The following is a 56,014-nucleotide window of genomic DNA, read 5'->3' on the forward strand; positions in this document are numbered from 1 at the left end:
AAATGGAGACTACGCAGCGCCGGGCCTGCTCAGCATCAAGGGGGTCAATATTGGGCGCCGATAGGGGGTCAGGTTTGAATGCCGATTGACATCTTGCAGCGTGAGATCGCCGACACGACGGTCTTCGTCGACTTTTGCAGACACCACGGTGGGAAGGCCTGCTATAGCGTCGACAAATTCTCTGAGATGGGCACGGGTCAGTTCCGTCAAAGCGACTTCACCGTGAAGCTCCGTAAATCTTCTGACATAGTAAGCGACCGCGTCAGCAGTCTGTTGATCTACCGACGGGGACCATTCCTCCCAAACGTCCCTGAGACTGAAAACATCCTCAATCAGTTGTACGTCCTGCCCTAGCTTCCTCAGGACCCGGCCTCGGGCATTCGCCTGCGCTCGCACCGCATCTGTCGCCGCTGCATGAGACGCCCGCTCAATTGCAATTTCTTCCTCATCGACATCACTGGGACCCAAGTAGACCTTTTGAGGTGCCCCGTTTGGGCCTTCTTCCCAGTCAAACTCCGGCATCACTTCAACACCACTGCCATGCATGAACGCCAGACGCACTTTGCCAGCGTCAAACTGTTTGGTCAGCCCCTGTAAGCCGCCAGCCCGATCCAGCAGCGCCCGTTGATCGGCAGGGAGGTTTCGTGCCAGTGCCTTTACGCCCTGATCAGCTTTTGACGCCTCAACCTGAGCATCCATGATCGCTTTGAGCGCCCTGATGTCTTTTTCGGCGGTCTTCTGGTCAGAGGTTTTCAGGCTCTTCCGGTAAAACTCGTCGCCGTCGTACAGGTCCTTGATTGCAGCGGGTACTCTGATGTTCGCGTGATATCGACCATTTCGCTGAATCGTCCCCTCAACCTTCGGCAGTTTTGTCGTCATGCCAAACTTCTCAAATCCCAAAACGTCACACAGCCTTGTGTGACGTTTTGTGTGACGTTTTTGAACCCCGAGGGGCCAAAAAGTGTTATTTTTATGGGATTCAAGGAGTTAGATATGGTGCGGTCGAGAAGCACCTAGAACAATCGAACTAGCGCTCATGACCCCTTATTTATATGGGCGAAACGCCCTAGGGCAGCCTTCAGGTTTCCCCAAATGTGTGCTGTCCTAGGTGGTATTGTGTGTTGTCGGCAGTTGTCAACCCGCCCCCACATTGGTTTCACTATCACTGAATCGATGCTCAGCCTAAATCTCTAGATCGGACAAAGCTCTTCTTGTGGTTGGCGAAGATATTTGCATTTGGATGTTACTTTGGAGTTCCACCGACCTAACGTGCAACCTCCGCCATTGTCTCAAGACTATGCTTCTGCAATCAATTGAAGAGCGCGAGGTCGGAACTAAGCATATTCGAAATCTCTGAAAGCGAATTGAACACTATGAAAACAAAATTGTATTGTGCGCTAACAACGATAGCGACCATCATCTGTAGTCCAGCGGTCTCAAAGCCAGTAGACCTCACAGGCTTGTCTTGTGTTCGCATGACCAATTTCGGTCCTAATACATGGGAGTTTTACGGCGACATCGCCGTACGGATGTATGCCGATGGTCAAGGACGCCCTCAGCGTTTCGTCCGCGTTGGTGAAGGAGCCTACGAGCGATACAGCAGACTTGATGGAGAATGGGATGCTGTCTTCTATTTTTTTGACGTAGGCAACGGGGTCCAAATGCGTATTTTTTCGCGACCGGGCCTTGCTGTAAGAGAGGAAAACCCAAGGGCTTCTTGGGATGACGGTACGTTTCCTTTTAACGCTGAATGCGTAAATCTGTGGGAACTAAGTGGACCCTGATTTTCAGAAATGGCAGAGATGACTTAGGGCGACGCGCCCTCTTGTGTCACCTGATGAGTTGGTGACGATTTGGACGTGCGTCTCGTTACTAGCCTTCAAACTGAGGAACACCTGCCTTCAACAGGACAAGGTAAGAACGGTTTAGCTCATCGCGAGCTGCAGCCTTAACGCGCTCGGCAACGTCGAAGTTGGCTTTAGTCTCGACGTACTCCAGAGCCGCCAATTTGGCGTCGGTCTCGGAACCGTCGAACTCAGCCATGCGGTGTGCTACAGCTTCAAGCGCAGCGCGGGCATTGGACGCCCTCACGTCAGCCTCTCGGAGTTCTTTATGGGCTGCGCCCAAGGCGGTAACTATGTAAGTGTATTTCATTGGATTTCTCATTGTTGCCACCTGAAATGCAAAGGCCCCAAACAACCACCACGGGATAAACCGCAGTAGCTGCTCAGGGCCACATCAGGGGCGTGTTAGGGGTCAGTTGATGGTTGTCGGATGGGGAGCGCTGTCCTCATCTTCAGGGAACTCAGGCATGCCTTCGAGTGCTTCTTGTAGGGCGCTACTACGGCGCACTTTCTCTTTGGCTTCGGCCTCTTCTGTGTCACGTTTCTTGTCCTCTGAGTTGAGGAACCTGTGGGCTTCTGCTAGCCAGCTTGCCTTAGGCTCGGAACGCGAGACAACCTCACCAGAGGCAGGGTCAATCTCAGGGACACCGTTCGTCAGGCCGTCGAGGAACTTCTCTCTCAACAAAACCCTGATTTGTTCGATGCCTCCATAGTGGTCTTCACGTTCGCTCATTTGGAACCATACGCTTTCCGCTTGGACTTAGCCGTCAGGGATGCAACCTTCGCCTCAAGCTCTGCAATCCGTTCCGCGTCAGTTTTTGGGAGGACCGCACTTTGCGTTGTGTCCACTGCTTGGGTCGCCAGTTGACGTGCCATCTCGGCACGGCATTCATTCCACTCGCGGTCTTTAGCGTCCTTGGCTGCCTTGATGGCCTCAGCCACAGGGTCGGCTGGGGGTTCAACCTCGGCGTATGTGGAACCGTAGGAAGGGCTATTCTCACGTCCGGCAGGAATGGGACCAGACATGCGCAGGACCACGTTGCCGTGTCGGACAAAGTGAAACTTAATTTTGTCGGGTTCCTGCACCACGTACACAGCCTTGCGGGCTGCCTCTTCGTCTTCTTTAGCGCGTTGGTTCAAGAGCTCCTTATAGGCGTCAATAACTACGGCCTCAGTGCCGCCCGCACGCAGGCGCTCTTGTTTCAGCCGCTCAGCCGTGGCTCCGGCTTCCTTGGCGATCTGTTCAGAGAGTTCTTTAGCGGCAATCTCACTTTCAGCGCGTCGGGCTTCTGCCTTGAGGTCATACGAGCGGATACCTTGGGGCAGGAATTGGTCTTGTTCGTTCATGGGTAGTAAATCCTTTTGGGGGGTTGGGTTATGCGTAGACCTTGTCGAGAACAGCTTTGATGCCAGTCATCGACCCATCGGTCAGGAAGTCGGCAAAGGCAGCTTTGCCTTCAGCCAAAAGTTCGGGGTCATTTGCGATGATATGAGCCACCATCTCGGGGTCCATACCAGCGGCAGCCACTTGCTCGTTCAGGTAGTCGAGACCATCCTCAAGCACATCGGCTATGTCGTTGACGGCGTCTTCAACTTCCTCTTCAGTGGCACCTTCGCCTAGCGCCTCTCGGACTGCGTCAACGTCAATCTTGTTGTCGTTATCAATAGTCTGTCCAAGGATGTCGCCTGTCGCCTCTTCACCCATGCTGTCGACCAGCGAGTTCACAATATCTGTGTTCTCTTCACCAAGCAGTTCGGTCAGGTCTTGAGGACCCAGCGCTTCATCAACGGTGTCGTTATCTTCGGACCCTTCGGGCTTGCCTTCAGGTGCTTCCTGAGGGGTTGCCTTAAGCTGTTCTTTGGTGATCAGACCAGCGGCCAGAGCGGCGTCAATTGAGGTGCGGCTGGCGGAGTTGCCGGGTTCAATCTCAACTGTCTGCACGCCGCCATCATTACGGATGGTCTCTGCGACGCTGTTGGTCGCTGCCTGACCAGCGATAAAATCACCATCAGCAGTGAGGCCGCTTTCCATAAGGACGCCATTGGTGACACCTTGGTCATCCATGGCGGCGGCGGCTTGTTTTAGGCTCATGCCTTCATAGGGGTTCATACTCATTCAATCCTTTTCGAGTGTGGGGTTATGCGTGTGCTTGTTCTCGGGCGATGCGGCGGAAGTTCCGGCGTTTGCGTTTGTCGACTTCCTGCTTGATCTGCTCGACTTGTTCAGAAGTGATCTTGCCAGCCACCAGTTCAGCGTTCAGGCGTTCCTCTAAGGTTGGCCCAGAGTTTGCTGCTTTCATGTTTCTGAAGTGACCCTTGGCGTTGCCGTAGATCGTCCGCAGCAGAGCGTTGCTAATGTCTACGCGCAGGTCCACTTGCTCTGCCTCAACACCAGCCTGAGCGGCGAAGTGGACGCGGACACGGTTGTAGAGAGTGATCGGGTCAACGTGACTTACAATCACCTTCCAAGGCGCTTGCTTGTGGTCGCGCCATTCAAAGGAAAACAGGTCCGCATCCTGTGCTTTGGTGATTTTCCAGAAGTCGTCACCGCTATACTCGTTGGATGACGGCTGATTGCGGCGGGGACGGTTCGCCACAACGATACGCTTGGTGTTCATGGTCTTATCCTTTTGTCGGGAGTGTGTCGCTGAATACGTCGTCTTCAGAGGCGGCGATGGCCTCCAAACCCTTCGCCAAGAGACCAGCGACAATCTCTTGGTTTCCAAGTTCAAACGGAATTTCTGGGTGTGCTTCGGCAAAGCGTTCGCGGACGATGTCGAGCAAGACATACGTGGTCGGCTTCAACCTCACGGGCACGTTCACGGGCAGCTTGTGGCCCTCGTAACCAAGGGCCGAGCGGCGATCTCTCATCTTGTCCAGCATGCGGCCCACTTCAACGTCACCGAACATGTCCCTCAGGACGTTCTCTAAGCGGGTCGTTTGCATGCGCCTTATAGGGTGGCTGGCAGACCTCAGAGACTTGCGTTCGGCTTCAGCCTTCTGCTTCGGCGTCATGTACCGCTCGCGGGCGAACTCGGTTCTTGCCTTGCGGCCTTTGACTTTGCCGGGGATTAGCACGCGCTTCTTTGGTCCCGTCCTAGGGGGCACCATAGGTTTCGGCATGGGGGGTAACCTTTCGAAAAAGAAAAAGCCCCACCTTCGGTCAGGAAGGCAGGGCCAGGAATTTAGGTGTGATGGTGAACTTGGCGGGTTCTGCTTAAGCAGCCATCGGCAGTCGTTTAGGTTGGGCCGAGTTGAGCCAATCAGTCAGGATGCGTCTCATTCGGTCAGACGGGACATAGACGGTGACCGGTTCCCCAATGCGAACACCGGAACGGTAGAGCCACTGAACCATCTCTGTCAGAGCATACTGTTCACCCCACTTGTCCGCGTCCTTCTTTAGATAGCTGCACAGAACTGGATTGGGGTGCTGATCGTACAGGTAGAAGGCATGCGAACAGTTGATGTAGTCGTTGATGCCTCTGGTCTGGTTGGCAACCCATTGCAAGCCGCCCTTCACCTTCCACTGGCCGTCAGTCTCAGACCAGCGACCATATAACCCGGTGCATTTCATCATCGCACTCGCCTTCCTGCGTTTGTCGGCACCACCATCGAAGTAGAGGTTGGCCGCGCAGGTGATCATGATGTTTTCCTTCGGGGTATCCCTGAGGGGGCCGTCAAAGTACATCTTGCGGAGTTTGCTACCCAGTGTCTTGGCGACAGCGGGGGGGAGCCGATTGGTCTGACCGCTGTGTGTCAGCTTCATGGGCTTCCCTTTAACGACGGGTAAGTCCATCGCCTCAACGGTGATCAGGTCGCGCTGGGCACGTAACCAGTCAGCTTCACCTTCATACTTCTTGACCTCATACGGCTCACCTATCCGGTCGAGATAGGCGGCGATCATGCTGCCCTCTGTGAGATACGTGAGGATTGTCAGGCTTGAGGGTGCCGTAAGCAAAGCTGTGGGGATTGCCAGAACAATGGGTCGACCATCCTCAGCGACGAAGAGACGGCCCCTTAAGGCTTCATCCAGTAATCGCCCTAAGGTCCCCGTAAGGCCCGTGTTGGTCATGTGCTGAAGCCACAGCGGGTTCGGAGTGACCTTTCGGGTGAACTGGTCCACGCTAGCAAAGCCTGTATCCAGCACCTGTTCCTGAAAGTTACGCTTGCTGATGGCGGGGCCAACCTCAAGAGGCGTAGGGCATTCGTCGATCACCAGACGGTAGCTGTCGAGAAGGCCATCCAGCGCGAGGCGCTCAAGGCGGATGTAAAGGGCATGCGTGCAAACGATGTTTAGGCCAGCTTTTAGCAGTCCTTCAATGTCTATCGTTTTGTTGTTGCCTTCTGGGACCGTGATCATGGCCACAGGGGCACCTGATACTATCCTTTGGACCTCCGACAATCTCGGGGTTACCACCAGCACAGGTCTATGCGTGTCTGGGTTCCACTGTTTTAGTTCGTCGATGAGTTCGGTGGTCTTTCCTGTTCCGCAAGGACGGTCAATGAAAGTGATCTTGGTCATGTCTACCTTCCTTATGGTGACAGGGATGGGGATTGATTTGGGGAAAGGCGGCAGGCGTCCCGAAGCACACATCTAGGACGCCCGCCAAGGTCCCCTCACGGCCAAAGGATAAGAAATGCCGTTTCAGGGGAACAAAACTACCATGTGTTATTCATGTAATGGGTGTTACTTGTAAGCTGCTGTTTTACTGCGACTTTCACTTAGGTTTTTGGGCAAGGTGCTGTTTTGCCTGTCGAACTCAGCAATTAGCCCGGCCTCAACTTCAGATGCATCCAGAGCAGCCAGTTCTTGCGCCTTAAGTGCGGCTTGGTTCATCTCGTAGAACCATTCGGGGTTGCTCTCTCTCGGAGCTACTTCAGCTTCTAGTTCGGGCTCAAACTCATCAGCCCTTTTCTGCCGCCACTCGGCAACTCCCTTGGTCACCCACTGGCGGCGGCGTTCGGCAAGCTCATTGGCTGCCTTCTGTTCTGCCCAAAGCTTCTTCATGGTCACGCTGCGCTTTTGATTGGCGGCATCTTGCTTGGCTTCACGATCAATCTGGGGTTTGGTCAGAGGCCTTCTGTTCTTCTTGTGCTCTTTCTCTTGTTTCCGAGTTTGCTTCGGCATCAGCGCACGGCACAGGGCCACTCGGGACTTGCTGGTGTAGACCCTGCGGCAGAGTTCTTCGCGCTCAGACCGTTTCTTGTGTTTCATCTTCTTGGCCTTCCAGAGATTGGCGAAGGCGTCCTGCTGGGGCCGGGTCAGCGGTTTGCACCCCATGCTCTGGGGCGTGGGCATAGTCCATGTGTCTTTCATTGTATCCTTTGGGTGATGTTGAAGAGCGGGTTCTGGTGGCCGGACGGCTGCCTCAGCGGCGATCTCGGCGGTTCCATTTGTGCTATAGTGTGGGTGTTTCACGCTACCGACCCACGAAAACGACTTAAGAACTTGAATTTGTTACGTAATTTTTCGGCATTCGACAACAACATAAACGTGCGCCTCAAGCGGTGTCTTGAGAGTTTAGGAAAGCCATGAACTTTCACCGTCCTTCAAACGCCCCTGCTGAACCGAATTTGCTGGCGTGATATTGGGTCAGAAAGTCTTTCATAGGCGATGTCCTGTTGTTGATGACACCACCCACGTAAGGCGCGATTGAAAACCTATCAACCTTTTATTTTTGCTTAATTTTTCGGAGTTTTGTGTGTTGGTGACATACAAGTCACTCGTGCCTATTGAAGCCCCTGAAAACTATAATTGTGCGGGGGATTAGGTGTCCCTTTTTTGGCTGCAAATTTTTTTTGCGTGGTTGTGTTGAGCCGCCCTCTTCTCCCCTTCAATGGCCGCTGGGCGCAAGCTGCCAGAGACTGTCCTCTCTGAGCCCAAGCCCACTTATACTGCGCTTCGTTCGGATGTCGCCTTCGAGCCCATACCTCCCAAGTTGCCGCACTACAGCGAATGTCTGATCAGTGCTTGGTCGGCTGTATCATGCTCCCACGTGCTCATGGTCGGTCATTTCCCGTCGCTCAGCCAGTGCCTGTCGCACGATCTGGAAGGCCGATGACAGGAACAATCCGGCCATGATGGTTGCCACTATCAGGTCAGGCCAACCCGTCGCCGTACCCCACACGCCAAGGGCTGCAAACATCACTGCGACGTTTCCAATCGCATCGTTGCGCGAACACAGCCACACTGACCGGACATTAGCATCACCGTCCTTATAGGCGACTAAGAGCAAGACGCTTGCCAAATTGGTAAGCAATGCCAGAAAGCCCACCACTCCCATGATTTCTGCTGTCGGGACGCCAGCATAGAAGATGCGATAGACCGTTGATCCGAACACCCAAAGGCCCATCAGAAGAAGGCTAAAACCTTTGAATAATGCCGCATTTGTCCTTGCGCGGAGCGATGCCCCAATGACTGCAAGCGAGATACCATAGGTCAGCGCATCGCCAGCAAAGTCGAGGGCGTCAGCCTGCAACGCTTGAGACTTGGCCAGATGGCCCGCCGCCATCTCGACAACGAACATCGTCGCGTTGAGCGCAATGACGATCCAGAGCCGTCTTTTGTAATCATCTGAAACGCCATCAAACTTGGCGTCATGTCCGCAGCAACCAGCCATGGGAATCCTCTTTCATCTTTGGTTGCTCATACTGTAATGTCTCTAGTGACTAGAGCTTCAAGAGGTTTCTTCATGTTTTCCATTGGCGAGCTTTCAAAGCGCACAAAAGTCAAAGTTCCGACCATCCGTTATTACGAACAGATGGGGTTGTTACCCGAAGCAGAGCGCACGTCAGGCAACCAAAGACGATACAAAAAGGCGGGGTTGGAGCGACTGAGCTTTATCCGCCACGCGCGTGATCTTGGGTTCTCAATCGAAGCGATTTCCTCGTTGATCGAATTACAGGATCATCCCGACCGGTCGTGTGAGGCTGCGACGGAAATTGCCGTATTTCAACTTCAAGAGGTCCGCGCCAAGATCAAACGCCTCCGAACGCTTGAGAAGGAACTCAGCAGGATATCGAAGGGCTGCAACGGTGAAGGCGTTTCTGAAGACTGCTACGTGTTAGCATCATTGGCCGACCACAACTTATGCGACCGAGACCATTAAAGACCGTGAATGCGGACATTGGTCAGACAAGAGCGAACGGCAGCAAAGTCCGCTTTGAGGACCTTGATATCGGCCTAAGGTACCCCTCACACCCACCAGAAGGGCACCTTAAGTCTCACCATCCTTTACCCGAAGGTACCAGAAGCAGCCGAACCCCCTGCCCCAACCTTCTTGTGGTTCGTGAATGTCACCCGGTAGCGGCCAACGTCAACGAAGGTCTCACCCGGTCCCTCACGGGTCGCCTTAAGGGGCGCTGAATGCGGGTAATGTTCGACGAGCAAGTCAAAGGGGCCGACGCAAAAGTCAAAGACGATCATTCTACTATTCCTATTCTTGGTAGTGATGCACCGATGCGATGCAACGCATAGATGAATCCTCAAGGAATCGCCGTCAACCCCTTATTTTTATGACGTTTTCGGGAATTTCCCGCAGGTGGAGAGACCCCTTTCTGGGCAGTGTTGAGGCGTGTCCCTTCGACTGTTGTGGGATGTCCGGAAACAGCCCTCAGCTTCCGCATCATCCGCCGTTCGGCATCTGTCGGGACGCCGATTACCGCAAACTTGCTAATGTCTGCTCTGAAGCCCGAAGGCGACATTTCAGGGTTATGCTGCTATGAGATGAACCCGAGGCGACCATGCAGGCTGAGACCCCGCCAAAAGGAGGGACAGCATGATTATGCGCATTTTTCAGGTATTGGTTCGAGAAGGTAAGGAAGAGGAATTCAGCGAGTTCTTTCACAACACCGCTATTCCGTTGATGAAGGGGACCGAGGGTATCGTAAATGTCTTTCCCGGTGTTCCCCGTGCAGACAGCCCGAGGGAGTTCAGTTTCGTGATGATCTGGAAAGACCTCGCGTCGCTTAAAGCCTTCGTGGGGGATGATTATCAATCGCCTCACATTGATCCGGCAGAAGCCGAGTTGGTGGAGGCTAGAACGATCAAACACTACGATTTGGTTGAGAGTTAAAGCAAGATTGTCAGGAAGCCCCTGAATTCGACTTTGAGCCCTTATTCGCTCTCAATAATGGCGCATTTATCCCAGCTTTGAGCTGAAGCGGCATAGATGGATTTTTCCGGGCGATAGTGGCTTGGATCGTCAAGCGATGCCGCGTGGACGTATATCCGATCACTCATGCGACTGCTGTTCCTCGTAAGTTGAGACCCGCAATTTGGACAGAAACCACTGAAAGTCGGTTGGCCCGAACCTCCTTGCATTTCGTATGAATTCACGCTGTCGCTGATCGAGAATTCACCGATGGCAAGCGGTAGCATCTCCGAATGACCCGCGCCGGTAAGTTGCTGGCAATCTCGACAGTGGCAACGAAACATAGGCGCATCGAGGCGTTTGCCTTCGTATCGCACGAGACCGCACTTGCATCCTCCAGTGACCTGTTGTGACAATTCTTCTCCTCCGTGACCCGACGCTAACGCAGGATGTCGCTAAAGTCAGCTTTTGTCCGCTTAGCTGTCGTCGCATGCTATCCCCGTCGTCGCGGCGCGCCATCATATCTCCCCTGCGCGGTACATGTTGCCGTGAATTCACGATGACTGATGGAGGGCCACAGGTCGATCACCAAACATGATACCAAAAGGTGTTATATTATGGTGACCTGATGGGTGCCTGAGGTGGTGGCTTAGGTGTCTGCTGAAGGTGTACTGGTCTGTACGCCCTATTGCACAGATGCCCAGCCGCTCAGGAAAAAGATGGCGGCAGTTCGGTGCGCTGTCTGCGCCTCTAGTGGCCCTCAACGACGTGAATAGGATTGTATATCCCCCGCATTCACCTTGTTTTCTGCGCTCTGGCGGCTTGATCGTGTCCTATATGGTGACATGAGGTCGCCTTAGGTGTGCTGTCTGTGTGCTGTTTAGTGGTTCGATCAGGGGGTACCGGGGGGTACGCGCGGCATCTATATCTATCTCTGCCACTCACAATTTTCTGCTAAAAATAAGGAACGTGAAGGTGGTAAAGACCATGAAAGAAGTGAGCATTTAACCAACCCTACCAACACTTTAGCAGCACCTTTTGGGGCCACCTCTACGGTCAACCTTTAGGCTCATCTATAGGTTCCGCAGGTCGATGACCCTGAATGCTTCCACTTAAGGCACACTGTAGTCCTGCTCTGAGGCATCCTGAGGGGTGTGTGATGGTGGATTAAGGTTCGACCACTCTCATCAACCAACTAAAGCCGAAAGGCTCTAGGGTGACCCTGATGGTATCCCTGAATTATTCAGGTGCCCTATCAGGTGCTAACCTTAAGGTGCAGACTTACCTGTTCGTGCGAACATGGTGATGAAGTATTAGCCGGAAGTCATGGCAAACCATCAACCATCCTCAATTGGTCTTTCGGAGCGAATGCGACCCTTGAGTGACCCCTGATGGTGCAGCTTAAGAAGGGACTGAACTAAAACTTATATCTAACGGGAACGGGCCGTTAAGTACCTTATTATTATAGAAAAATTTGACCGCTAGGAGAGTTCATCTCTCCCCGCCTGTTTCTGGACCCTACCAAAGAAGGGAAATGTCTTCGATCCGCCGCTCAAAACTGTAGCAACTGAAATCGGGTAGCTTCAGGGATTCGCCTACGGGACCAAGTCGGCACACTCTGTCGCCCCCCGTTTTCAGAAAGTGTCCCAGACGCTTACAAAACTCAGGGTCCTTGGCGTCTACCATCCGCAAATAATAGCTGACGTTGAGGTGGATACCTTTGCGTATTGCGTACGGCATAATGGCCCCATCACAGCTTCCTACTACCGACGAATTCGCAGCTACCGCCAAAAGAGGTAACGATTGAGGCCAATACTGTTGAACTTCTTTGAGCGCTCGGGCTTTGAGATCGACCCCCCAAATGGTGACCCAGCCTTCGATAATACGCTCCCAAATGGGTTGATCAGACGCCGCCGTCCCCGACCAGTATCCTTCCGCCATTTCATCCCATCCATCTACAAGGATGTTCTCATCATCACGCATCATTGTAATCCACGTTGAATCGTGGCGAGAAGACTGGTCGGCTGAAACCCCAACATCTGTAAGGTAATCAGAATTGAAGTGTCCCGGCCATTCCTCGCTGTCCCAGACCTGAGCAGCACTATCAATATCGTCGAATAAGAATATTCCCGTTATCCTCGAAACAGCAGAAGGAAAGCGCTTCCGCCTATAATCCTCCAGACGGAATTCGGCTGTAGCTCTAGCTGCGTTTCCGTTCCGCAAAAGATCAGCCATCCAGAAACTCATTGCTCCAAGGCGTTCTGAAGCGGGAAGGCACAAAGGTGAATAATAGTTAGAACGAACCACATTCCATGCGGCCATTGGATTGTTGATGTTTATGTAGGCAAAGCCTTCAAATTGCTCGGACATTTCTTTTTAGCTACTAACTTGTGAAACTAATGCTTAAGGTCTCTTGAGGAGTATTCACTTCGCTGTTTTAGCATCGACCTGCAAGCTCTTGTGCAAGCCTCGCCCTCACTTTCCTGAACCGGACAAACACAAATGCTCACAGCAAATGTCAACGGAAACCGAAGCCGACCCATACCCGGCGCTATTGGTACCTGCCCTTTTTGTAACTCGGAGATGATACCGCGCTGCGGTGAAGTAAGGGTTCACCACTGGGCGCACAAAAGCAAAGCAGAATGTGACCCATGGTGGGAGCCAGAAACAGACTGGCACCGAAATTGGAAAAACGAATTCCCGCTAAGATGGCAGGAGCGGATATTCAGAGACGACGCAACGGGCGAAAAACACATCGCTGATGTTTATACGCTTGCTGGCCTTACTGTGGAAATCCAGCATTCACATCTGGACCAAGAAGAACGTCGAGCAAGAGAGGCGTTCTACAAGAACATGCTCTGGATCGTCGATGGCTCCAGACTGCAGGGAAATCGAAAGAAGATTTCAGATTGGCGGCGTGCTCTTGCCGAAATTGTTCAGGGTCAAAAAAGGACAAATCTGTTCCTAACGGATAAGGCAGAGGAGCTTTTCCCTTTGGAATGGCTGGCAAGCCCTGCGCCTGTGTGCTTCGATTACAAAGGACCGAATGCTGATCTATCATCCTCTTCTCAGCCACTTTTTCTACTTTATCCAGGGAGTGTCCACGGCAGACGCCTTGTTGAACCACTCACACGAGATGGGCTATTGCGATCCATTCTTTCGGAAAAACTGAGTGCTAACGCGATACGCAGCATTAAACAGAACGTAGCAAGCTTGCGCCTTAATAAGAAACGAAGGTAGCACACCCAGACGTTCGGTCCTATTCCTCTTCATTGTCAGGCTTGTGGGGGATTTCCAGAATTGGTGCATCTGAGGCTTTTGGGAATACTAACTGCTTCTGAATGTGCCTTAAGTTGTCACGTGTTTCGGACTGCTGCGCTTCTTTTTCTGGTTCGTCAGCAGTTTCCGAAAGCGGCGGCGGGGCAATCCGCAATTCCACGGTCATTCCGCGCTCAACTTTCGAAAGAAGAGCCCTCAGTGCCCAGTCAAGTTGTCCCTCCAACTCGCCTTTGCGTTCCGCAGGCGCTTCACCTTCGTCCAAAAGCTCCTTAACTTTCTCATCAACTTTCTTGTCAATTTCTTCCTTAATCTTGCTCCCAAAGAAACCTTCAATCTCGTCTTCGCTAAACGCCTGTGATTTTGCAGTTGTTGCGCGTAGGTGCCTGATAGTCTCAACTCCGACCCAAACAGTCAGAGCCCATTGCACTACCGAACCAATCTTGACGGCAACAATCTCTACCATCGACAAAAAGATTAGGGGGTCTGATGTAGAAATCTCTCCGACTTTTGCAGGTTCGTACTTGCCTACAGAAGCTTCAGAAAAGAAACGGAGCATGCGCTTTATTTCAGATAGTTCATCAATAAGGCCGTCTAGATCGTTGTCAAAAATCTTTCGAGGTATCTGGAACCCAAGCTCCGCCGTGCCTTCTTCGACTTCCGAATAACCTATCTTGAAGAAGTCAAAGCCACGCGTGATGTTGGAAAAGTTGTCAAATACACTTTCTCGCTGATTGTACAAATCTTGAGCATACTGGTGGACCACGTTTGGCGACATTGGGTTGTCTGATATTTTTTGTGTGATGTCTTCCACTAGACTTGGAGAGAATTCCTCTTCACCGAGTTCAAGCACGTGATCAAATTCACGCGGTGTAAACTCTTCGGAGAACCAATCCATAGCCTTCGAGAAATCGTCCAGTCTCTTCGCCAATTCGCTTTGATGTTCAGGGTTTTGTGGTTGATTGACAATGTTTCCGAGAGCGCTGTTCAAGTGCTGCAAGGCTTTTTGAGTACCGATTTCTTCTTCTGCCTTAAGAATTTTTTCAATCAATTCCTTTAGACGGCCTGTATTCATACCCGCACTCCGCAATAACTAGCTTCAATTTTTTAGCTATCCCATCCAGATACAACACTGGTTAAAAGTGAAATAGACTTTTACGGCATAACCCTTATCCATCTTACGCACCTGTTCAAGTGCCGAGAGCAACACCATGGGGATTACCACGAAAGGTTGCGGTCACCTCTTAAACGACGGGCATCAAATTGCGCGATTGGAAGCCTGCCTCAAGTTTCCCTCAAAGCCCAGCCTTCACGCCCCACCTAGCGAACTCTCTAAGCCGCGCCTCACGCCCACCATAAGTATTCTCAGCGACAGACTGTGCTGAGTGGCCTAGATAACCGTGACGTACCTCAACAGGTGCCCCTGCATCCCTCAGCTTATCGCTTGCCCTATGGCGTAGCCCGTGGACCTTCATGCGCTTGTCATCGGTGTTCTTTCTCACCGCTTTCATCAGCGCCGCAGAGGCCGCCGTAGGGCCTCCGTCACGACCATAAGAAGGGAACAATGGTTCACTACCCTTACGCCCCTCAACGCGCGCCCTGAGGGACTCCCTGAGTCTGTCTGAAGCTATGGGAACGTGTCTTTCACTGTTGCTGTTTTTAATGCCGTTGATTTCGTTGGGAGTGATAAGAATGGACGGAGTTTCCGCTGTCAGGTCGACATCGCTAATACGCAGACCACAGGCTTCACCTAGGCGCATTCCGGTACCTTTCAGCACCCGCCACAGGTCGGGCAAATCAACACTGCGACCACCTTCAAGCGTCTCCTGTACGGCGTCGACAATCGTGTCAGGCAGGGGGACGTTCTTGTCCAGCGAACTTACCTGCTCCTGAGGCCATGGAAGACCTTCAAAGGGGTTACGCTCACAAGATGTTATCTCCAACTCCGTAACGGCATGGTTATAGGCCGCAGAGACGATGATCACTTCGCGCTGGCACGATTTGAGAGCCAGAGGTTTCCCGTTGGACTTCTTCGTATCGAGCAGGAACCGCATAAAGGACTTAGCCTGTGCGCGGCTGATGTCTTCTATAAAGATTTGGTCGAGTGGCTTACCGAAGGCAGCGGACAACCGATTGAATGTGCGGTCGATGCGGACCATTTCTTTCCGTTCGTCAAGGATGCCTTTGTCCTGCGCATAGACGTGACGCATATCGGCCACCGACGGGCGGGGTGCCTTGGCCTCTGGGTTCAGGACGGCCGCCACAACTTCGGGTGCCTCTCCACGGGCAGCCAGACTGTGCCCCACCACCCCACGTGTCCAGCTATCGTCGGGGTCCAACCCCTGAACTCCCGCCATGTAATGTTCTGCAAGGCGCTGGGCGTCGATGAACTTCTGAGTGGCTGACCTAGTGTCCACTTCTGGGTGTTGCCTGAGGGTGTCCTCAACGATGGCGTCAAAATTTCTCAGGTGAAATTGGTACTCGCGCTGAAAAGCTGCCCCATCACGAGCCTTTATATGCTTCTGGTAAGCGTCCTCACCACGAATTTCACGCACTCTCTTGGGCCACCTTCTGCGAAAGCGCCATTGAGTTTCGCTGATTGCGTCGACGTAACTGATCTTCATTCTAAGGGCCATTGTGTGCTGTCCGTGTGTGTTGTTTGCGTTATGCGACACACTCGGAAGATGCTGAATGCCCTTGTTTATAAAGCCAAAAACTAACTGATCAAGCTAGTTCTGGTGCGGTCGAGAAGACTCGAACTTCCACGGGTGTTACCCCACAGCGACCTCAACGCTGCGCGTCTACCAATTCCGCCACGACCGCACTGTGCATGACTTGGTAAAGGCGCGTATAGACGCAGTCACGCGGGATGTGAAGAGGCAAAAACAAAGGTGAATTGATTTCCTGCGCCGCCTGCTTATCTAGGGCTCGAAATCAAGTCATGCGCAAAAGCCGGGACCCAGAAATGACAGCTTCAGACAACCGCCCCATCATCCAGATCGACGTTGTATCGGATGTGGTCTGCCCTTGGTGTATCGTCGGTTTTCGACAGCTTGACCTGGCTTTGCAGCAGGAAAACGTTCTGGCGCAGCTCAGGTGGCACCCGTTTGAGCTGAACCCCAATATGGGCCCCGAGGGGCAAAACCTGCGTGAACATATCGCCGAAAAATACGGATCGACAGCTGAGCAGAGCCAGCAGGCGCGTGATCGGTTGACCTCGCTCGGTGCTGAACTGGGGTTTACCTTCAATTTCAACGATGAGAGCCGCATCTTTAATACGTTTGCAGCGCATCAACTGCTGGATTGGGCCGAAAGCCAGGGGCGGCAGCATCCGTTGAAGCTGGCCTTGTTCGAGGCGTATTTTACGCGGCAGATGGATGTCTCGGACGTTGAGGTTCTGATGGCCTGTGTTGAGGCTGCTGGCCTTGATAGGGATGCGGCAAGGGTCGCGCTCGAATCTGGTGCGCATGTGGCTGCGGTTCGAGAAAAACAGCAGTTCTGGGCCGGGCACGGGATCTCAGGCGTGCCGTCGATGGTCTTTGGCGGGAAATACCTGCTGACCGGGGCACAAGGCACCGAAACCTATGCGCAGGTTCTTCAGCGCTGTCTGGCCGAGGCCGCCTGACCTCTTCCCCCCGGCCTGCACGCGGGGTATGGACGCGCCATGGAATGGAAAACTTCAGATGGGCTGATCGCATATGACGACGCCGTTGCCTTCATGGAGGCACGTGTGGCGTCGATTGCAGCTGGCGAGGCGGATGAATGTATCTGGCTGCTTGAGCATCCCCCGCTTTACACCGCTGGTACGTCGGCAAAGATCGAGGACCTGACTGATCCAAATCGCTTTCCGGTTTTTGAGAGCAAGCGCGGCGGGCAGTACACCTATCACGGGCCAGGTCAGCGGGTCGTCTATGTCATGCTGGACGTGGGCAAACGCGGCCACGATGTGCGTCGCTTTGTGAAACAGCTGGAGAACTGGGTGATTGCTGCCCTGGACGAGTTCAACGTCAAAGGAGAGATCAGGGACGGACGCGTCGGTGTCTGGGTGCAACGCGGGGACAAACCGCTGACGATCTCTGGCCAGCCGGCCGAGGACAAGATTGCAGCAATTGGCATACGGCTGCGGAAATGGGTCAGTTTCCACGGCATATCGATCAACGTCGAGCCGGATCTGGATCATTTCTCGGGCATCGTCCCCTGCGGTATTCAGGAACACGGGGTGACATCCCTGGTCGACCTCGGGCTGCCGGTTACGATGGACGATGTGGACGTCGCGCTTAGAAAGACGTTCGAATCAAGCTTTTCGGCACACAGCTGACACAAGCACTTTGCCGATGCTTGCACGAATCGGAATATTTGCCAAAAGACGACAACAATCCGCCGAGAACTACGTCTCTGTTTCTTACAGCTGCTGAGATTTCCCTAGCGTTAACTTAAATTGCAATAAAATTCAGGGTTTCTTTAGGTTGCCCCAATACAAAGCCGTCGTAACCACATAGTATAGAGTTGCCGTTCATGAGTGAGTGGTGTGTTAACCGGTGATCTCGGGCTATGCCCGGAAAAACCGAGTAAGTGCTTGGTTACGAGTCTGCCGTTCCGACCCCATATCGGAACGGCAATTCTCGTTCGAAGGGCTGTGTATCAAATACCGCCCGGCAGTGGCATCAGTTGCTTATCGCAGCTCTGATCAGATCGGCGTGCTGCGCAATCTGATCGAAATCCCCCATCTGACCCGGCGCACGCAGCGAAACGCCCTCGTGGCGTGGCAAGATGTGAAAATGCAGGTGAAAGACCTCCTGCCCGCCTGCGGCCTCGTTGAACTGCTGAATGGTCACGCCATCCGCGTCGAAAGCGTCCTTCACCGCCTGCGCCAGTTTCTGCACAGTTCCGATCACCGCCGACAATTGCGCGGGTGTTGCGTCCAGGAGATTACGGCATGGTGTCTTGGGAACGACCAGAACGTGACCGTCAGAGCGCGGCATGATGTCCATCAACGCCACCGTTTCATCGTCTTCGTACACCCGGTTGGACGGGATTTCATTGCGCAGGATCTTGGCAAAGACGTTGTCGGGGTCATAAGCAGGCATCGTTGGTCTCCGGTATTTGGCCACGCCCAAACTTGTGCGTTTCAATGCCCCGATGGTCAAGGCGCGAAGTGATTCACCCACCGCAAGGCTTGAAACCCGGCAATCAATGCCCAGCTCAATCCAACGGGTTCAAAGCGTGCAGCATCCCTGCCCGCGACAATTATTCTTGATCCATATCAAACTCGACCATTGAAGGTCGCCCCCTCACAATCTAAAACCACCGTGAAACCCGCGCGTTGGAGAGGTCCGACTGCGCGGTTCAGTTGCAACAGGAGGCACCTAAATGGCAGACGCAGCCATTCATGGTCACGAACATGAAGACGAGCGCAGCTTTTTCCAGCGCTGGTTCATGTCGACCAACCACAAGGACATCGGGATTCTCTACCTGATCGTCTCGGCTTTGGCCGGGTTCATCTCGGTGGCGATGACCGTTTACATGCGGCTCGAACTCATGCACCCCGGTGTGCAGTACATGTGCCTCGAAGGCTTCATGGCTGATCCATGTACCCCGAACGGGCACCTGTGGAACGTGATGATCACCTACCACGGTGTTCTGATGATGTTCTTCGTGGTTATTCCGGCCCTCTTCGGCGGATTTGGCAACTATTTCATGCCGTTGCAGATCGGCGCGCCGGATATGGCGTTCCCGCGGATGAACAACCTGTCCTTCTGGCTGTATGTCGCCGGTACGTCGCTGGGCGTCGCCTCGCTGCTCAGTCCCGGTGGCAATGATCAGCTCGGCTCGGGCGTGGGCTGGGTTCTGTATCCGCCGCTGTCGACGACCGAAGCGGGCATGTCCATGGACCTTGCGATCTTCGCCGTGCACGTATCGGGCGCCTCCTCGATCCTCGGCGCGATCAACATGATCACCACCTTCCTGAACATGCGTGCCCCCGGCATGACCCTGTTCAAGGTGCCGCTGTTCAGCTGGTCGATCTTCGTCACGTCGTGGCTGATTCTCTTGTCGCTGCCCGTTCTGGCCGGCGCGATCACCATGCTGCTGATGGACCGCAACTTTGGCTTTACCTTCTTTGACCCGGCCGGTGGCGGTGACCCGATCCTGTATCAGCACATCCTGTGGTTCTTTGGACACCCCGAGGTGTACATCGTGATCCTGCCCGGTTTCGGCATCATCAGCCACGTCATTGCGACCTTCGCACGCAAGCCGATCTTCGGTTACCTGCCGATGGTCTGGGCGATTATCGCAATCGGTGTTCTGGGCTTCGTCGTTTGGGCGCACCACATGTACACCGTTGGCATGTCGCTGCGTCAGCAGGCCTATTTCATGCTGGCCACGATGGTCATCGCGGTTCCGACGGGCGTTAAGGTCTTCTCGTGGATTGCGACCATGTGGGGCGGATCCATCGAGTTCAAGACGCCCATGCTGTTCGCCTTCGGCTTCCTGTTCCTGTTCACCGTTGGCGGTGTGACCGGCGTTGTGCTGTCGCAGGCCGGTGTAGACCGCGCCTATCACGACACCTACTACGTGGTTGCGCACTTCCACTATGTGATGTCGCTTGGGGCGGTCTTCGCGATCTTTGCGGGTGTATACTTCTACTTCAGCAAGATGACGGGCCGTCAGTATTCTGAGTTCTGGGGTAAGGTTCACTTCTGGCTGTTCTTCATCGGCGCCAACCTGACCTTCTTCCCGCAGCACTTCCTAGGCCGTCAGGGCATGCCGCGCCGTTACATCGACTATCCCGAAGCGTTCGCGCAGTGGAACTTTGTATCGTCGATTGGTGCGTTCATCTCTTTCGCTTCGTTCCTGCTGTTCTTCGGCATCGTGATCTACGCCCTGCTGCGCGGCGCGAAAGAAACACGTCCGAACCCGTGGAATGAATACGCCGATACGCTGGAATGGACCCTGCCGTCGCCGCCGCCCGAGCACACGTTCGAGCAGCTGCCAAAGCAGGAGGATTGGGACAAGGGCCACGCGCACTAACCCCGATCCAGACAATCAAACCAAAGCCCCGCCTTGCGCGGGGCTTTGTGTTTTTGGGGCCGGTGACCCCAACCTTTTGCAGCGTTTGGTGATGCCAGCGGTCCAAGCCGTGCAGCCTGGGCTGCAGTCGTCAAATCACCCGTTTTGCTGTATCATGCTGATCCTGCCCGTTGAAAAAGGAGCGCTGCGATGCCCGAAATCGACTTTTGGTTTTCGATCGGAAGCACTTACAGCTTTCTCACGATCTCACGGCTGGACGAATGGTGCGCCGACAACAACGCAACGGTAAACTGGCGCCCGTTCAATGTGCGCACGGTCATGGCACAGCAGCAAAACATCCCCTTCGCAGGAAAGCCTGTGAAATCGGCGTATATGTGGCGCGATATCGAAAGGCGCGCCGCCAAATACCACCTGCACGCCAAGCTGCCGGCCCCTTATCCGGTTTCGGATCTGCCGCTTGCAAATCAGGTCGCGCTGCTCGGGTTGACCGAGGATTGGGGCAAGGCCTTTGTCCAAGCGCTCTATCGTGTCTGGTTCGAAGACGGGATCGAAGCCGGAAGCGAGAGCGCCCTGTCCGAGGCCCTGCATCGCTGCCAGCAAGACCCGCGCCTGATATTGTCCCGGGCGCGCAGCCCCGACACCGTCGGGGCGCTTGAGACCGAAACGCAAAGAGCGATGGCTTTGGGCGTATTCGGCGCACCAAGCTTTGTGGTCAACGGCGAGGTGTTCTGGGGCGACGACCGCCTTGACGACGCTTTGTCCTGGGCTCGGGTCGGTCATGTGGTCTGAATTCCCGCTTCGACTTCGGTGCGGGCTGCGCTAAATTCGCCTTATGCCCTATCGCTGGAATCACTCCTCTGACTCGGTACAGGAATTGCGGCTTTGGCCGCACAATTCCCTTCCACCCCGTGGCGCGATGGGTGTGATCCTGGCCGTCTTCCTGTTTGGCCTCATCCCGCTTTTTGCCGTGTTGGGATCCGTCCTGTTGTGGGGCTTGCTGCCCTTCATGCTGGTGACGGTTCTGGGCCTCTGGCTGGCGTTCGAGATGAACTACCGCGCGCGTAGCATCAGCGAAGTCCTGACCCTGTCGGGCACACAGGCGCGGCTGGTGCATCATGATCCGCGCAGAGGCGATCAGGAATGGTCCTGCAACAGATATTGGGCGCGCCCTGAAATCCACGCGCGCGGGGGGCCGGTTCCGAACTACGTGACCCTTTCAGGCGAAGGACGGCAGGTCGAGATTGGTGCGTTCCTTTCAGAAGAGGAACGCATCGCCTTGTTTGATGATCTCAGCAGAAAACTGCGCGAGCCCGCAGACCGCTAGGCGATCAGCACCCGTTGCTGGAGCTTGCGCACAGATGGTCTTTTACCATCGGTCCGACCTTGCCGAAATCCATTTGGCCGGTATAGCGCGTCTTCAACTCACCCATGACCTTGCCCATGTCGCGGATTGACCCAGCGCCTGTGGTGGTAATGGCGGTCTGGATGGCTTGGCTGACCTCGTCCTCGTCCAACTGCTTGGGCAAGAATTCTTCGATCACTTCGACCTCGCGCAACTCACGTTCCGCCAGGTCAAGGCGCCCGCCCTCTTCATAGGCGCGCGCGCTTTCCTTGCGCTGCTTGGTCATTTTACCAAGAATTTCAAGAACATCCGAGTCGCCGCAGCCTTTGGCCTCTTCGTTCCCGGTGCCCCGCGTTGCAATGTCACGATCCTTGATCGCCGCATTGATCAGACGCAGAGTCGACAGGCGCTCGGCCTGTTTGTCTTTCATCGCTTGCTTCAGGGCGGCATTCACCCGTGATCGCATATCCATTTGGTCTGTCCATCCCCATGGCAAAAGGAACCCCGACCATATCGAAACAAAAAGCGCGACACAACAGGGTGTGACTATGGTTAAGTCATTGATTTCATTACATAGCAGAAAAATTGAACACACTTGACCCTGCGCCTTATCCCCCTTAGGTATGCGCCCGTTTACCTTGCAGGAGAGTCGCGTCATGGCCCAGAACGCCCCGTCCAAGCCCACCGCATGTTTGGCACTGGCTGATGGAACGCTGTTCTATGGAATTGGCTTTGGTGCGACCGGTCAAACCGTGGCCGAGCTGTGTTTCAACACCGCGATGACCGGGTATCAGGAAATCATGACCGATCCCTCTTATGCCGGACAGGTGGTGACCTTTACATTCCCGCATGTCGGCAACGTGGGCGTGAACCCCGAAGATGACGAGACGGCCGATCCGGTGGCCTCGGGCATGGTGGTCAAGTGGGACCCGACCGAACCATCCAACTGGCGCGCAGCCGAAGACCTCAAGGTGTGGTTGTCGCGGCGTGGACGCATCGCAATCGGGGGCGTCGATACAAGGCGCCTGACCCGCGCCATTCGCCAACAAGGCGCGCCGCATGTCGCGCTGGCCCACGATCCCGAGGGGAATTTCGACATCGAAGCGCTTGTCGCAGCCGCGCGCGGGTTCGCCGGGTTGGAGGGCATGGATCTGGCCAAAGACGTAACCTGCGCCCAAAGCTATCGCTGGGACGAAATGCGGTGGGCCTGGCCGGATGGCTATCAGCGTCAGGAGGCCCCGGTGCACAAGGTTGTCGCGCTGGACTATGGCGCCAAACGGAACATCCTGCGGTGCCTCGCCTCTGCCGGATGTGATGTCACCGTTCTGCCCGCCACGGCGACAGCGGCCGAAGTGCTGGCACACAATCCTGATGGAGTGTTCCTTTCCAACGGCCCGGGTGATCCGGCGGCCACTGGCGAATACGCGGTACCGATGATCAAAGAGGTGTTGGAAAAGACCGACCTGCCTGTGTTCGGTATTTGCCTTGGCCACCAGATGCTGGCGCTGGCTTTGGGCGGTGAGACCGTCAAGATGAACCACGGGCACCACGGCGCCAACCACCCGGTCAAGGATCTGGAGACCGGCAAGGTCGAGATCACCTCGATGAACCACGGATTTGCGGTCGATGCGCAGACCCTACCCGATGGCGTGGTCGAGACGCACCGGTCCCTGTTTGATGGATCGAACTGCGGTATCCGCATGGCTGATCGCCCCGTCTATTCGGTGCAGTACCACCCCGAGGCCTCGCCCGGACCGCAGGACAGTTTCTATCTGTTCGAACGTTTCGCTGCCGCCATGGCCGCGCAAAAAGCACAGGCCTAAACCGCGATATACCTTGGTTAACTGCCTGTTAACCTCGTTTAAGCAAACCTTCCCTCTGGTACAGGTGGCAAGGTTTGCGCATGGTCGAATTGAATCTTCAACGTCTCGCTTCGGCCAGACCCGTTCCGGGCCCGCAAGATCGTAAGCCTGTCGGCCTTGTCCTGCTGGACCGTGGCATCATTACCTCGGCCCAACTGGCCCGCGCCCTGCGTCTGCAAGCTGACCAAAATGCGCCCTTGGGCGAAATTTTGGTTGGTGAAGGGTGGGCAAGCAGCCAGGACGTTCTGATGGCCTTGTCGGAACAAAGCGGCTGGCAGGTCGCCGATTTCGAAGCCACTCCGCCGACGCGCGACATATGTTCGATCAGGCCGGTGTCGTTCTGGTTGGAGCACAATGTCATTCCCTGGCTCAGGATGGGACCGCTGTTGCTGGTGGCGACGGCCAAGCCGGATAGCTTTGACCAGATTGCCGACGGTCTGAACGACACCGGACTGACCATCGTTCCGGTTCTGGCCGGGCCAGAGCAGATTGATGAGGCCATCGCGGCCACATATGGCCTGCCTTTGGCGCGACATGCTGAAACAAGGGTCGACGCGGATCAAAGCTGCCGCACCTGGTCTGGCCGCACGCACATGAGGCCGGTTGCACTGGCGCTGGCGCTGGCTGCCGTTCTGATCGCGGCCCCGGCCATGGGTCTTGCCCTTCTGTTCTGGGCCGCGATTGCGACCCTGATCCTGTTCCTCAGCCTGCGGATGCTGGGGCTTGTCATGCACGTGTTTCGGCAAAACGATCCGACCGTGACCAAGCCCCCCGCGCTTGCGCGACTGCCGCGTATCTCGATCATGGTGCCGCTGTACAAAGAACGTGAGATTGCCGATGTCCTGATCACGCGCCTGCAGCGTCTGACCTATCCTAAAGCCCTGTTGGACGTGGTTCTGGTCTTGGAAGAGCAAGACGACGTGACCCGCGACGCACTGGAATCTGTCGCATTGCCCAGTTGGATCAGGTCCGTTGTGGTACCCAAGCTGGGAAACCTGACCACAAAGCCACGTGCGATGAATTATGCGCTGGATTTCTGCCGCGGTGAGATCATCGGTGTCTGGGATGCCGAGGATGCGCCCGTTCCCGACCAGCTTGAAACCGTCGCGCTGCATTTTGCGCAGGCCGACGAAAAGGTGGTCTGCTTGCAAGGGGCACTGGACTACTACAACCCGCGTACCAATTGGCGGTCGCGCTGCTTTACCATCGAATACAATGGCTGGTTCCGGGTGGTTTTGCCGGGGATCGCACGGCTGGGGCTGGTTGTTCCACTGGGGGGCACCACTTTCTTCTTTCGCCGCGACAAGCTGTTGGAACTGGGCGGTTGGGATGCCCATAACGTGACCGAAGACGCGGATCTGGGTGTCCGCCTCAGCCGGGCCGGCTACCGCACGGAAATCGTGAACACCACCACCTATGAAGAGGCAAACTTTCGCGCCTGGCCCTGGGTCCGGCAGCGTTCACGCTGGCTCAAAGGGTTTATGGTCACCTACCTTGTGCACATGCGCGCGCCCGGTCGATTGCTGGCCGATCTTGGCCTCAAGAGGTTTCTGGGCGTTCAGGCCTTCTTTCTGGGCACGCTGGGCCAGTTCCTGCTGGCCCCGATCCTGTGGGTCTTCTGGTTGTCCGCTTTGGGTCTTGCCCATCCCTTTCAACAGGTCGCATCCCCGGATGTTCTGACCAGTTTCGTCTATTTGTTTGTGGCAGCCGAAGGTATCAGCATTCTGGTCGGCATGTTCGGCGTGGCCGCAGGCAACAAACGACATTTGATCCCCTGGGTGCCGACCATGGCGCTCTACTACCCGCTGGGTGTATTGGCCGCCTACAAGGCGTTATGGGAGCTCGTGGTCGATCCGTTCTATTGGGACAAGACGCAGCACGGCCATGCGGAAGAGGAACCCGAGCCGGAACCAGAGTAGCCTTTCAGCTTTTTTCCCGTTCGTCAGCGTCCTGCTTCAGCCGCGTCATGAACGCCACCGAGATATGCTGTCGCAACGCTTCGGATGCGGCGTCTTCATCACGTGCGGCAATGGCTGCGACTATGGCCTTGTGTTCGCTCTGCGCGATCTCTCCGCGCCCTTCAACCGCCAGTGAAGTTGTTGCCATCAGGGCCATGGTGCGGTGCACAAGGTTCAACTGCTGCACCAGATAACGGTTGTGCGAGGCCAAATGGATTTGCTCGTGAAAGCGGCGGTTGGCACGAGACAAGGCCGGGGGATCGCCCACCAGCGCGTCATCATTGGTGACCATTTCCTGCAGTACCCTGATCTCTTCTTCGGTGGCGTGGCGCGCGGCAAGGCTGGCGGCCAACCCCTCCAACTCGCGCCGCACGACATAGAGCTCGGCCATCTGGTTGTGATCCAACGAGGCGACGATCAACGACCGCCCGTCGCGCTCCAGCAGGGATTGCGTCTCAAGCCGTTGCAGCGCCTCGCGGATCGGTGTGCGCGATACACCGAAACGTTCGGCCAACTCGCTTTCGACCAAACGGTCCCCAGGTCTATAGACCCCGACATCGATCGCTTCGAGGATCAGGCTGTAGGCATCCTTGTTGGATTGTTTGGATTGGGGCATCTGGTCACATTTCTCCTGGTTCGGACCTGTCTATCCGTCCCGATGCCATTCAATCAAGTAGATGCATTGAAAACCGCCGTCCGGCGGCCTAAACCGATGCCATGGTAAAACCCGCATTCGCACATGTCTCACAATGGGTGTTCGACCTGGACAACACCCTTTATCCGCCGCATATGCGCCTGTTCGACCAGATCGAGGTGCTGATGACCGATTACGTGGTTCAGGCCATAGGCGTGGATCGCCCTGAGGCCGACAGGCTGCGTTCGCACTACTGGCGGCAATATGGCACGACGCTGGCGGGTCTGATGGCCGAACATGATCTGGACCCTGCCCCTTATCTGCACGCAGTGCACCAGGTGGACATGAGCCATATGGAGCCCGATGCGGATCTGGCCGCCCATATTCGCGATCTGCCCGGACGCCGGATCGTTTATACCAACGGATCGGCCCCCTATGCCGAGCGGGTTCTGGCCGCCCGCGGGCTGGATGGGCTGTTCGATGCGATCTATGGTGTTGAGCATGCAGGGTATCGCCCAAAACCCCAGCGCGCGGCTTTTGAGGCGATCTTTGCCCAGGATGGAATCGACGCGTCAAAGGCGGCCATGTTCGAAGATGATCCGCGCAACCTGGCTGCACCGCACGAGATGGGCATGCGCACGGTTCACGTCGCCCCCGACCCGCACAAGGCCGACCATATCCACTATCATACTGATGATTTGACAGCCTTTTTATCCCGTCTGGTCTGACCTGCGCCCATGCGACGATCTGCACATTTTGCAGGTGCAGCAACGCTCCTATATCCGCAGTAGCGAACAGATAGGAGACCCCGATGACCGCCATTGACGCGCCCCGCCGGCTGCCCCTTTGGCAGCGCCTGATTTTTGCAATCCCCCTGTTTGGATGGCTCGCCCGCGATGCGGCCAACGGCACGGAAGAGGATTGGGGCTATTCCGCTGCGGCCATCGTCAGCATGTGGGGATGTTCCGTCATGCTGTTCGGTCTGCCCGGCCTTTATCTGCCTGCGCTGGCATTGGTGCCGGTGATGTTCCTGATCCTCATCCTGATTTCGCGCGGGTGAAAACGGGAAAGGTTGCCACATGGCGCTTGCCTGGGTTCAGCATTAAGGTCTTCCCAGAACGGAGACCTGGGCCATGACTGAAACCTGTGACATCCTCATTTCCGGCGGCGGCATCGCCGGGCTGTCTGCGGCGGCGGCCTTTGGCGCCGCGGGGTTTGATGTGATCTGCGTTGACCCCAGGCCCCCGGTTGTGGATCGGGATAAGGATGGATCAGACCTGCGGACCACGGCGTTTCTGCAGCCCGCTAAGCAGCTGCTGGATCAATGCGGGCTTTGGCAGCGGCTGGACCCCTATGCCGCGCCGCTTCAGATCATGCGAATTGTCGACGCCGGTGGTGACCAGCCCGAACCGCGCGTTATCCGCGATTTCAATGCAGCCGACATTTCCGATCAGCCCTTTGGCTGGAACCTGCCCAATTGGCTGTTGCGCAGGGAAATGGTCGCCCGTCTCGAAGAAATGCCGAATGTCGAATTCCGGCCGGGAACAGGCGCGACCGGTCTGTTCACCCGCTTGACCGAAGCCAAAGTCAGCCTGAGCGACGGAAAACGCATCCGCTGTAAGCTGGTTGTGGCGGCGGATGGACGGTCCTCACCCATGCGCGAAGCGGCAGGGATCGGCGTGCGAACAACCCGGTACGGGCAAAAGGCCCTGGCCTTTGCGGTGACGCACCCCGAGCTGCACAACAACGTTTCGACGGAAATCCATCGCTCGGGCGGGCCCTTTACACTGGTGCCCCTGCCCGATTGGCAAGGGCAGCCCTCATCCGCCATTGTCTGGATGGAACGCGGTCCGCGGGTGCAAGAATTGTTGCACATGGACCCCGGCGCGTTCGAAGCCGCGATGACGGAACGGTCCTGTGCGTTGTTTGGGCCGCTTAAGCTTGCCTCGCGCAGGACAGTCTGGCCGATTATCAGCCAAACCGCAGACCGGATGTCTGGCGAACGCGTGGCCCTGATGGCCGAGGCGGCCCATGTCATGCCCCCTATCGGTGCACAAGGGTTGAACACCTCTCTGGGCGATTTGAACTGTCTGCTCGATCTGGCACAATCTCGCCCCGAAGGATTGGGGGACGCGCAAATGACCGAGGCTTATCACAAGGCCCGCCACACCGAGGTTGAGCTGCGCGCCAGGGGAATCGATCTGCTCAACCGGGCGTCAATGATCGAGGCACGCCCCTTGCGCGATGCACGGGCGATGGGGCTGAGTGCGCTTTATTCGCTACCGCCCATCCGCAAGACACTGATGCAGATGGGTCTGGGTGTGCGCTGAACCGGAGGGCGGGTTTCAGCCCGCCATACAGGTCACAAAACCTGATCCAGCACGCGTTTCAACCGCGCGAGTGTCGCGTCCACATCATACAGCTTATCGAGGCCAAACAGACCAAGCCGGAATGTGCTGAACCCCTCGGGCTCGTCACATTGCAACGGAACACCGGCAGCAATCTGAGTGCCCAGAGCCGCGAATTTCTTGCCGTTCTGCACCTCCGGGTCCGAGGTATAGCTGACAACGACACCCGGTGCCCCGAACCCATCGGCAGCGACCGAGACGACACCTTTGTCCTTCAACATCGCCCGAACGCCATCGCCCAAGGCCCATTGCGCGTCGCGCAGCTTTTGGAACCCATAATCACGCGTCTCGATCATAGTATCGCGGAACGCCAGCAGCGAATCCGTGGGCATCGTTGCGTGATATGCGTGCCCGCCGTTTTCATAAGCCTGCATGATCTGCCGCCACTTCCCAAGGTCGATCGCAAAGCTGTCCGAGGTTGTCTGCTCCAGCCGCGCTTCGGCGCGCTCAGACAACATCACCAGACCCGCGCATGGCGTCGCACTCCACCCTTTCTGCGGGGCCGAGATCAAGACATCCACGCCGGTTGCCTTCATGTCGATCCACGCGCACCCGGATGCGATGCAATCCAGCACCATCAGCGCGCCAACTTCATGCGCGGCTGCGGCCATGGCTGTGATATAGGCGTCCGGCAAGATCACTCCGGCCGAAGTCTCGACATGCGGCGCGAACACGATATTCGGGCGCTGATCGCGAATGGTTGCTACGACCTCATCGATTGGGGCGGGCGCAAAGGGTGACGGGTCCGAATTCCCGGTTTGCCGCGCCTTGAGCACCGTGGCCGACGCGGTCAGCCCGCCTGTTTCAAAAATCTGGCTCCATCGGTACGAAAACCATCCGTTGCGCACCACCAGCACATCCGCATCGCGTGCAAACTGACGTGCCACAGCCTCCATCCCGAAAGTCCCACCACCGGGTATGACCGCAACGCCGTCTGCATTGTAAACTTCGCGCAGCAGATCCGAGATGTCTCGCATCACCTTCTGAAACCGCGCGGACATGTGGTTCAACGACCGATCTGTGAAGACGACCGAAAACTCTTCGAACCCATCTGGGTCCACATGATCCAACAATGCAGGCATAGTTCGTCCTTTCCAGTTGCTTGATGTGTTTCTGCACGCAGAAATCACGCGGGTAAAGCCTCATTTCACACCGCAAAGTTGACCCAAGGGAAAGCGCAACCTTCGGTTTCATTTTGACATTTTACATGCAACAAAGGGAAGAAATGACGCCAACCAGTGTCACCATCTCTTTACACCCTGACGTGTTTCTGACCAGATACATACACTTTGTGCAAGAAAGGATATTTTAGCTCGTGACTGCTCAGAAGCGGACCAGTTTTCAAGTTGTTAGAGACGAAGTTAAGAGACGGATTGAAGCAAGGATCTGGCCGCAGGGCTCACTTCTTCCGACCGAAACACAGCTAGCAGAGGAGTTTGAGTGCGCCCGCGCCACAGTGAACCGAGCCTTGCGGGAACTGGCCGAGCAAGGCTTTGTCGAACGCAAACGCAAAAGCGGAACCCGCGTCAAAAAAGAACCACAGCGGCAAGCCAAGCTTGAGATATCGCTGGCCCGGCAAGCGGTTGAAAAACAAAACTCTTCGTACCGATATGCGTTGGTTGAACGGAACGTTGTCTACAGTCCCGGCTGGCTGACCTCACAATTGAACGTCGAACCGGACGCCCGTGTTTTGCACGTTATTTGCATGCACTACGCCGACAACCGACCCTTCCAACTGGAAGAACGCTGGATCAATATCGAAGCCGTTCCCGAAGTGGAACATGCAGATCTGAACACATCCGGCCCGCATGAATGGCTGCTGAATGCCGCACCCTTTTCCGAAGCTGAGATCGCCTTTAGCGCGGTGTCCGCTGACGGGCGTCTTGCGGAGTTCATGGGCACCACAACCGGCGCATCGATGATCCAGCTTGAGCGGACGACGTGGAAGGATGGCCAACCCATGACCTTTGCCCGGATGACCCACCACCCGGGATACCTGATCCGTTCAAAGTACTGAGGTGCAAATCAGGGTCTAACCGATCGGTCCCGGCAGACGCTCTTCGCTCAGCAGAACATTGGCTTCAACATCGCCTGCACCCGGTAACGTCATGATACGACGTCGCAAAACACGCTCAAAATCCGACAGGTCACGAGCGACAACCCTGAGTCGATAGTCATATAGCCCAAGCACATGTTCAACGGTCTGAACCTCGGGAATACCGCTGACGGCGCGTTCGAAATCCTCAAGACTGACCTGACCCTTGCGCGCCAGCTTGACCCCAAGAAACACCGTCACTCCAAAACCCAGCGCTTCGGCATTCAGACGCAATCGCCGCCCTTTGATCACGCCGCCGTCTTCCAATCTGCGTATCCTTCGCCAGGTCGCAGGTTGCGAAAACCCAAAACGGCGCCCCAGCGCGCCTGCGCTTTGGGTGGCATCCAATGAAAGCGCCCGCAGGATTTTGCGGTCTGTCTCATCCAACTCGATCATACCGGCAGAACCTCATCCCGCTTGACCCGGGCGATATGCATCAGAGCCTCGATATCCGCGATATGCGGCAAGGTCAGGATGCGGTCACGGTACACTTGCTGATAATGCGCCATATCCCGCGCCAGAACCGATAGGCGCACATCCACCCGACCAAGAAAGGTCTGAATTTCGATCACCTCGGGCACTTCGCGCGCCGCGGCCATGAACTCATCAAATGCGCGCGCCTGAGTCTTGTCCAAGGTGATCCGCAGCGACACTTCGACCGCGAAACCCAAAGCCGCCCAATCGATCACAGCCTCCTGCCCCTCGATCACGCCGGACGCCTGCATCTTTTCGATCCTGCGCCAGCATACGCCCTGACTGATACGGCAGCGCTCGGCCAACTCGGCGGTGGTCAGGCTGGGCTCGGCCTGAAAATGGCGCAGAATGCGCCTGTCGATGTCATCTAGCATGAATTTCTCGATTTTGATCAGTATCGCGAATTATTCTTCATCTTTTTCTTAAATACTCAATCGAAACCCTATCGCCAATACCCCACGCCCCGGATAAAAAGCGCTTCAATCGAAACTGAAAGGACCGACATCATGCGCGTCTATTACGATCGCGATTGCGATATTAACCTGATCAAGGACAAAAAAGTTGCCATTCTGGGTTACGGCAGCCAGGGCCATGCCCATGCGCTGAACCTGCGCGACTCGGGCGCAAAGAACCTTGTCGTCGCTCTGCGCGAAGGCTCGGCCTCGGCCAAGAAAGCCGAAGCGGAAGGCCTGCAGGTCATGGGCATCGCCGAAGCGGCGGCCTGGTGCGACCTGATCATGTTCACCATGCCCGACGAATTGCAGGCCGAAACCTACAAGAAATACGTGCATGACAACATCAAGCCGGGCGCGGCCATCGCATTTGCCCACGGTCTGAACGTACATTTCGGCCTGATCGAGCCGAAAGAGGGCGTCGACGTCATCATGATGGCCCCCAAAGGCCCCGGCCACACCGTACGCGGCGAATACACCAAAGGCGGTGGCGTGCCCTGTCTGGTCGCCGTCGACAAGGACGAAACCGGCAAAGCGCTGGAAATCGGACTGTCCTATTGCTCGGCCATCGGTGGCGGCCGTTCGGGCATCATCGAAACCAACTTCCGCGAGGAATGCGAAACCGACCTGTTCGGTGAACAGGCCGTTCTGTGCGGCGGTCTGGTCGAGTTGATCCGCTGCGGCTTTGAAACACTGGTCGAAGCCGGCTATGCGCCTGAAATGGCCTATTTCGAGTGTCTGCACGAAGTGAAACTGATCGTTGACCTGATCTATGAAGGCGGCATCGCCAACATGGATTACTCGATCTCGAACACCGCCGAATACGGCCAGTACGTCACCGGTCCACGCATCCTGAAATACGACGAGACCAAAGCGCGTATGAAAGAGGTCCTCAGCGACATTCAACAGGGCAAGTTCGTCCGCGACTTCATGCTGGAAAACGCCGTTGGCCAGCCGACCATCAAAGCGTCGCGCCGCGCCAATGACGAGCATATGATCGAGGAAACCGGTGCGAAACTGCGCGCCATGATGCCCTGGATCTCGGCCGGTAAGATGGTCGACAAGGAAAAGAACTAAATCCTGTTCAATTCTGCAAAAGGGCGGCCCAAGTGGCCGCCCTTTTCAATTCCCAAAGGCTAAGGCGAAGCAATCGCACAGCACATGATCCCATCCGCTGTCATAGCCGCCCCGTTTTTCAGGTGCCTCATCAGCCCAGACTTCCCATCCCGAATGGGTCAGCGTGACCAGCGTGCGCCCTACCCCGCTGTCTTCGAACGTGACCTCAACCCGAGTGGGTTTGTCCCTGTTCGTGCCCGGATGCCAGGTAAAGGCCAATAGGTGCGGCGGATCAAAGACCAGGACCTCGCCCCAGTCCGCACGACCTCCATCCCAGGTCGTCTCATAGATTGCGCCGCCGACATTGGGTTCAATCGTGACACCCAGCGCGCGCTTGCCATCGGCTGCTGACACCGCGTGACCGTCCAACGGCCACCATTTCGCGATCCGGTTGACGAAAACGTCAAATGCGGTTGGTGTTGTTGCATTGACCTGCACGGTTTTGACAATGGGATCGGTCATGAGGGTTTGCCTTTCTGATCAATTTCAGCTGCAAAGCTATCCAGCACAGTGCCCCAATACCGGTCCAGCCAGGTGCGCAGGCCTGCCAGACCTTCGGGGCGGGCCGCGTAAATTCTGCGTGTTCCCTGCGCACGACAGGTCACCAGTCCTGCATCGGACAGAACCTTGAGATGCTGGGAAACCGCTGGTCGGCTGACGGGCAGAATCGCCGCAATCTCGCCCACTGCACGGGGTTTGGCAGCCAGGGTTTCGAATACCTGCCGGCGGGTCGAGTCGCTTAAAGCTGCAAAAGCCATATTGTAAGTCATTACTTACCGTAAGTGATTACTTACATATTGTCAATTTCGTCACGTGACACGAGCAAGTTCGCCAGTTAAGGGGATGGAATGATTGCACAACCTACAAAACAAGACTGGTCCGGGGTCTTTACACTGGGCCTGATCTGGGGCGGGACCTTCATGGTCGTGGCCATGGCGCTTGAAGGGTACGGCCCGGTCACAGTCGCAACGTCACGCACAACCCTGGGGGCGGTCACCCTGCTTTTGCTGATGCGTGTCACGGGACGCCGGATGCCGGTCTTGACCCCTGCGCTGATGACCTCAATCTTGCTGATCGGCGTGCTGTCTACAGCTGTTCCGTTCCTGCTGCTCAGTTGGGGGCAGCAATATGTACCATCGGCCTTTGCCGGTCTTTCGATGGCCGCGATTCCGTTGATGGTGCTGCCGCTTGCGCATTTCTTCTCGGATGAGCCGCTGAACCTGCGCCGTCTGGTCGGGGTCTGTCTGGGATTTACTGGCGCGCTGGTCCTGATCGGCCCGGGATTGGCGCAGTTGGGTCAAGGGACCGAGCCGTTGGCTCAACTGGCCTGTGTCACCGCCGCCTTGTGCTATGCGTGCTCGTCCATTCTGACCCGCCGATGCCCGCCGATTGATCCGGTCGCCCTCGCGGCCCTAACCCTGCTGGTCGGGGCCACAATTTTGCTGCCAATCATGTTTGTAACCGAAGGTGTTCCAACCTGGCAAAGCGCGCGACCCACGCTGGCGCTGATTGTTCTAGGTCTTGTGCCAACCGCTTTCGCCAACCTGTTGCGCGTGACGATCACCCGTAGCGCAGGATCGGTTTTTCTGACACTCGTCAATTACCAGGTCCCGATCTGGTCGATGGTCTTTGGTGCCTGGATCCTGTCCGAGGCGCTGCCCTTTCGGTTCTACGTGGCGCTTACCCTGATCCTGACCGGCATGGCGATCAGCCAGTGGTTCAGCCTCAGGAAAATGCTGCGGCTTTAGCCGGTCGCCGCTTCAACCTCGGACACGATGCTGTCGACAACCTGAGAAAGCAGGTCGTCATTCTCGCATTCCGCCATGACACGGATCAAAGGCTCTGTCCCTGACTTTCGGATCAGCAAGCGGCCTTTGCCGTTCAGGCGCTGCTCTGCATCCGCGATTGCGGCTTTGACGGCATCGACCTCCAACGGCAATTGGCCCGCCTGATAGCGCACGTTCCTAAGCAGTTGCGGCACCGTTTCGAACTGACGCGCCAGGTCGGACGCTTTTTGCCCGGACAGAACCATCTCGGCCAGGAAATGCAGGCCCGCCATCAGGCCGTCGCCCGTGGTTGCATAGTCGCTCATGACGATGTGGCCGGACTGTTCGCCGCCCAGGTTGAACCCGCCATCGCGCATCCGCTCGACCACATAGCGGTCGCCAACGGCCGTTCTTTCCAACCGCAGCCCCTGCCCGATCAGGTGCCGTTCCAGCCCGAGGTTTGACATCACAGTCGCAACCAGCGCGTCACCCTTCAGTTGCTCTGAGCGTGCCCACGACGTCGCCAGCAGGGCCATCAGCTGATCACCATCGGCCACCTGCCCTTTTTCATCGACGATCACCACACGGTCAGCATCTCCATCTAGGCAAATGCCGACATCCGCGCCATGCGCCACAACCATTTCCGACGCTACGCGCGGTTGGGTCGACCCGCAGTCAAGGTTGATGTTCTTACCGTTTGGCGCTGTTCCAACCGGGATCACCTCGGCACCGAGCTCCCACAAGACCTCAGGCGCGGTGCGGTGAGCCGCACCATTGGCGCAGTCGATGACCACCTTCAGACCATCCAGCCGCAGATCGCGCGGCAACGAGGATTTGACCCGCTCCCCATAGCGGAACCTTGCATCATCAACCCGACGCGCGCGGCCAATATTCTGGGCTTGCGCGGGGCTCACCCCTTCTTCGATCAGGCGTTCAATCTCGATCTCGGCCTGATCCGACAGCTTGTAGCCATCTGGGCCAAAGAACTTGATGCCATTGTCCTCAGCCGGGTTGTGACTGGCCGAGATCATCACACCAAGATCCGCGCGCATGGACCGGGTCATCAACCCGACAGCGGGCGTTGGAACCGGGCCCAGCAACAGAACGTTCATCCCGGTCGAGGTCAGCCCCGCAGTCAACGCGTTTTCCAGCATGTAGCCGGACAGCCGCGTGTCCTTTCCGATGACGACCCGGTGCGCGCTGGAGGCGTCCCGGCGGAAATACCGCCCAACAGCGGCCCCCATGCGCAACGCCATTTCGGCGGTCATCGGATAGGTGTTTGCAGTGCCCCGCACCCCATCAGTTCCGAACAACTTACGCATGGGTGATACTCCTGAACTCTTCTTTCGACCGGATTACCGGACAGCGGCCCACAGACGCAAGGCCTGAGCGGTTTCGGCCACGTCATGAACCCGCACAATCTGCACCCCTTGCGACAACCCGGACAAGGCCACAGCGATCGATCCCGGCGCGCGGGCATCCTTGCGCGGTTCGCGGCCGATCTCGCCAATCGTGCCCTTACGGGACACACCCAGCAGAAGCGGGCAGCCCAAACCGTGGAACAGGCTTATGCGCCGCAACAGGCTGAGATTGTGCTGTGTCGTCTTGCCGAACCCGATGCCGGGGTCTGCGATGATCTGATCGCGCTGAAGGCCCGACCCCACAAGATACGCGATCTGAGCTTCGAGAAAGTCATAAACATCCAGCAATACATCCTCGTATTTTGGATCCTCTTGCATCGTCGTCGGATCGCCCTGCATATGCATGATGCAGACAGGGGCCTTGATCTCGGCGCAAAATGGCGCAAGCGCTGGATCGAAGGTAAAGCCGGACACATCGTTGATCAGCCCTGCCCCGGCCTGATAGGCCGCCCTGGCAACCTTGGCTTTGCGCGTGTCAACCGAGATCAAGGCATCCATGTTCTCACGGATCGCCTGGATCAAAGGGCGTGTGCGGGCGATTTCCTCATCTTCCGGCACCAACGCGGCGCCTGGCCGGGTAGATTCGCCCCCGACATCAAGAATGGACGCACCGTGCGCAACCATGTCATGCGCAGCGGCCAGCGCCGTTTCGATCGAGTTATGGCGACCGCCATCGGAAAAACTGTCTGGCGTTGCGTTCAGGATGCCCATGATTTGAGGGGCCAACATGTCCAAACCCGCGATTGCCGCGCGTGGGCGTGTCAGACGGCCAAGAACAGGGGCGGGAATATCCTTCACCGGCACGATTTCTGCGGGACGGTTCCGCTCCAACCGCTCAGCCTGCGTAAACCAGAGCGGTTGCCCTGCCAGAGTCACCGCATCGGCAGGACGCACATCTCCGTGTTGAACAAAAGGTCTGTAATAGACCGTCACAGCTGCGACTGCCCGACCGGTACAGACCGCAGGGGCGTTTTGGGGGACGCCGGCAGATCGCCACCGATCACCAGCATCTCACTGGCTTCAAAGGTCGCAGCAAACCACGCCGCCAGAGCCACCGCATCCGATGGCGCCGCAGATGGCCCGTCTACCGCATCCAATACGATCTTGGACGGGGCCCAGACACTGATCTGGCCGTTTTTCATCGCCCAATCCAGCTCTGTACGCGTTGACACCACGACACAGCGATTGTCGCGAGCTGCCAGAACCCACGCGTTTTGCTCAATCGCCAACAGATCAATGCGCCGCTGAGTCATCGCATGCCCGGTTTGCGAAACGACCAGCTCGGCCGCCCCAACGCATAGGATCAGCGGCCTCTGGCGGTTTTTCAACTGATCGATCCAGCCTTGCAAATTCTCGGATGCGATGGCTTCGTTCGACAGAAAAACCAACCGGGGATGAGGACGCTCTTCCTCAGTCACATCAAGGTGGACGGCATCCTTGCCACGGACAATTTCCACCCCCAGCGCGCCCGGTCCCCGATCCAGTTTTTCTATTCTGACAAATACTCTTACAGCCTGAGGTTCAAGTAGAATACGCTCGGCCACACGTTCAGCCAATGTCTCAAGCAGGTTCAAACGCTCAGCCGCCAGTTCAAAGGCGATGGCTTCGGTGACGCGGTCATAAGACAGGATGCGGTCGACGTCGTCGTCGATTGGATTGCTGAGGGGCCGCACCTCAACCACGATGTTAAAGCAGATACGCTGCGTCGTGCCCCGCTCGGCCTGAAAAGCACCGATCTCGACCTCAACGATATGATCACGCAACGAAATGCGATCCAATGGCCCGCGTGTTGCGGTGGCCTCGGATCGCTCGGACGGATGCGCGAAAGCAAGACGGATTTCGGAACTCATGGGGCGGGCCCTTCGACATCATTCAATGTACGCATAAGATACGCGCATTGACGGGCTATAACACTGCCACAAACGCCATTCCACCCACGGATTGCGGCGTCGGCTTTGGTGTTCGGCTTTGGGAAACCCGCTGCGTCTGGGCTTGGATCAGTTGCTGGCGGTCCGATAGTTGTGACGATAGAAGATGTGAACACCGATACGGGCGGTCTCTTTGTAGACCCGCGACCAGGATGGGCGCACCGCTTTGGTGTGATAGTGCGTCGCACCTGCAGTCATCTCTTGGGCAACGCCATCAATTGCGGCCCGCGCTACTTTCGAAACACGTTCGAAGGCACGCTTTTCATTGATGATTTCCTTCTTGCCGTCACAGGTATAGGTGAATTGGCACTGGTATTTCTTGCCCGTGCCCTGATTGATCACACCACACAGCGAATCCGGAAAACGGCCACTTTCGACACGGTTCAAGATCACCTCGGCCACAGCAAACTGGCCACGGATGCTTTCGCCACGGGCTTCAAAATACAGGGCCTCGGCCAGACAGCGGAAATTTTCGTCCCCCGCAGCTTGCGGCTGTTCGTCCAACCAAGCCTTTGAATACGAAAACTCCGGCTGTTCAACATCCTTGCGCGGCTTGAACAGTTTCAGGTAGTCGCGGAAATTCTGCGCCGGCAATTCATTGCGGGCGACCAACTCATCTTTGGCAGATTCAACATCCTGCCTCTCGGCATAGGACAAATTCGGCAGCACGGTTGCCGCCGTAAAGGCAACAGCCACTAAGTAGCGTCTCATCAGATAACCTCGCACAGGCACTTACGCGCCGTACCCTCCCCCGGCGGGCGCGACGAGGCTGATACCCCAAACTGAGGCCAACGTCCAGTTTTGTAAAAATTGCAAGTAAAAAATTGCGCATACGGCCACCATGATTTGGCCGCAATCTGGTCACATTTGCACTATTTCTAGGGCTATCGGGGCAAGTCAACCCCCAAGTTTGGATGATATCGCCAGCTGAGCGGCAGATAGCCGAGCGACCGGAACGCGGAACGGTGAACACGACACATAGTCGAATCCAAGGTCCCTGCAGATGGCAATTGATTCGGGGTTGCCGCCATGCTCTCCGCAGACCGAAAGCGTAACATCCGGTTGGGCCGCCCTGCCCCGTTCGGCCCCCAGTTTCAGCAATTCGCCTACGCCGTCGCCATCCAGGACGTGAAACGGATCCTCGTTGAACACGCCCAATCGGACATATGCCGACATAAAGCGCCCCGCGTCATCTCGGGACAATCCATAGGTCATCTGCGTCAGGTCATTGGTACCGAAACTCAAAAACGCCGAATGGGGCGCAATCTCACCTGCGCGCATACAGGCCCGCGGCGTTTCGACCATGACACCCAAACGATAGTCGAACTCCTGACCCTGCTCGGACGCGACCTCAGCAGCCACCGAGTCGATGCGTGCTTTGACCAGCTCAACTTCGCGCTTGGCTGAAACCAGCGGGATCATGATCTCGGGCGCGACCGGGGCACCGTCTTTGCTGGCTTCAAGCGTCGCCTCAAAGATCGCGCGCGCCTGCATGTCATAGATTTCGGGCACCGTCACACCCAGGCGCACACCGCGCAGACCCAGCATTGGGTTGTATTCGCTCATCGATTCAACGCGGCGTTCCACATCGGACACCGGCAAATCCAGCGCCTCGGCCAATTCGCGCTGACCGGTGCGGGTTGTGGGTAAAAACTCGTGCAAAGGCGGATCGAACAGGCGGATACAGACAGGCTGCCCCTCCATGATGCGGAACAGTTGCACGAAATCCTGCCGCTGCATCGGCAGCAGACGTTCCAGCACCGCCTCGCGCCCCGAAGCGGTCTGAGCGAAGATCATTTCGCGCATGACTGTCAGGCGACCAGGGTCAAAGAACATGTGTTCCGTGCGGCACAGGCCGATGCCTTCGGCCTGAAAGTTCCGCGCTGTTTGCGCATCGGCAGGCGTATCGGCGTTGGCCCGGATGGCGATATCGCGTTCGGCGTCTGCCCAGGACATAAGCGTTTGAAAGCAATCGTCAAATGCGGCCTCAAGCATCGCGGGTTGACCGGCCAGAACCTGCCCGGACGAGCCATCAATTGTCAGCGTGTCACCGGTTTTGAACACCCGCCCATCCGGCGCCGTCAGCAGTTTTTTCTTGGTCTGAAACCGCATCTCTGACGCGCCGACGATACAAGGCAATCCCAGCCCCCGCCCGATCACGGCGGCATGGCTGGTCATGCCCCCTTTTTCGGTCAGAACGGCCACAGCGGCATGCATCCCGCGCACGTCCTCTGGCGACGTTTCGCGACGCACCAGGATACAAGGCTCACCCCGGGCCGCGCTGGCCTGCGCTTCGGTGGCTGTAAATACGACGCGCCCGGTGGCAGCACCAGGGCTGGCCGCGATGCCTGTAGTCAGGACGTCGCGCTCGGCATCCGGATGCACCTGTCGGTGCAACAACTCGTTCAACGAATGCGGATCGATCCGCATCACCGCCTCTTGCTGCGGGATGATGCCATCTTCGGCCAGCCGAACCGCAATCCGCATGGCGGCGCGGGACCCGCGCTGCACGCGCACCCCATCAAGGATATGCGCCTGACCGTTCTGGATGACGAACTCAACCTGCATCTCTTCACGCAGTTTTTCCCGCATCAACGCGGCATAGGCCTTGAGCTCGGCAAAGGCCTTGGGCACCACGTCTTCCAGCGACTGCCCCCGGGTATCCTTTTCCAGGTATAGGGCCGAGACCCCTTCCCCCAGTGCATCCCGGCCCTGGCTTTGGCTCAGGTAACGGCCAGTGATCTGCGGCATTCCTGTTGCCGGATCGACCAATTGCAACACGCCAGAGCCGCATTCGCCTTGCCCCACGCCCGGGATCATCTCTTGGATCACCAACCCCAAACCTGCGTCGGCAGGCGCGCCTTTGGCCTGCCGCAGCAGGCGCGCAGAGGTTCCGTCCCAGGCGCGCGCCATGGACCGCAAGACACCGATCAGTTGGTCGCCGCGATCCTGGGGAAACGACTCATCGGTTTCATCCTCATAGGCGCGCAAGGACAGATTCAGGCCTTCGCGTCCGTCAGCCTCGATATCATCAAAAACATCCGGGTCCAGACGCGCGACATGCATAGCATAGCTTTGCACAAAACGCAGGTACAACGCAGCGGCAGCATCCGTGCCCATATCTGCGGAAAGGTCCTGATATTGCGCGTCGTTCATCCCGATATTCAGCACGGCGCCGGGGCCGCCCCAATCCGGGTCTTCGGAACTGGGCCGCACACATAACAGCGACGAGGGTTCGAACTGTTCAAGAATGGCCGCGATATCAGGCACTTCGCCCTGAGCGATCTTCAGAACCGCGTCAAAAGACAAGGCCACGGTACGCGGTACCGGCATATCCAGCCGCACCAGGCGTTGCAGGCATTTCGCCCGCCCGCCATGGGTGTTGGCGGCTACGGGCGCGTCGGGCGTGATAAGCGTTGTATGCGGGTTATTCTGCACTGCAGCACCTTTTGGTTTCAGTGCAGCATAGGCGCTGACAGTCTTGGCGCAAGGGCGTTATTGGGCCCAAACGGGCCCGCGCCCGTCGATTACCCCTCGATCCGGCTCAGATCGGCGACGCTGGAACACACCTGCCGGATCTGGCTGAGCAAGTTCAGACGGTTACGGCGCAGGATGTCATTGTCGGTGTTGACCTGGACATCCTCAAAAAACGCATCCACCGGCCCGCGCAGAGCTGCCATGGTGGACATGGCCACCGGGAAATCCTCGGCCTCCAAGGCCGCGTCGATCTTGGCTTTGGCCTCATCCAGCGCGCCGAACAGGGCCTTCTCGCTGTCGGTTTCGGCAAACTTGATATCCGCGCCATAGGAGTATTCGACGCCGTCCTTTTCCTCGGCCTGTGTGAGGATGTTATTAGCGCGCTTGAAGCCCTGCACGAGGTTTTCCCCATCCTCGGTCGCAATCACCGCGTTCAGAGCCCGCGCGCGTTTGACCAGCAGGTTGAGGTCGTCATTCCCCTCCATCGCGATACAAGCGTCGATGATATCGTGACGGATGCCCTCGTCCCGCAAGAAGACTTTGAGGCGGTCGTGAAAGAAGGAGAGGAGGTCATTAGCTATCTGTGCAGGATTGCTCTCATCTGCCTGGCCTATGGAATCCAAGTCTTCGATGCCGTCAAAATCTTGGATATCGTCGATTGTCCTTGACCGCGCGGCCTCTTGATTGCGTTCAACCTGAATTATGAACGGTGTAAGCAGACTTAGCCGAAGCTCGTTATTAACGCTCGACCGGATCACCCCCAAAGCCGCACGACGCAGGGCAAACGGATCTTTCGACCCGGTCGGCTTCTCATCAATCGCCCAGAACCCGGTCAGTGTGTCCAGCTTATCAGCCAATGCCACGGTCACCGACAAAGGCGCGGTCGGCACATCATCCGATGGGCCCAACGGCGAGTAATGCTCTTGCGCCACAGCGGCAACGGCGGCATCTTCACCGGCGGCCTCAATATAGTAGCGCCCCATAAGCCCCTGAAGTTCGGGGAATTCATAGACCATCTCGGAACTCAGATCGGCCTTGGCCAGACGCGCGGCTTTCTCGGCCTGATCAGCATCCGCGCCGGTCACAGGGGCCAGTTCGCGGGCCAGCGCGGCGATACGGTCGATACGCTCGGCCTGTGTGCCCAGCTTGTTGTGGAAGGTCACATTCTCCAACGCGCGGGTCCACTGGGCGATGTCCGATTTGGCAACGCGCAGGTCATTCTCCCAAAAGAATTTCGCATCGGCCAGACGAGCCGACAGCACCTTTTGGTTCCCCGCCAGAATGGTCGCGCCATTGTCGGCGGTCTCGCGGTTGGCCACGGTGATAAACCGTTCGATCCGCCCGGTTTTGGGGTTCTTCACCGAAAAGAACTTCTGATGCTCTTTCATCGAGGTTTGCAGCACCTCGGGCGGCAGATCCAAGAATTCGTCGTCGATCTGCCCCATCAGCACCACGGGCCATTCGACCAGCCCGGCAACCTCGGCCAGCAGGCCCTTGTCTTCGACCACTTCAAGCCCGGCGGCAAAGGCCATGTTCTGAGCGTCATTCCAGATATGCTCGGCGCGCTCGCCGGGCGACAGCACCACACAGGCGCGTTTGAGCTGTGCGGCATAGTCCTCGAACGAGGTCACCGAGAACCGGCCCGGCGCCATGAAGCGGTGCCCCTCGGTGGTATCGCCCGAGGTAACACCTTCGACCTCAAGCGGCACAACCTGTGCGCCTGCCTCGTCGGTGAGGATGCACAGGATCGAGTGCAAGGGCCGCACCCAGCGCAACGGCCCGCCGCCCCAGCGCATCGACTTGGGCCACGGGAAGTTGCGGATGGTGTCTTCCAGCACCTCGGCCACAATGTCGGCCGCCGGGCGACCCGGTTTTTCAATGGTCGCAAAATAGACCGCGCCTTTGGGTGTTTCGCGCTCTTCCAATTGATCGCGGGTCAGACCTGCGCCGCGCAGAAACCCTTCGATGGCTTTGTCCGGCGCGCCCACCTTTGGGCCTTTGCGTTCTTCGCGCACAGTGGGGCTTTCGCTCAGCAACCCTTCGACGGCCAGCGTCAGACGCCGCGGCGTCGTTAGGGTGGCAGCACCCGCATAGGTCAAACCGGCCTCGACCAGACCATCGGTGATCCGTTTTTTCAGATCCTCACCTGCGCGGGCTTGCATCCGCGCGGGGATCTCTTCGGAAAACAGTTCGATCAGCAGGTCGGGCATAGTCGGTCCTTAGAAATTGATGATCGTCTGAATGACGATGGCATTGGCAATATCCACAAAAAATGCGGATACAAGGGGGAGCACGATAAAGGCAATAGGCGATGGACCATATCGCTTGGTCACAGCGGTCATATTGGCAATTGCTGTGGGGGTTGCGCCCAAGGCGAACCCCCCGAACCCTGCGGCCAGAACGGCGGCGCGGTAGTTGCTGCCCATAACCGGGAACAGAACCCAGATCACGAAACCGATGGCAAACAGCGTCTGCGCGGACATGATAACGACAATCGCCAGACCCAGTTCGGCAATGGTCCAAAGTTGCAAGCTCATCAGTGACATGGCCAGAAACGCGCCCAGCGAAAACTCGGAGATCAGCGCCAAAGACTGCGTCCGGGATACTGCTGGCCGGTGCGGAACCAAGGCCGTGCGAACGTTGGCAATGACGATGCCCATGATCAGGCACGGTACAAAGAGCGGAAGTTTCAATCCCGCAGCGCTGATCACGCCCTCAAGAAAGTAGCCACCGATGATCGCGAGGTTCAGATACAGAAGAACCCGCATGATTGTCTGATGATCAATCTTTGTTGTGTCTTCATTCGCCGCGTCGGGCAGACCAATCGTGTGCTCTTCGTCCGGTCGCGCGGGGCTCAGGTTGCGGGTTTCGACCAGAAAGCGGGCAATTGGCCCACCGATCAGAGCGGCCAGAACCAGACCCAGGGTTGCCACGGCCACTCCTAACTCGGTGGCACCAGCCAAACCTGTCGCTTCGGACACCTCGGGCGCCCAGGCAATCGCGGTTCCGTGCCCGCCGATCAACGCGGCCGAGCCAAACAGAACGCCCGCCTGCGCAGGATATCCGAACAGGGACGCCCCAAGTGTGCCAACCACGTTTTGCGCAACAATTGTTGCCAACGTCAGGATCAGAAGCAAAAACAGCGGCTTACCGCCTGCGATCAGGTCAGAAATCCGCGCGTTCAACCCAATCCCTGCAAAGAAGACAAGCAGCAGAAAGTCGCGGGCGGCAAGATCGAACGCCATTTCAATGTCAAAAAACAGATAAAGCGCCAGTATGACAAGCGAGGCCAGCAGCCCTCCGGTCACGGGTTCGGGGATGTTGAACTGACGCAAAACTGCAACCCGCGCGTTGATCTCGGCCCCCAGAAGATACACCGCCAGCCCCAGCGTGGCTGTCAGGAATGCGGGTATCTGAAGGGCTTCGGTGACCATGGCGTCCTCAGTTCTCGGGCCTGGGCGGGCATTCCTCACCAATTACGGTACCGTCATAGGCCTTTTCGCCGCAATTGTTCAGAACGTGCCAAACGTATCCTTTGCCGCCTTGGGTCACAGCAACGATGCGATCAACGCCGTAATGTATGTTCTTGGTGCCCATGAAGGCTTGCGCCTGCCCCGATTTCAATGCCGCAGCCAAGGCCACCGCATCATAGCAATCGAACCAGCCCGGAGCGGTCAGAGGCTCGGCATTCTCAACGAGCGCGAACTGCGCCATTTGATCCGGCGTCAGTTCCGTTTCGAAACAGGCGCGATAGCGGATGGGCGAGCTGTCGGCATCAATGGCCTGAAACGCGGTATAGGGGATCTGGGCTGCGCCGTCGGTCGTGACCAGGACGACATCCTGCCCCGGTTGCGGCTCAACATCGTAGTAAAACCCATAGATCTGCAGGTAATACATGCCAATCCCGGCCACCAGAGCCGACACAAGCAAGATGATCGCAAGCAGCTTTCCAGTCATCGTCGTGTTCCTTTGCTCACGATGCCTCTTTCAAGATGGAAGAAAATAGGACAGGTTCCCGTTGAGGACAGAGTGAAAAGAGATTTCGGACATGGACACGACCCTTGCCGTAGGATTTTTCGGCGCGCTTTTTGCGATCATGAATCCAATCACCAACCTGCCGGTGTTTCTGAGTGTCACCGACGGCCTGTCCGTCGCCGATCAGCGCAAGGTCGCCGTCAAAACCGCGGTCTACTGCATCGTTCTGGGCACCGGCTTTGCCGCTGTTGGCAGTCAGGCGCTGGGGCTGTTCGGCATCAGTGTGGATGACTTGCGCGTCGCCGGCGGCCTTGTGGTTCTGATGATCGGCATGAACATGCTGAGCGGGAACGAAAGCAGCGCCCATCACGGAACCGACGGGGAAAAGAACGCCTATCCCGCGCCCGAGACCGTCGCGTTCTATCCGCTGTCGTTCCCCATTCTGGTCGGACCCGGCACGATCACGACCCTGATCCTGTACGCCAGTCACATCAAGAAACCTATAGAGGTTATTGGATTTGCAGGCGTTTTCCTGTTCGTTATCGCGCTTCTTCTGATCACCTTCTGGAACGCATCCGCCCTGGCAAAACGTTTGTCCGACAACGCCCGGGTGATCATGAGCCGCTTTATGGGCATGATCCTGTCGGCCATCGCAATCAGCATGATTGCGGACGGGTTGAAGGTGTTGTTGCCCGGCTTGGCCTGAACGGCACATCAAGCCTGAAACCCGGCGGCCTCAGTCTGAACAAACGCGTCTGCGCATTGCTTTGCCAGCGCCCGCACCCGTCCGATATAGGCCTGCCGCTCGGTCACCGAAATCACGCCGCGCGCGTCCAGCAGGTTGAAGATGTGCGACGCTTTGATGCACTGATCATAGGCCGGGTGCGCCATGATGATACGCTTGCCGGTTTTCGGATCGTCGTGATCCTGCGCCAGAATAGCGGCACATTCGGCCTCGGCCTCTTCGAAATGGCGCAGCAGAACCTCGGTATTGGCCACGTCGAAATTCCAACGGGCGTATTCCTCTTCGGTCTGCTTGAAAATATCGCCATATCTCAAGGGGCTGGGCGACTGAGGATCGTTAAACGGCATGTCCATGACGTGATCGATGCCCAGCACGTACATGGCCAGGCGCTCCAGCCCATAGGTCAACTCGCCCGAAACAGGCGCGCAATCGTGGCCGCCGACCTGCTGGAAATAGGTGAACTGGCTGACTTCCATACCGTCGCACCAGACCTCCCACCCCAGGCCCCAGGCGCCGAGCGTCGGGCTTTCCCAGTCATCTTCGACGAACCGGATGTCATGCAGGTTCATGTCGATCCCGATGGCCTCAAGCGAGCCCAAGTACAAATCCTGCAGGTCCGGCGGGCTGGGTTTGATCAGCACCTGATACTGGTAGTAATGCTGCAAACGGTTCGGATTTTCGCCATACCGCCCATCGGTCGGACGGCGCGAGGGTTGTACATAAGCCGCTGCCCAGGCCTTGGATCCTAATGCGCGCAGAGTGGTTGCCGGATGGAATGTCCCGGCACCGACTTCCATGTCATAGGGTTGCAGAATCGCGCAGCCCTTGGACGCCCAATAGGTCTGAAGCCGCAGGATAATTTCCTGAAATGAACGTGGTGCGCTGGACGGTTCAGTCATGACATTCCCTCTGGGCACCCGATGCGCCCGGTTCCGATGGGTTTTGCCCTTCCTATGCAAGGGGCCAAGGGGCGTCAACGGGCCAAAGCGGACAAGCTGTCACTGCGCAGCCACACTCAAAATTCCCCGCAATCCGGGCATGGCGCTGGGTTAATGAAATCGCGTAGTCTGCGGCGAACAGAAAACACTGCGAAACACGGGCAGATGATGACACGCTTTTTTACAGCTTTTACTTTGTTTCTTTTCTTCGGTCTGCGCGCAGCAATGGCCCAACAGGACCAGGGCGTTTGGGTTCAGGTCGAGGCGCACCCGACATTGCGCGAGGCCCAGGACCGCGCACGGGATTACGCAAACAACCTGCCGGACGTGAACGGATTTCGCCTGAACTCTGGCTGGTATGCTATTGTTATCGGGCCTTATTTGCGCACTGATGCTGAACAGGTCTTGCGTGTCTACCGTGCCGAGGGCCAGATTCCCTCGGACAGCTATATCGCCTTTTCAAACTCTTTCGCCCAGCAATACTGGCCAACGGGCGCAAACATCCTCAACCGTGAGGTCGTGACCCCGCCGGTAGAGCCGCAGGAACAGCCCCAGGCAGAGCTGACCATCCAGCCATCTGAAGAAACGCGATCCGAGGCCCTGCGTGGCGAGCGCCTGCTGAGCGCGCAGGAACGGCGCGACCTGCAAACCGCCCTGCAAGCAGCGGGTTTCTACAATTCGACAATTGATGGTGCCTTTGGCGCCGGAACCCGCCGGTCGATGGCCGAATGGCAGCGCTTTAATGGCTTTGAGGACACTGGCGTGCTGACCACCTTGCAGCGCAAAACCCTGTTGGATGACTACAACGAACCACTGATCAGCGCCGGGATGGAGCGGTACACGGACGCTGAGGCCGGTATCTCGATGGACATGCCCCTGGCGCTAGTCTCATTTGATCGCCACGAGGCCCCGTTTGCGCATTTTGACGCCAGCACCGGGTTTGACGCCAAGGCGCTGTTGATCAGCCAGAACGGCAGCCCAGCAACCTTGCGGGCCTTGTATCAGGTGATGCAATCGCTAAAGGTTGTGCCCCTGAATGGCCCGCGCGAGCTGCGCGGTAACAGCTTTACAATCGAAGGTCGCGGCAACGGGATTGTGTCGTTCACGCAGGCCGCGCTGGATGATGGCAAGATCAAAGGGTTCACCCTTGTCTGGCCCGAAGGCGACGATGCGCGCCGCGCGCGCGTTTTGGCGGCTATGAAAGCCAGCTTTAGCACAACCGACGCTGTTCTGGATGACGCAGCGGGGGCGACCGCCGAACAAAGCATCGATCTTGTTTCGGGTCTGCAAATCCGCAAACCACGCTTGTCGCGCTCCGGTTTTTACGCCGATAACGCAGGTTCGGTTTTGACTGTATCCGAGATCACCGACAGCTGCACCCGGATCACCCTGGACGGGGATCAAGAGGTTCAGGTCGCATGGTCGGATGACGAAGCCGGTGTTGCCGTTCTGCGCCCAACGAAATCGCTGGCACCGATCAGCGTCGCAGGCCTCAGCAGCGATCAGCCCCGCATTCAGTCCGAAGTTGCCGTTTCGGGCTTTTCTTACGAAGGCGCCCTGGGTGCCCCCACCCTGACTTTTGGTCAGGTGGCTGACATTCGCGGCCTGAATGGCGAAAGCGGCATCAAGCGCCTGTCTCTGTCGGCGCAGCCCGGCGATGCGGGCGGGCCGGTTTTCGACGGCAGTGGCAACGTGATCGGGATGTTGCTGCCGACCCCCACGGAAGGCCGCAGCCTGCCCGGCAGCGTAAGCCTGTCTGCCAGCGTCGAGCGCTTGCAGGATACTCTGACCAAAGCCGGGGTTTCAGGCCAGCCGGGCGTGGAAACCGCACGGATTTCGCCCAATGAACTGTCCCGCCGTGCCAATGGTATGACGGTTCTGGTTCACTGCTGGGACTAGCGCTCAGGTGATCTGAGGTGTCAGCCGGATCAAGGTTGGCACCGGGGCGGCAAAGGCCTCTTGCATGACATTGCCCAAATCGCTCAGCTTGTCTGGCTGGGCGGACCGGGCACCATAAGCCTCGGCCAGCTTGCAGAAATCGGGATTGCGCGCGACGACGGCGTTGGGGGCGATCTGCCCGCGCACCATACTTTCTTCGATCTCTTTCAGCTTGCCGTTGTCCCACAGGATGATCGGCAGGGACAAGCCCAGCTCAACCGCTGTTCCCAATTCTTGCATCGTATATTGAAACCCGTAATCCCCGGCGATGACGGCTGTGGGTTTACCGCGTCGGGCAACGGCCCCGCCGATACCCGCGGGCAGCGCGTAGCCCAGCGTTCCAAACCCTGTCGGGTGGTGCCAATGGTGGGGATGAGCCATCTCCCAGACCTCTTTCGCGCCATAGGCAAACTGGGTCATGTCGGAATAGATCATGGCTTCATCTGGCATCGCAGCCCGCAGCGCATCAATGACAGGCACGATCCCGGGCCGTTCGGCGTCAACCTCAGCGCGCCAGCGGGCCCGGGCCTCGCTGACCTCATCAGGTGGCCATCCATCGGCAGGCTTCACCTGCTCTAGCGCCGCCCAAAGCGCCTGCGCAAAGCTGTCACCATCCGCCTGAATACGGATAGACGCCCGATGCCGGTCCGACAGCACCTGAGGATCCAGATCGACACGCACGAGATGAGAGCTGTGGCCCAGATGGGTACGCCACAGATCAACCTCGCCCAGCTCCGCACCGATTACGACGACCAGATCGGCTGATCCGATGACCTCGGCGCTGCCCGGTCGCGGCAGGGTTGCGCCGAAATCGAGCGCATAACCTGTCCCAACAAGCCCACGCCCGGCATAGGTTGTGAAACAGGCTGCCCCAAGCTGGGTCAAAATTTGCCGCCACAGATCCGACCGCGCCCCGCCCCCGAGGATAAAGAGCGGTCGGCGCGCGCTGTTGAGAAGCGATACGAGCGGTGCAATATCCGGCGGATTGGCTTTGGCTGGTAAGGCGGGTGGGTTGGGGAACGGCGCAGGACCGGCATCCGCCTGCAACTGTGCGATAGGCACTTGAATGTGCTTGGGCCGCGGGCGCGACAGGGCAAATTCTTCAAAGGCGCGGTCCATCAGCCGGTAGACGGATTGAGGGTCGTTGCCCTGCAAGGACCAATCCGCCACTGTTTCCGCCGCTGTGCGCTGATCCTTCATCTGGTGCAACTGCCCGCTCTGCGCCTGTGTCTCGTCCAGGCAGGATGACATCACCAGCATTGGAACGGAATCGGTATAGGCCTGCCCGATCGGCGTCAGCGTGTTGCACAGGCCCGGCCCGGTGATCACATAGACCACGCCCGGCTTGCCCGTCGCCCGGGCATATCCGTCTGCCATGAACCCCGCCCCCTGTTCGTGGCGCGCCAGAATATGTGCAATCCCGGCCTCTTCGATACCGCGATACATCTCTTGGTTATGGACCCCGGGGATGCCAAAGATGACGTCGACGTCCCGATCCTTCAGCGCATGCGAGATTTGGGCGCCCAGAGATCTTTTCATCAGCTTCTCCAGAATTGAGTAGTAAAGATGGCGTATACTGCCAAAAGCTCCAGCCGTCCGACCAGCATCCCGATTGTCAGCAACCATTTTGCGGTATCGTTAAGCCCGGCAAAGTTGCCCGACGGTCCGATCTGATCGCCCAGCCCGGGCCCCACATTGGCCAACGCCGTCGCGGCCCCCGAAACGGATGTGATGAAATCCAGCCCGGTCAGCGCCAGTGCCCAGGACAGCATGCCCATCGACAACACGAAGAACATGAAAAAGCTCATCACAGACGTCAGGACATCGCGCCCAATCGGGCGACCGTCATAACGCGGCATGAACACCCCATGCGGAGATCTGATGCGGCTGATCTGGGACTTGATCGACGCAAACAGCAACTGATAGCGAAACACTTTGATCGAACAGGCCGTCGACCCGGCGCATCCGCCGATCAGACCGATCAAAAAGAACAACATGACCGGAAAGCTGCCCCAGCCCATATAGTCGACGCTGGCATAGCCCGTCCCCGAAATGATCGAGGTGATGTTGAACAGCGATTCACGGAAAGCCTGTTCCCAGTGATGCGGGAAAACCGAGGTCAGAAACACCGACATGATCGCCACAAGAATGGTGATGGTGGCCAGAAACGCCTTGATCTGGCTGTCTTTCCACAGCGAACTGGTGTTGCCATTGGCGAATTGGACATAACGCACAAACGGCAGCGCCGCGAGGATCATGAACACTGCCGCAGCGTATTCAGCCGGGCCAGAAAACGTGCCAAACGACGCGTCATAGTTGGAAAACCCGCCGGTGGATATCGTGGTCAGCGCATGCACGACAGCATCAAAAAAACCCATCCCGAGGCCCGCGTAAACCAACGCGCAGACAAGGGTCAGGAAAACGTAGATCAGGGAAATCTGCCCCGCAATTTCTTGCGCGCGAGGCAAGATTTTCCCCATGGTTTCAAACCCTTCCGAGCGGAAGATCTGCATCCCACCGACCCGAAGTTCGGGCAGGAACACCATGGCGACGACGATGATGCCGATGCCCCCAAGCCATTGCAGCAACCCGCGCCACAGCAACAGCCCTTGCGGCATGTCATCCAGCCCGGAAATCACCGTCGAGCCGGTTGTCGTCAGGCCCGACATCGCCTCGAAATAAGCGTCGACAAAGCGCAGCTCGGTCTCGCCAAACAGGAACGGGATCGCACCAAATACCGGCAGCGCCACCCATACCCCGGTGGTCAGCAAAAAGGTCTGACGGATCGTCAAACCTTCGCCAACACCGTTCGAACAGCTCATTGCCAGGACTACGCCGGTCAGGATCGTAATGACCGCGCTTTCCAGGAAAACGTGCCATTCGCCGCGGCCTTCGATCATGTCCGCAAGCATAGGCAGCAGCATGGTCGCCCCAAGAATGGCGACCAGCAAGCCAATCACATATCCGACCGGGCGAAAGTCCATCATAAGGCGAAGCGTTGGCTTGCCTGCCCGGCAGTGTCAAGCGCGAGCCCGACTTACTTCTCGGTTTTCGCAGATTGGGCCGGCATCACAGGCGGCTTGGACGGCGCGCGCGTTTTCCGAACGGAGGCGGCAGGTGCAGCCGGTTTTGTCGCCGATAGCTGCGAAGCCGCTGCGGGTTTGGACGCGGGCGCAGCTTTGGCCTGTGGCGATTTCGGCGCGGCCTGCGGTTTGGCGACAGATGCTACGGACTTTACTGTGGCAGCCGCTTTTTCAGCAGACGGCACTGCCTTGGCAACAGGTTTCGGTTTGGAAACCGGCTTTGCCGTAGGCTTTGGCGCGACGGCCTTCACCGGAGCAGGCTTTGGTGCAGTACGTGTTGCCGCTGGCTTTTCCTGGGGTTTTGCAGGTGTTGTCGCCACTTTGGCGGTTGATGCAACAGGTTTGGTCAAAGTCTTGGGCGTCGCAGTGACCGGCTTGGGCGCAGGTTTCGCAACCGTGGCCGCAGGCTTGGGGGCTGCCTTAACCGCTGGCTTGCGCGCAGGTTTTGCAGCGGCTGCGGCCTTGGTTTTGACCGGCTTCGCGGCGGCGCGCGATTTGGGTTTGGAAGCTGCAGGTTTTGCAGGCGCGACAGACGGCTCGGACGCCGTCGCCTGCAACGCATGGACAGGGGCCATCGGCAATTCAAGCGCCGAACGTGTCATGATCTGCATGATTTTCAATTGGCTGGTCATCGCGTAACCGGCCATCCGGATCGCTGCCGCCTGAAACTCAAACGGGTTGGAAATTGGGTTCATTACATTTCTCTCCTGTGAATTCGAGGCAGCGGATGAATTTGAATAAGGGTCCTGCCCGCCCGGATCACTTGGGCGGATTCACAGAGTAGCTGTCCAAGGCCTTGCACGTCCCGGCTTCCTTTCAGGCTGTGCCGCAAGACTTGGCTTGGGTCACAGCAGCTGCACTCGGGATCAAGACTAAAGCAAAAACCAAGCATCTGCAGCAAGAAATGCTGCATTGCGGCAAAAGAGCGCCGACGTTCAGATTAGCCGCAAAAAATCAGCGCCTTGTGCCGCTATTTTCAGCCAACATGAAACAAGGTGGTGAACAGGCGCGGGTCAACGCTGGCCGATTCAAAGGTCGGTCCCTCGGTCAGAATCGAGATCGCGTCATGGCTGTGCAGACTTTCCTGGTGGCTGGCAATCACCCGGAAATCCCCGACATGGTGATCGGCCTGCAGTTCGGCGCAAAACAGCCGCGCCGCGTCTTCGACAAAGATCGGATTGGCCGCGTTTAGCTCAGCAAAGGCCTGTTCGTCTTCGCGTTTGACCATGACCTGCGTTTCCGTGGGCACGGCCCGACGACACAGCGCAATCAGGTCTTCGAACCACAGGCAATCCGCATTGCAATCCACCACAACCGAGATCCGCGCCACCGATCGTTGCGAATGCGGCGTCGCCAGCTGCCCTCGGGTCGCGCGGGCATGTTCGCTCAGTTCCAGCGAACAGGGACAGGTCGAGGAATAGACATAGTCCAGATGCATGATCTTGAGGCGTTCACCGTCCTTTTCAACCAGCTCCAGCGCGATGTCATAATACTGGTATCCAGACAGGCCCGACCGCAGGCTTTCCACCTTGTCCGGGTAGGAAAACCGCATCTGTATCCGGGCATCGGGGCTGTCCAGATCGGTCAGGTAATCATTCAGGGCCGCTTCCATTACCTCAAAGCTGAACGTGCGCTCGGCATGTTTGTAGAAAGACCGCATGATCCGGGACATGTTGATGCCCTTCTTTTCAGCCTCCAGACTGACCGATCCGGTCACCGAAGTCTCAAGCGTCAGGTCGTCGCCGTCTTTGCGGTGAAACCGGATGGGCAGACGGAAGTTTGAAATTCCCACATGCTGAATCTGCTGCTTGGCGCCACGGATCAGGCTGGAGGGCCCGTTCTGCAAATCCGGCAGGGACGCTTTGTAGCCCTCATCAACCTTGAAGTCTTCGGGATATGCACGCGACAGCGTCGGATAGTTTTCAAGCGCCCGGCCCGGCAGAAGTTTCGCAATGGCTGGGTCCAGCTGGCTGATCTCGGCTTCGGATGCGGAAGACGCCCATTGCCGCAAGACCTTCAACGCGGCAGCGGCTTCGTCACGTTCAGGTGCATCTTCCAACGCGCGCGGATGTACGTTCATACGTAGGTTTCCTTGTCTGGCCGGCTGATAATAGACGATTGCGGGGCAGTGAACAGTCCTTAGCGATACGGTGACCCTATCAAAACGGATCGCTTTTTTCTCCGCATTTGCGGCATTTTGTTAAGAAAATCGGTCAGAAAGGCCAAATGCCGCCGAGCTTTTGATCAGATCGGCGGCTTGTGGGTCACCGCTGCGATGCGTCCAATGCGGCCTTGAGGTCCGCCAAAAGATCATTCGCATCTTCCAGGCCGACGGAAAAGCGGATCAGGCCCGGTGTAATACCAAGCTCGTCGCGCTGCTCTTCGCTTAGGCGCTGGTGCGTGGTGGTGGCCGGATGCGTCGCGATCGACTTGGCATCGCCCAGGTTGTTGGAAATCACCGGGATGGTCATCGCATTCAGGAAAGCAAACGCCGCGGGCTTGCCGCCTTTGATGTCCAGCGACAGAACCGTGCCGCCCTTGCCGCCCAGCTGTGACTGAACCAGATCGTTTTGCGCATGGGTTTTCAGACCCGGATAGAGCGTGCGCTCCAGCGCCGGATGACCTTCCAGCGCTTCGGCAATCTTTTGGGCCGTATCGGTTTGGGCGTTCACACGCAGGGCGATGGTCTCAAGCCCTTTGAGCATGATCCACGCGTTGAACGGGCTGAGCGCGCCGCCCGTGTGTTTCAAGTAAGGCTCAACCGTACCCCGGATAAACTCTTTGGTGCCGATAATCACGCCGCCCAGCGCCCGGCCCTGCCCGTCAATGTGCTTGGTCGCTGAATAGACCACCACATCAGCGCCTTGTTCGATGGCGCGCGAATAGACCGGGGTCGAAAAGACGTTGTCCACGATGACAACGGCCCCAACCGCATGCGCCAGTTTGGATACGGATTCGATGTCGATCACCTCAAGGGTCGGGTTCGACATGGATTCGAAGAACACGGCCTTGGTGTCGGGACGTATCGCGGCTTGCCACTGTTCCAGATCGGTTCCGTCGACAAACGTCACCTCAACCCCAAAGCGTGACAGGATGTTTTCCAGGATATAGAGGCACGAACCAAACAGCGCCTTGGCCGAAACCACGTGGTCGCCTGCCTTGAGCATGGATGTCAGCGCGCCGTTCACGGCCGCCATGCCAGAGGCGGTGGCAAAGGCATCCTCGCCCCCTTCCAGCGCGGCAACGCGTTGTTCGAACATCGAAACGGTCGGGTTGCCGTAACGGGCATAGATGAACTCATCCGGGCCGCATTCCAGAAACCGGGCCTCGGCCTGTTCCGCGTTTTCATAAACGAAGCCCTGCGTCAGATAGATCGCTTCGCTGACCTCGTTATACTGGCTCCGACGAATGCCGCCGTGGACGGCTTGGGTGCGTTTGTTCCAGCTCTCGCTCATGTCGTTCCTTTCAGCCCCAAAGGGCAAACAAAAAACCCCAGACGCGGCCAAGCGAAAGGGGTCTTTCATCCTGACCTTTTAGCGGTGTTGTTTAGCGTGGCCCGCAATCCGGTAACAAATCGCCACGTGGTGCTGTCGCGTTTACGCCTCGGCCATTCTTTCGTCAAGAGTGGCGCAAGATCACTCACGGTTTCGTAACTCTTTGCGCGGCCCCCTTGCCGAATGGGCAAAAACCATCATGATCGCGACCAACCAAGCGGAGGACGCATGACACAGCCGATCGACCTGTATTTCTGGCCCACGCCCAATGGCTGGAAGGCTTCCATCGCTTTGGAAGAAATGGAGCTGCCTTATCAGACCCACCTGATCAATATCGGCAAAGGCGATCAGTTCGATCCTGCATTTCTTAAGATCGCGCCTAACAACCGAATGCCCGCCATTGTCGACCATGACGGCCCGGGAGGCACACCGGTTTCGGTCTTTGAAAGCGGAGCGATTCTGATGTATCTGGCCCGCAAGACCGGGCGGTTCTATGGCAAGACCGAGCGGGATCGGATTGCTGTCGAAGAATGGCTGATGTGGCAGATGGGCGGAGTAGGCCCAATGGCCGGTCAGGCGCATCATTTTCTGAAATATGCACCTCAACTGGATCCGCCGCAGGACCTGCCCTACCCCAAAGATCGCTACCGGTCCGAGGTCGGGCGC

Annotated in this window: 55 protein-coding genes, 1 tRNA gene and 1 riboswitch (1 of these 57 cut by a window edge); of the genes, 20 read left to right on the top strand and 36 right to left on the bottom strand. The window is 57.2% G+C overall.

Translation table 11 applies throughout. The annotated features are described in order from the left end of the window. Positions 1-9: 9 nt before the first annotated feature. The 10 genes from ACR0AG_RS04640 to ACR0AG_RS04685 all read right to left on the bottom strand — a co-directional run bounded on the left by ACR0AG_RS04640 (position 10) and on the right by ACR0AG_RS04685 (position 8,464). Positions 10-879, bottom strand: coding sequence for a DUF6538 domain-containing protein (locus tag ACR0AG_RS04640; protein WP_480836888.1), 870 nt, complete (start codon positions 877-879; stop codon positions 10-12). 993 nt (positions 880-1,872) lie between these two features. Further along, a complete protein-coding gene (locus tag ACR0AG_RS04645; RefSeq protein WP_480836890.1) occupies positions 1,873-2,154 on the bottom strand; it encodes a hypothetical protein in 282 nt (93 codons plus the stop codon). Positions 2,155-2,256: 102 nt separating this feature from the next. Continuing rightward, on the bottom strand, positions 2,257-2,577 hold the full coding sequence (locus ACR0AG_RS04650; protein WP_480836892.1) for a hypothetical protein: 321 nt from the start codon (positions 2,575-2,577) through the stop codon (positions 2,257-2,259). Then, positions 2,574-3,191: a hypothetical protein gene (locus ACR0AG_RS04655; protein WP_480836894.1), complete on the bottom strand. Its 618-nt coding sequence runs from the start codon at positions 3,189-3,191 to the stop codon at positions 2,574-2,576. Before ACR0AG_RS04655 ends, ACR0AG_RS04650 begins: the two co-directional genes overlap by 4 nt. A gap of 28 nt (positions 3,192-3,219) precedes the next feature. Continuing rightward, on the bottom strand, positions 3,220-3,960 hold the full coding sequence (locus ACR0AG_RS04660; protein ID WP_480836896.1) for a hypothetical protein: 741 nt from the start codon (positions 3,958-3,960) through the stop codon (positions 3,220-3,222). Positions 3,961-3,982: 22 nt separating this feature from the next. Then, the gene (locus ACR0AG_RS04665) at positions 3,983-4,462 is read right to left on the bottom strand and encodes a hypothetical protein (protein WP_480836898.1); all 480 of its coding nucleotides are present in this window, start codon (positions 4,460-4,462) and stop codon (positions 3,983-3,985) included. Positions 4,463-4,466: 4 nt separating this feature from the next. Further along, the gene (locus tag ACR0AG_RS04670) at positions 4,467-4,754 is read right to left on the bottom strand and encodes a hypothetical protein (protein ID WP_480836900.1); all 288 of its coding nucleotides are present in this window, start codon (positions 4,752-4,754) and stop codon (positions 4,467-4,469) included. 307 nt (positions 4,755-5,061) lie between these two features. Further along, complete coding sequence (locus ACR0AG_RS04675) at positions 5,062-6,366, bottom strand: P-loop NTPase family protein (RefSeq protein WP_480836902.1); 1,305 nt, start codon at positions 6,364-6,366, stop codon at positions 5,062-5,064. A 165-nt stretch (positions 6,367-6,531) separates the two neighbouring features. Continuing rightward, entirely contained in the window at positions 6,532-7,161 is a 630-nt protein-coding gene (locus tag ACR0AG_RS04680) for a hypothetical protein (RefSeq protein WP_480836904.1), read from the bottom strand. A gap of 667 nt (positions 7,162-7,828) precedes the next feature. Then, a complete protein-coding gene (locus tag ACR0AG_RS04685; RefSeq protein WP_171331707.1) occupies positions 7,829-8,464 on the bottom strand; it encodes a cation efflux transmembrane domain-containing protein in 636 nt (211 codons plus the stop codon). Between the two features lie 72 nt (positions 8,465-8,536). Between ACR0AG_RS04685 and ACR0AG_RS04690 the strand changes: the two genes are divergently transcribed. Together ACR0AG_RS04690 and ACR0AG_RS04695 are read left to right on the top strand one after the other, a co-directional pair. Beyond that, entirely contained in the window at positions 8,537-8,953 is a 417-nt protein-coding gene (locus tag ACR0AG_RS04690; RefSeq protein ID WP_171331706.1) for a MerR family transcriptional regulator, read from the top strand. A 669-nt stretch (positions 8,954-9,622) separates the two neighbouring features. Continuing rightward, positions 9,623-9,919 carry an antibiotic biosynthesis monooxygenase family protein gene (locus ACR0AG_RS04695; protein ID WP_480836906.1) on the top strand — a complete coding sequence of 99 codons (297 nt, stop codon included), beginning with the start codon at positions 9,623-9,625 and terminating at the stop codon, positions 9,917-9,919. A gap of 41 nt (positions 9,920-9,960) precedes the next feature. Here ACR0AG_RS04695 and ACR0AG_RS04700 read toward each other — a convergent pair whose 3' ends face one another. Together ACR0AG_RS04700 and ACR0AG_RS04705 are read right to left on the bottom strand one after the other, a co-directional pair. Further along, complete coding sequence (locus ACR0AG_RS04700) at positions 9,961-10,353, bottom strand: GFA family protein (protein WP_480836908.1); 393 nt, start codon at positions 10,351-10,353, stop codon at positions 9,961-9,963. 1,102 nt (positions 10,354-11,455) lie between these two features. Beyond that, positions 11,456-12,307 (bottom strand): hypothetical protein, encoded by an 852-nt coding sequence (locus ACR0AG_RS04705; protein ID WP_480836910.1) that lies wholly within the window; start codon positions 12,305-12,307, stop codon positions 11,456-11,458. Between the two features lie 132 nt (positions 12,308-12,439). Here ACR0AG_RS04705 and ACR0AG_RS04710 point away from each other — a divergent pair, with 132 nt between their 5' ends. Further along, positions 12,440-13,177, top strand: coding sequence for a competence protein CoiA (locus ACR0AG_RS04710; RefSeq protein ID WP_480836912.1), 738 nt, complete (start codon positions 12,440-12,442; stop codon positions 13,175-13,177). A gap of 19 nt (positions 13,178-13,196) precedes the next feature. On the opposite strand, the gene ACR0AG_RS04715 is transcribed toward ACR0AG_RS04710, so the two are convergent. From ACR0AG_RS04715 to ACR0AG_RS04725, 3 genes are all read right to left on the bottom strand, one after another. After that, the gene (locus tag ACR0AG_RS04715; RefSeq protein ID WP_480836913.1) at positions 13,197-14,288 is read right to left on the bottom strand and encodes a hypothetical protein; all 1,092 of its coding nucleotides are present in this window, start codon (positions 14,286-14,288) and stop codon (positions 13,197-13,199) included. Positions 14,289-14,508: 220 nt separating this feature from the next. Beyond that, positions 14,509-15,837, bottom strand: coding sequence for a tyrosine-type recombinase/integrase (locus ACR0AG_RS04720; protein WP_480836915.1), 1,329 nt, complete (start codon positions 15,835-15,837; stop codon positions 14,509-14,511). 112 nt (positions 15,838-15,949) lie between these two features. Then, a tRNA-Leu gene (locus tag ACR0AG_RS04725) sits at positions 15,950-16,036 on the bottom strand. 142 nt (positions 16,037-16,178) lie between these two features. Between ACR0AG_RS04725 and ACR0AG_RS04730 the strand changes: the two genes are divergently transcribed. Further along, positions 16,179-16,838 (top strand): DsbA family oxidoreductase, encoded by a 660-nt coding sequence (locus ACR0AG_RS04730; RefSeq protein ID WP_480836917.1) that lies wholly within the window; start codon positions 16,179-16,181, stop codon positions 16,836-16,838. A 39-nt stretch (positions 16,839-16,877) separates the two neighbouring features. Then, a complete protein-coding gene (lipB, locus tag ACR0AG_RS04735) occupies positions 16,878-17,531 on the top strand; it encodes a lipoyl(octanoyl) transferase LipB (RefSeq protein ID WP_480836919.1) in 654 nt (217 codons plus the stop codon). A 346-nt stretch (positions 17,532-17,877) separates the two neighbouring features. On the opposite strand, the gene ACR0AG_RS04740 is transcribed toward lipB, so the two are convergent. Continuing rightward, positions 17,878-18,300, bottom strand: a complete 423-nt coding sequence (locus tag ACR0AG_RS04740) for an HIT family protein (protein ID WP_480836921.1) — start codon at positions 18,298-18,300, stop codon at positions 17,878-17,880. Positions 18,301-18,583: 283 nt separating this feature from the next. On the opposite strand from ACR0AG_RS04740, the gene ctaD reads away from it, so the two are divergent. The 3 genes from ctaD to ACR0AG_RS04755 all read left to right on the top strand — a co-directional run bounded on the left by ctaD (position 18,584) and on the right by ACR0AG_RS04755 (position 21,566). Continuing rightward, positions 18,584-20,242 (top strand): cytochrome c oxidase subunit I, encoded by a 1,659-nt coding sequence (ctaD, locus tag ACR0AG_RS04745; RefSeq protein WP_480836923.1) that lies wholly within the window; start codon positions 18,584-18,586, stop codon positions 20,240-20,242. A 189-nt stretch (positions 20,243-20,431) separates the two neighbouring features. Continuing rightward, positions 20,432-21,031 (top strand): DsbA family protein, encoded by a 600-nt coding sequence (locus tag ACR0AG_RS04750; RefSeq protein ID WP_480836925.1) that lies wholly within the window; start codon positions 20,432-20,434, stop codon positions 21,029-21,031. Between the two features lie 43 nt (positions 21,032-21,074). After that, on the top strand, positions 21,075-21,566 hold the full coding sequence (locus tag ACR0AG_RS04755) for a DUF2244 domain-containing protein (protein WP_480836927.1): 492 nt from the start codon (positions 21,075-21,077) through the stop codon (positions 21,564-21,566). A 4-nt stretch (positions 21,567-21,570) separates the two neighbouring features. On the opposite strand, the gene ACR0AG_RS04760 is transcribed toward ACR0AG_RS04755, so the two are convergent. Continuing rightward, the gene (locus tag ACR0AG_RS04760) at positions 21,571-22,056 is read right to left on the bottom strand and encodes a GatB/YqeY domain-containing protein (RefSeq protein WP_480836929.1); all 486 of its coding nucleotides are present in this window, start codon (positions 22,054-22,056) and stop codon (positions 21,571-21,573) included. A gap of 184 nt (positions 22,057-22,240) precedes the next feature. On the opposite strand from ACR0AG_RS04760, the gene carA reads away from it, so the two are divergent. Next, positions 22,241-23,407: a glutamine-hydrolyzing carbamoyl-phosphate synthase small subunit gene (carA, locus tag ACR0AG_RS04765; protein WP_480836931.1), complete on the top strand. Its 1,167-nt coding sequence runs from the start codon at positions 22,241-22,243 to the stop codon at positions 23,405-23,407. Positions 23,408-23,487: 80 nt separating this feature from the next. Then, positions 23,488-25,365 carry a glycosyltransferase family 2 protein gene (locus ACR0AG_RS04770; protein ID WP_480836933.1) on the top strand — a complete coding sequence of 626 codons (1,878 nt, stop codon included), beginning with the start codon at positions 23,488-23,490 and terminating at the stop codon, positions 25,363-25,365. 4 nt (positions 25,366-25,369) lie between these two features. On the opposite strand, the gene ACR0AG_RS04775 is transcribed toward ACR0AG_RS04770, so the two are convergent. Continuing rightward, a complete protein-coding gene (locus ACR0AG_RS04775; protein WP_480836935.1) occupies positions 25,370-26,020 on the bottom strand; it encodes a GntR family transcriptional regulator in 651 nt (216 codons plus the stop codon). Between the two features lie 101 nt (positions 26,021-26,121). Between ACR0AG_RS04775 and ACR0AG_RS04780 the strand changes: the two genes are divergently transcribed. From ACR0AG_RS04780 to ACR0AG_RS04790, 3 genes are all read left to right on the top strand, one after another. Then, positions 26,122-26,766: a pyrimidine 5'-nucleotidase gene (locus ACR0AG_RS04780; protein ID WP_480836937.1), complete on the top strand. Its 645-nt coding sequence runs from the start codon at positions 26,122-26,124 to the stop codon at positions 26,764-26,766. Positions 26,767-26,849: 83 nt separating this feature from the next. Then, on the top strand, positions 26,850-27,098 hold the full coding sequence (locus ACR0AG_RS04785) for a hypothetical protein (RefSeq protein ID WP_480836939.1): 249 nt from the start codon (positions 26,850-26,852) through the stop codon (positions 27,096-27,098). Between the two features lie 73 nt (positions 27,099-27,171). Then, on the top strand, positions 27,172-28,368 hold the full coding sequence (locus tag ACR0AG_RS04790) for a UbiH/UbiF family hydroxylase (protein ID WP_480836941.1): 1,197 nt from the start codon (positions 27,172-27,174) through the stop codon (positions 28,366-28,368). 32 nt (positions 28,369-28,400) lie between these two features. On the opposite strand, the gene ACR0AG_RS04795 is transcribed toward ACR0AG_RS04790, so the two are convergent. Further along, entirely contained in the window at positions 28,401-29,528 is a 1,128-nt protein-coding gene (locus tag ACR0AG_RS04795; RefSeq protein WP_480836943.1) for an aminotransferase class V-fold PLP-dependent enzyme, read from the bottom strand. 233 nt (positions 29,529-29,761) lie between these two features. Between ACR0AG_RS04795 and ACR0AG_RS04800 the strand changes: the two genes are divergently transcribed. Next, the gene (locus tag ACR0AG_RS04800) at positions 29,762-30,463 is read left to right on the top strand and encodes a GntR family transcriptional regulator (protein WP_480836945.1); all 702 of its coding nucleotides are present in this window, start codon (positions 29,762-29,764) and stop codon (positions 30,461-30,463) included. Positions 30,464-30,478: 15 nt separating this feature from the next. Here ACR0AG_RS04800 and ACR0AG_RS04805 read toward each other — a convergent pair whose 3' ends face one another. Continuing rightward, complete coding sequence (locus tag ACR0AG_RS04805; RefSeq protein WP_480836947.1) at positions 30,479-30,937, bottom strand: Lrp/AsnC family transcriptional regulator; 459 nt, start codon at positions 30,935-30,937, stop codon at positions 30,479-30,481. Further along, the gene (locus tag ACR0AG_RS04810) at positions 30,934-31,389 is read right to left on the bottom strand and encodes an Lrp/AsnC family transcriptional regulator (protein ID WP_480836949.1); all 456 of its coding nucleotides are present in this window, start codon (positions 31,387-31,389) and stop codon (positions 30,934-30,936) included. Before ACR0AG_RS04810 ends, ACR0AG_RS04805 begins: the two co-directional genes overlap by 4 nt. 132 nt (positions 31,390-31,521) lie before the next feature. Here ACR0AG_RS04810 and ilvC point away from each other — a divergent pair, with 132 nt between their 5' ends. Beyond that, positions 31,522-32,544 (top strand): ketol-acid reductoisomerase, encoded by a 1,023-nt coding sequence (gene ilvC / locus ACR0AG_RS04815; protein ID WP_480836951.1) that lies wholly within the window; start codon positions 31,522-31,524, stop codon positions 32,542-32,544. Positions 32,545-32,589: 45 nt separating this feature from the next. Here the strand turns inward: ilvC and ACR0AG_RS04820 are convergent, their stop codons facing one another. Both ACR0AG_RS04820 and ACR0AG_RS04825 read right to left on the bottom strand, forming a co-directional pair. Next, positions 32,590-33,045, bottom strand: a complete 456-nt coding sequence (locus ACR0AG_RS04820; protein WP_480836953.1) for an SRPBCC domain-containing protein — start codon at positions 33,043-33,045, stop codon at positions 32,590-32,592. Continuing rightward, positions 33,042-33,353 (bottom strand): ArsR/SmtB family transcription factor, encoded by a 312-nt coding sequence (locus ACR0AG_RS04825; protein WP_480836955.1) that lies wholly within the window; start codon positions 33,351-33,353, stop codon positions 33,042-33,044. Before ACR0AG_RS04825 ends, ACR0AG_RS04820 begins: the two co-directional genes overlap by 4 nt. 78 nt (positions 33,354-33,431) lie before the next feature. On the opposite strand from ACR0AG_RS04825, the gene ACR0AG_RS04830 reads away from it, so the two are divergent. Next, entirely contained in the window at positions 33,432-34,331 is a 900-nt protein-coding gene (locus ACR0AG_RS04830) for a DMT family transporter (protein ID WP_480836957.1), read from the top strand. Here ACR0AG_RS04830 and glmM read toward each other — a convergent pair. From glmM to ACR0AG_RS04870, 8 genes are all read right to left on the bottom strand, one after another. Continuing rightward, positions 34,328-35,671, bottom strand: coding sequence for a phosphoglucosamine mutase (gene glmM / locus ACR0AG_RS04835; RefSeq protein ID WP_480836959.1), 1,344 nt, complete (start codon positions 35,669-35,671; stop codon positions 34,328-34,330). The genes ACR0AG_RS04830 and glmM overlap by 4 nt on opposite strands. A gap of 33 nt (positions 35,672-35,704) precedes the next feature. Next, complete coding sequence (folP, locus tag ACR0AG_RS04840; protein ID WP_480836961.1) at positions 35,705-36,703, bottom strand: dihydropteroate synthase; 999 nt, start codon at positions 36,701-36,703, stop codon at positions 35,705-35,707. Next, the gene (locus tag ACR0AG_RS04845; RefSeq protein WP_480836963.1) at positions 36,700-37,620 is read right to left on the bottom strand and encodes a dihydroneopterin aldolase; all 921 of its coding nucleotides are present in this window, start codon (positions 37,618-37,620) and stop codon (positions 36,700-36,702) included. Before ACR0AG_RS04845 ends, folP begins: the two co-directional genes overlap by 4 nt. A gap of 147 nt (positions 37,621-37,767) precedes the next feature. Continuing rightward, on the bottom strand, positions 37,768-38,409 hold the full coding sequence (locus tag ACR0AG_RS04850) for a cell wall hydrolase (RefSeq protein WP_480836966.1): 642 nt from the start codon (positions 38,407-38,409) through the stop codon (positions 37,768-37,770). A gap of 186 nt (positions 38,410-38,595) precedes the next feature. After that, positions 38,596-41,157: a putative PEP-binding protein gene (locus ACR0AG_RS04855; RefSeq protein WP_480837737.1), complete on the bottom strand. Its 2,562-nt coding sequence runs from the start codon at positions 41,155-41,157 to the stop codon at positions 38,596-38,598. Between the two features lie 68 nt (positions 41,158-41,225). Then, the gene (gene glyS / locus ACR0AG_RS04860; protein ID WP_480836968.1) at positions 41,226-43,385 is read right to left on the bottom strand and encodes a glycine--tRNA ligase subunit beta; all 2,160 of its coding nucleotides are present in this window, start codon (positions 43,383-43,385) and stop codon (positions 41,226-41,228) included. Positions 43,386-43,394: 9 nt separating this feature from the next. Next, positions 43,395-44,609 (bottom strand): sodium/glutamate symporter, encoded by a 1,215-nt coding sequence (gene gltS / locus ACR0AG_RS04865; protein WP_480836970.1) that lies wholly within the window; start codon positions 44,607-44,609, stop codon positions 43,395-43,397. A 7-nt stretch (positions 44,610-44,616) separates the two neighbouring features. Then, positions 44,617-45,132: a DUF6446 family protein gene (locus tag ACR0AG_RS04870; protein WP_480836972.1), complete on the bottom strand. Its 516-nt coding sequence runs from the start codon at positions 45,130-45,132 to the stop codon at positions 44,617-44,619. A gap of 91 nt (positions 45,133-45,223) precedes the next feature. On the opposite strand from ACR0AG_RS04870, the gene ACR0AG_RS04875 reads away from it, so the two are divergent. After that, positions 45,224-45,856 carry a MarC family protein gene (locus ACR0AG_RS04875; RefSeq protein WP_480836975.1) on the top strand — a complete coding sequence of 211 codons (633 nt, stop codon included), beginning with the start codon at positions 45,224-45,226 and terminating at the stop codon, positions 45,854-45,856. An 8-nt stretch (positions 45,857-45,864) separates the two neighbouring features. On the opposite strand, the gene ACR0AG_RS04880 is transcribed toward ACR0AG_RS04875, so the two are convergent. Next, the gene (locus ACR0AG_RS04880) at positions 45,865-46,794 is read right to left on the bottom strand and encodes a glycine--tRNA ligase subunit alpha (RefSeq protein ID WP_480836977.1); all 930 of its coding nucleotides are present in this window, start codon (positions 46,792-46,794) and stop codon (positions 45,865-45,867) included. 207 nt (positions 46,795-47,001) lie between these two features. Between ACR0AG_RS04880 and ACR0AG_RS04885 the strand changes: the two genes are divergently transcribed. Further along, positions 47,002-48,732 carry a serine protease gene (locus ACR0AG_RS04885; RefSeq protein WP_480836979.1) on the top strand — a complete coding sequence of 577 codons (1,731 nt, stop codon included), beginning with the start codon at positions 47,002-47,004 and terminating at the stop codon, positions 48,730-48,732. A 3-nt stretch (positions 48,733-48,735) separates the two neighbouring features. On the opposite strand, the gene ACR0AG_RS04890 is transcribed toward ACR0AG_RS04885, so the two are convergent. Next, entirely contained in the window at positions 48,736-50,310 is a 1,575-nt protein-coding gene (locus tag ACR0AG_RS04890) for a thiamine pyrophosphate-binding protein (protein ID WP_480836981.1), read from the bottom strand. Further along, positions 50,310-51,758, bottom strand: coding sequence for a TrkH family potassium uptake protein (locus ACR0AG_RS04895; protein WP_480836984.1), 1,449 nt, complete (start codon positions 51,756-51,758; stop codon positions 50,310-50,312). The genes ACR0AG_RS04890 and ACR0AG_RS04895 overlap by 1 nt, the downstream gene beginning before the upstream one ends. A gap of 30 nt (positions 51,759-51,788) precedes the next feature. Here ACR0AG_RS04895 and ACR0AG_RS04900 point away from each other — a divergent pair, with 30 nt between their 5' ends. After that, positions 51,789-52,493: a hypothetical protein gene (locus ACR0AG_RS04900; protein WP_480836986.1), complete on the top strand. Its 705-nt coding sequence runs from the start codon at positions 51,789-51,791 to the stop codon at positions 52,491-52,493. Positions 52,494-52,830: 337 nt separating this feature from the next. Here ACR0AG_RS04900 and folE2 read toward each other — a convergent pair whose 3' ends face one another. Together folE2 and metZ are read right to left on the bottom strand one after the other, a co-directional pair. After that, positions 52,831-53,934 carry a GTP cyclohydrolase FolE2 gene (gene folE2 / locus ACR0AG_RS04905; protein WP_480836987.1) on the bottom strand — a complete coding sequence of 368 codons (1,104 nt, stop codon included), beginning with the start codon at positions 53,932-53,934 and terminating at the stop codon, positions 52,831-52,833. Between the two features lie 184 nt (positions 53,935-54,118). After that, positions 54,119-55,309, bottom strand: a complete 1,191-nt coding sequence (metZ, locus tag ACR0AG_RS04910) for an O-succinylhomoserine sulfhydrylase (protein ID WP_480836989.1) — start codon at positions 55,307-55,309, stop codon at positions 54,119-54,121. A 58-nt stretch (positions 55,310-55,367) separates the two neighbouring features. Further along, positions 55,368-55,445, bottom strand: a riboswitch (SAM riboswitch). A gap of 131 nt (positions 55,446-55,576) precedes the next feature. Here metZ and ACR0AG_RS04915 point away from each other — a divergent pair. Then, on the top strand, positions 55,577-56,014 hold the 5' portion of the coding sequence (locus tag ACR0AG_RS04915; protein WP_480836991.1) for a glutathione S-transferase N-terminal domain-containing protein. It continues 261 nt past the right edge of the window; only the first 438 of its 699 coding nucleotides appear in the window; it begins with the start codon at positions 55,577-55,579; its stop codon lies beyond the right edge, outside the window.

This window comes from Ruegeria sp. H6 (assembly GCF_056532975.1).

Coding starts and splice junctions, on each gene's coding strand:
- ACR0AG_RS04640 (WP_480836888.1), bottom strand. CDS start 879: ATGACGACAAAACTGCCGAAGGTTGAGGGGACGATTCAGCGAAATGGT.
- ACR0AG_RS04645 (WP_480836890.1), bottom strand. CDS start 2,154: ATGAAATACACTTACATAGTTACCGCCTTGGGCGCAGCCCATAAAGAA.
- ACR0AG_RS04650 (WP_480836892.1), bottom strand. CDS start 2,577: ATGAGCGAACGTGAAGACCACTATGGAGGCATCGAACAAATCAGGGTT.
- ACR0AG_RS04655 (WP_480836894.1), bottom strand. CDS start 3,191: ATGAACGAACAAGACCAATTCCTGCCCCAAGGTATCCGCTCGTATGAC.
- ACR0AG_RS04660 (WP_480836896.1), bottom strand. CDS start 3,960: ATGAGTATGAACCCCTATGAAGGCATGAGCCTAAAACAAGCCGCCGCC.
- ACR0AG_RS04665 (WP_480836898.1), bottom strand. CDS start 4,462: ATGAACACCAAGCGTATCGTTGTGGCGAACCGTCCCCGCCGCAATCAG.
- ACR0AG_RS04670 (WP_480836900.1), bottom strand. CDS start 4,754: ATGTTCGGTGACGTTGAAGTGGGCCGCATGCTGGACAAGATGAGAGAT.
- ACR0AG_RS04675 (WP_480836902.1), bottom strand. CDS start 6,366: ATGACCAAGATCACTTTCATTGACCGTCCTTGCGGAACAGGAAAGACC.
- ACR0AG_RS04680 (WP_480836904.1), bottom strand. CDS start 7,161: ATGAAAGACACATGGACTATGCCCACGCCCCAGAGCATGGGGTGCAAA.
- ACR0AG_RS04685 (WP_171331707.1), bottom strand. CDS start 8,464: ATGGCTGGTTGCTGCGGACATGACGCCAAGTTTGATGGCGTTTCAGAT.
- ACR0AG_RS04690 (WP_171331706.1), top strand. CDS start 8,537: ATGTTTTCCATTGGCGAGCTTTCAAAGCGCACAAAAGTCAAAGTTCCG.
- ACR0AG_RS04695 (WP_480836906.1), top strand. CDS start 9,623: ATGATTATGCGCATTTTTCAGGTATTGGTTCGAGAAGGTAAGGAAGAG.
- ACR0AG_RS04705 (WP_480836910.1), bottom strand. CDS start 12,307: ATGTCCGAGCAATTTGAAGGCTTTGCCTACATAAACATCAACAATCCA.
- ACR0AG_RS04710 (WP_480836912.1), top strand. CDS start 12,440: ATGCTCACAGCAAATGTCAACGGAAACCGAAGCCGACCCATACCCGGC.
- ACR0AG_RS04715 (WP_480836913.1), bottom strand. CDS start 14,288: ATGAATACAGGCCGTCTAAAGGAATTGATTGAAAAAATTCTTAAGGCA.
- ACR0AG_RS04720 (WP_480836915.1), bottom strand. CDS start 15,837: ATGAAGATCAGTTACGTCGACGCAATCAGCGAAACTCAATGGCGCTTT.
- ACR0AG_RS04730 (WP_480836917.1), top strand. CDS start 16,179: ATGACAGCTTCAGACAACCGCCCCATCATCCAGATCGACGTTGTATCG.
- lipB (WP_480836919.1), top strand. CDS start 16,878: ATGGAATGGAAAACTTCAGATGGGCTGATCGCATATGACGACGCCGTT.
- ACR0AG_RS04740 (WP_480836921.1), bottom strand. CDS start 18,300: ATGCCTGCTTATGACCCCGACAACGTCTTTGCCAAGATCCTGCGCAAT.
- ctaD (WP_480836923.1), top strand. CDS start 18,584: ATGGCAGACGCAGCCATTCATGGTCACGAACATGAAGACGAGCGCAGC.
- ACR0AG_RS04750 (WP_480836925.1), top strand. CDS start 20,432: ATGCCCGAAATCGACTTTTGGTTTTCGATCGGAAGCACTTACAGCTTT.
- ACR0AG_RS04755 (WP_480836927.1), top strand. CDS start 21,075: ATGCCCTATCGCTGGAATCACTCCTCTGACTCGGTACAGGAATTGCGG.
- ACR0AG_RS04760 (WP_480836929.1), bottom strand. CDS start 22,056: ATGGATATGCGATCACGGGTGAATGCCGCCCTGAAGCAAGCGATGAAA.
- carA (WP_480836931.1), top strand. CDS start 22,241: ATGGCCCAGAACGCCCCGTCCAAGCCCACCGCATGTTTGGCACTGGCT.
- ACR0AG_RS04770 (WP_480836933.1), top strand. CDS start 23,488: ATGGTCGAATTGAATCTTCAACGTCTCGCTTCGGCCAGACCCGTTCCG.
- ACR0AG_RS04775 (WP_480836935.1), bottom strand. CDS start 26,020: ATGCCCCAATCCAAACAATCCAACAAGGATGCCTACAGCCTGATCCTC.
- ACR0AG_RS04780 (WP_480836937.1), top strand. CDS start 26,122: ATGGTAAAACCCGCATTCGCACATGTCTCACAATGGGTGTTCGACCTG.
- ACR0AG_RS04785 (WP_480836939.1), top strand. CDS start 26,850: ATGACCGCCATTGACGCGCCCCGCCGGCTGCCCCTTTGGCAGCGCCTG.
- ACR0AG_RS04790 (WP_480836941.1), top strand. CDS start 27,172: ATGACTGAAACCTGTGACATCCTCATTTCCGGCGGCGGCATCGCCGGG.
- ACR0AG_RS04795 (WP_480836943.1), bottom strand. CDS start 29,528: ATGCCTGCATTGTTGGATCATGTGGACCCAGATGGGTTCGAAGAGTTT.
- ACR0AG_RS04805 (WP_480836947.1), bottom strand. CDS start 30,937: ATGATCGAGTTGGATGAGACAGACCGCAAAATCCTGCGGGCGCTTTCA.
- ACR0AG_RS04810 (WP_480836949.1), bottom strand. CDS start 31,389: ATGCTAGATGACATCGACAGGCGCATTCTGCGCCATTTTCAGGCCGAG.
- ilvC (WP_480836951.1), top strand. CDS start 31,522: ATGCGCGTCTATTACGATCGCGATTGCGATATTAACCTGATCAAGGAC.
- ACR0AG_RS04820 (WP_480836953.1), bottom strand. CDS start 33,045: ATGACCGATCCCATTGTCAAAACCGTGCAGGTCAATGCAACAACACCA.
- ACR0AG_RS04825 (WP_480836955.1), bottom strand. CDS start 33,353: ATGACTTACAATATGGCTTTTGCAGCTTTAAGCGACTCGACCCGCCGG.
- ACR0AG_RS04830 (WP_480836957.1), top strand. CDS start 33,432: ATGATTGCACAACCTACAAAACAAGACTGGTCCGGGGTCTTTACACTG.
- glmM (WP_480836959.1), bottom strand. CDS start 35,671: ATGCGTAAGTTGTTCGGAACTGATGGGGTGCGGGGCACTGCAAACACC.
- ACR0AG_RS04845 (WP_480836963.1), bottom strand. CDS start 37,620: ATGAGTTCCGAAATCCGTCTTGCTTTCGCGCATCCGTCCGAGCGATCC.
- ACR0AG_RS04850 (WP_480836966.1), bottom strand. CDS start 38,409: ATGAGACGCTACTTAGTGGCTGTTGCCTTTACGGCGGCAACCGTGCTG.
- glyS (WP_480836968.1), bottom strand. CDS start 43,385: ATGCCCGACCTGCTGATCGAACTGTTTTCCGAAGAGATCCCCGCGCGG.
- gltS (WP_480836970.1), bottom strand. CDS start 44,609: ATGGTCACCGAAGCCCTTCAGATACCCGCATTCCTGACAGCCACGCTG.
- ACR0AG_RS04870 (WP_480836972.1), bottom strand. CDS start 45,132: ATGACTGGAAAGCTGCTTGCGATCATCTTGCTTGTGTCGGCTCTGGTG.
- ACR0AG_RS04875 (WP_480836975.1), top strand. CDS start 45,224: ATGGACACGACCCTTGCCGTAGGATTTTTCGGCGCGCTTTTTGCGATC.
- ACR0AG_RS04880 (WP_480836977.1), bottom strand. CDS start 46,794: ATGACTGAACCGTCCAGCGCACCACGTTCATTTCAGGAAATTATCCTG.
- ACR0AG_RS04885 (WP_480836979.1), top strand. CDS start 47,002: ATGACACGCTTTTTTACAGCTTTTACTTTGTTTCTTTTCTTCGGTCTG.
- ACR0AG_RS04890 (WP_480836981.1), bottom strand. CDS start 50,310: ATGAAAAGATCTCTGGGCGCCCAAATCTCGCATGCGCTGAAGGATCGG.
- ACR0AG_RS04895 (WP_480836984.1), bottom strand. CDS start 51,758: ATGATGGACTTTCGCCCGGTCGGATATGTGATTGGCTTGCTGGTCGCC.
- folE2 (WP_480836987.1), bottom strand. CDS start 53,934: ATGAACGTACATCCGCGCGCGTTGGAAGATGCACCTGAACGTGACGAA.
- metZ (WP_480836989.1), bottom strand. CDS start 55,309: ATGAGCGAGAGCTGGAACAAACGCACCCAAGCCGTCCACGGCGGCATT.